Source organism: Leeia speluncae (genome assembly GCF_020564625.1).
Classification (GTDB): domain Bacteria; phylum Pseudomonadota; class Gammaproteobacteria; order Burkholderiales; family Leeiaceae; genus Leeia; species Leeia speluncae.
Genome location: NZ_JAJBZT010000004.1, coordinates 1 through 57,671, shown reverse-complemented (window position 1 = coordinate 57,671; position 57,671 = coordinate 1). Strand labels below are relative to the sequence as shown.

Sequence of the window (57,671 nt, the reverse complement as noted above, 5' to 3'; positions counted from 1 at the left end):
TTGCTGGAACAGCCAACGCCCAAGCCCACAACCAATTAGAACCTTTAGCGGTCACTTGAACTGGCGCAGAAGCAAACGCTACTTTGTCTGCCACTTTACTTTGCTTAGGATCGGTAATGAATGATGCAGCAATCGTTGCATCTACCCACATACCACATTTACCTTCGTTATAAAGTGCCAAGATTTCGTTAAAGCTGTTTGCTGAAGATCCTGGAGGACCGTATTTTTTCAGTAGATCAACATAGAAAGTAATCGCATCTTTCCATGGTTTGGTAGTCAACTGAGGCTTCCACTTCATATCGAACCACTGACCACCGTAAGAGTTTACTAGGGTAGTCAAGAAGGCCATGTTATCGCCCCAACCTGGCTTACCGCGTAAACAAATACCGTAAACGCCTTTTGCTGGGTCGTTAATTTTTGCTGCGATATCACGAATTTGTGTCCATGTTGGATGTGCTGGCATTTGCATACCTGCCTTTTGCACCAAATCAGAGCGGTACATCAACATAGAGCTTTCGCCGTAGAATGGTGCGGCATACAGTTTGCCATCTACAGACAAACCTTGGCGCATTGCTGGCAACATGTCATCGATATCGTACTTAGCGTCTGGTTTGATTTCTGCTAACCAGCCTTTTTTACCCCAGATTGGGGTTTCGTACATACCAATTGTCATCACGTCAAACTGGCCGCCTTTGGTTGCGATATCAGTAGTTACACGTTGACGTAAAGTACCTTCTTCCAAGGTAACCCATTTTAGTTTTACACCTGGGTTATCTTTTTCAAAGAATTTGCCTAGCTTTTGCATAGTAATCATGTGACCGTTGTTCACGGTCGCAACAACTAACTCTGTATCAGCGTGAGCGATACCAGCACATGCAGCAAGGCAAAAAAGGGCGGTGAGTTTCATTTTCACGGTACATCTCCTCTTATTGGACAGTATCGTCGACTTCGAATTGGTTTTATCGACAGGTGTAACTTTAGTCGTATTAAACTGATACTTTCGGTACTGTAAAAAACAAAATCAGTACTTTTTTGCGTATAAAAAACCACTTTTACGTGAAAGTATAACTTTAATGACAAAAAATATTGATTTGTATCGATACGTATATTATTGACAAACCGAAAAAACCAGTATTGCACCGCAACATAGTATCAACTCAGAAACGCCCTCCTTGGAACTATAGACAAGAAGTCTTATCATAGCGATATGAAAAAACTACTTATTTCTGCCCTCCTCATTCAGTCTGTTTTTCCAGCTAGTTATCTCACTAGCTATGCAGATAATTTGCCGGATTTGGGTGACTCGGCGCAGACGGTTCTCTCTAGACAGCAAGAGCAAGCCCTAGGGGACCAGATCATGAGCCAAATCCGAATGGCGAGTGATGTGATTGATGATGTAGAAGTAAGAGACTATCTAAACAGGCTGGGCAACCGCTTGGTCGCGGCGAGTCATGATCCGAGGCAGCGATTTGAGTTTTTCGTTGTCGATGATCCTACGCTTAACGCCTTCGCCATGCCTGGTGGTTATATTGGCGTGCATACAGGGCTTATCTTAACTGCGCAAAGCGAATCTGAACTCGCGGCCGTGTTAAGCCACGAAATTGCCCACGTCACACAAAGGCATCTGTCTCGGTCCCTCGAGAAAAATAAAAGCGTAATGCTGGCAGGTTTAGCTGTACTTGCAGCAGGCTTACTCGCCTCTCGTAGTAGCAGCGGTCAGGCAACAGAAGCTGCCATCGTAGGTTCTCAAGCCTTAGTCGCCCAAGGCCAACTAAACTTCACCAGAGAGCACGAATACGAAGCAGACCGCATTGGTATTCAAACACTTGCGGCCGCCGGTTTTGATCCGCATGCAATGACCACTTTCTTTGGCCGAATGGAAAAAGGAAGCCGCTTATATAACAGTAATGCCCCAGAATATCTTCGCACCCACCCACTAGATAGCGCCCGTATCGCAGAATCGCAAAACCGAACGAACAACGCGCCTTACAAGCAAGTGGTGGATAGTGCGGAATATAATATTGTGCGAGAGAAACTACGTGCAATGGATGGTTCTGCGGCTGAAAAAATTCGCTTCTTTGAAAGCGCAATCAGAGAAAAACGGGTGAATTTAGAAGCAGCCAGCTACTATGGCCTTGCCTTCGCTTACCTCCGAGACAACCAATTCGACAAAGCGCATCAAGCAGTTGACTCGGCTAGAAAGACGCTAAAGTCGCCTCTCTTAGAGTCTTTAGATGCAAAAATACTCTTAGCAGCAAACAAGCCCGCAGAAGCCGTAAAAGTATACAAAGCCGCTTTAGCGCAAACACCGAATCATTACGGCTTGTCTTACGGTTATATTCAACTGCTACTCGCCCAGCATCAAACACAGGATGCCATCAAGCAAATTCAGCAACAGATTAAACAACGCGAAGATAATGCCGCTTTCTATGCCTTATTAGCGGAAGCGTATTCGCAGCAAGGAAAAACCACTGAGCAACAACAAGCACAGGCCGAGTTTTATTACCGCCAAGGACAAGTTGAAGAGGCCATCGTGCAATTACAGATGGCAGTAAGAAACAAACAAAATGATTTTTATCTTCAGTCAACACTTGAAGCTAGACTTAAATCACTACAAGCAGAACGTGATTTAGTGGATAAAAAAGGCAATCAATAAGCTAGCGACGTCAAGCATTTACAGGTTGGCATACAGGGCATTGTGGGTCTACCCCATAAGCCAATGTCTGCCATTTTCCCGATAGTACATCGACCATTTGCAACCGCCCAACCAACGGGTCACCAAATTCACCAATCAGTTTCAAAGCTTCCAGCGCCTGCATGGCCCCAACCACCCCAACCAAAGGTGATAACACGCCAAATGTAGCGCAATTTTGCCCTCCGGCATTCCCTTCCGCCGGAAATAAGCAATGATAGCAAGGTGTTTTGGCTTGCCTGAAATCAAATACCGTTATCTGACCAGAAAAAGAAATGGCCGCGCCAGAAACCAGTGGTTTTTTATGACGGAAACAAACCCGATTTAATGCATGACGCGTGACAAAGTTATCCGAACAATCTAGCACGACATCTGCCGCCGCAACCAAATCCTGCATTTGCGCTTCATCAAGACGATGCGGGTAAATATCAACCCGTGAGATCGCATTAAAATAGGCTAGCGTATCACGTGCAGATTCGGCCTTGTTCTGGCCAATTGCCGTTTGCGTGTGTATGACTTGGCGCTGCAAATTGGTCATATCCACATCATCACCATCGGCTAAGGATAATTTACCAACCCCGGCAGCAGCCAAATACAAAGCGGCAGGAGAGCCAAGCCCGCCCATACCAACAATTAAAACATGACTATCAAGGATTTTTTGCTGACCTTCAATGCCAATTTCATCTAGCAAAATATGGCGGGAAAATCGCAATAATGCATCATCATCCAAAACCAGAAACCCCAAACCTAAAGTGAAATACTAATTGTTTTCAGGCTCATTTAGCCCAAGACGTTCCATTCGGTAGCGCATTGCCCGGAAGGTGATGCCTAATAACTTTGCTGCAGCGGTGCGATTAAAACGTGTTTTTTGCAACGCTTCTAAAATTGCCTCTTTCTCAACACGATCTAAATAATCTTGTAGCGGCCATTTATCACCAAAGAAAGAACTATTATCTTCTCCGATACTTTCCTGACTTGGCGTCAACTGCAAGTCTTCTGCTTCTATCTGTTTACCATCGCATAGTGCTAGCGCACGCTCAAGCACATTTTCTAGCTCCCGAACATTGCCTGGAAAATCATACTTTAATAAGGCCGTTTTAGCAGAAGCACTAAGCAGAGGAACACCAGAAGGATAACCATCAGCTAGACGATGAAGAATGGTCTCTGTGATTGAGAACACATCATCACGCATTTCTCGAAGTGATGGCATCCGAATAGAAATCACGTTTAGACGATAGAATAAATCTTGCCGAAATCGACCTTCTTCGACACAGTTCGCTAAATTTTGGTGCGTTGCAGAGATCACACGGACATCAACAGGTAATTCTTGCGTCATCCCTAACGGCCGTACTTTTTTCTCTTGAATAACGCGCAATAACTTCACCTGCATGGCTAATGGCAAATCTGCCACTTCATCCAAGAAAATGGTACCGCCATTGGCGGCCTGAAAAAAACCCTCACGATCCTCTGTCGCACCGGTAAACGCCCCTTTTTTATAACCAAAAAACTCACTTTCCATTAAGTTTTCTGGAATCGCGCCACAGTTAACCGCCACAAAGGGTTGGTTACTTCTTGCAGACAAACAATGAATCATGCGGGCCGCACGCTCTTTGCCGCTACCGGATTCTCCTGTGATATAAACCGGCGCAAGGCTTTTTGATACGCGTTCAATTAATTGCTTTGCTTGCGCAATGGCTGGCGAGTTACCCAACAGGGTCGTAGAAACGGGGTTGCTCGAACAAGTTTTAGACGTAGAGACCGTTTTCACCGCATCTACATTGAGCGCAGACTTAATTAACGTTCGCAAATGCTCTAATGAAACCGGCTTAGACAAATAATCAAACGCGCCCGCTTTTAATGCAGCTACCGCATTGTCTGCACTGCCAAAAGCGGTAATGACGGCAATGGGCACATCTAAGCCTTTTTTTTGGATATGTTCAACCACCTGCAAACCTTCACCATCAGGCAATCGCATATCGGTTAAACACAAATGAAACTGTTTTGTCGCCAAGGCAGATAAAGCCTCCGCTACAGTAGATGCTTTCGTTACCTCGACCCCCATTCGTAATAAGGTTAAGTCGAGTAACTCCAGCAAATCTGGTTCATCATCAATAATTAGCGCTTGATACGTCGTTTTATTCTTAGTCATTTCTATATGATCAATTCAATTTACCGGAGATCTGGAAAATTGCTCCCGCCAAATCATCGATGTAATGAAGTGTTGCACCATTTGCACTAGATAATTCTCTAGCGATATATAAGCCAAGCCCAGTCCCTGTCGACTGAGTCGTAAAAAATGGCTCAAATAATTGTACTTGCAGCTCAGCAGGAATCGGTGGCCCGTCATTAAACACGCGAACCTGCCATTCGTCATCTTGCGCAGACAATGAAATAGCGATGCTGCCAGGCATTTGCGCACAATAGCGCACCGCATTTCTACACAAATTCCATAAAATCTGATTTAAATGCGCGCGATCAAACGGTACTTCAAGGCTGTCCGACTGTAAATCTAATTTCAGCCACTCGCTAGGTAATCGCTCAACCGAAATGAAATCATTAACAAATTCTTGCAAAAACAAGGGTAAATCTAACTTTTCCGAATTCAGCCGATCGCGTTTATTTAGCTGCAGCACGTCTTGTACAATTCGGTCTAAGCGGTTTGCATTATCGCGGATAATCTTTAATAAACGACGTTGAATTTGATCTTCCGCATCTTCATCCATCAAATCTGCGGCATGCGTAATTGCTGATAAAGGGTTTCGAATTTCGTGGGCAATGTTCGCCGTAAGCCTACCTAAAGACGCCAACTTAAGTTGTTGGGCAAGATGCTGTTCTGCGCGAGAGTCTTGCACATAAATAACTGCCCCTGCTTGCCTCGCCTGCTCGATTGGTTTGATATGCAATGTTACGGCATGTTCAGTGCCTGGCACCTGAATTGTCACATCAGCAGGCCCATACTCAACCCACCGAACCATTGCCTGATAGACAAAAGGCCATTCACTTAATGGTCTATTCTCTAACTCGCCATCCATATTCAGCAGTGATTGAGCCTGCTGGTTATAATGCCGAATTCGGGCATGCTGATCGATCACGAGTACGCCATCTTGCATATCACGTATCACCAGCCGATTCACCTCTTCTTGCTTCGCTAAATCGACACCTCTGGCCTCCGCTAGCAATTCATTTTCTTTTGCGTAACCTGCTAGGCGATGGGCTAACCACGCAATCGCAAAATACGCTAAAGCGATAAAGCCAGCCAATGGTAAGTTGGCATGCATCATCGAGCGAGAGGTCACTCCTACCGCCAACTCTGCGATCAATAACAGCACAGCGGCCACTGCCGAATGAAACATGGTCATCCGGCCGCGACTTAGCAGGCCAGCGGCAGCCAAGTAAGGCAGCAATAAAAGAGGGAGGCCTGCTTTCGCTCCACCACTAAAAAACCCAAGCAATACAATAAAGAAGATATCGCCCACAATCTGTATAGTCATCAGCGATTCGAAATGGAATCGTCGATGTCTTGCGCTAATACCCGCCAATAAGGCAAAAACAGCATAGCCAAGTAAAGTTCGAGTAATCGCAGGAGATAGAACGAAAAGACTTTGCGTTGCAGGCATCAGCCATTTCAGCACCAAAGGCAAAAAGGCTAAAGCCACAATCACTAACAGGCGGTAAACAGAAAAGTACTGAAGGGATCGCCAACGATCTTGGTTAGGAGAAGAAAGAGAACCGAAAAGCATTATGAATGTCGGTCAGGACGATGGCTTTCACAATAAAAAGCCCCTTTAGACATTAATGCCTCTTCCCTTGGCATATAAACACCGCATACGGAACAACGTACAGTATCTGCAGCATCATTGACCGAGGTATAGTGCTTTTCAGGCGGTGCCTTTTTTGACATCGCTACGCGACGCAGTATCCAATAGGCTAATAAGGCTATAATCGCAAAAAATATTAAACGCCCCATCTATTCATCCTTTTATCTCGACAAGCAAACATCAGGTTTGCAGTTAGCCAATAGAGGCTATTTTCATTTTTGCAGCAGCCGGATTTTTCGCAATATAGCGCTTAATACCCGTTAGAATTGCTTTTGCCATTTTATCTTGATAGGCATCATCTAACAGTTTTGATTCCTCTTCCGGGTTAGAGATAAAAGCGGTTTCGACTAAAATCGATGGGATATCAGGTGCTTTTAGCACTGCAAAACTCGCCTGCTCGACATCCCCTTTGTGCAAGCGATTAATGCCACCAATCTCGGATAATACTGTCTTCCCTAGTTTTAGAGAGTCACTAATGGTTGCCGTTTGGGTTAAATCAAACAAGGTGCGCTTCAGGTATGGGTCACCACCACCAACACTCACCCCACCAACCTTATCCGCATCGTTTTCTTTCTTTGCCAACCATTTAGCGGCGGTAGAAGATGCGCCGCCTTCAGATAAGGCAAACACTGACGAGCCTCTAGCAGACGGGGTAAGGAAAGCATCTGCATGAATGGAAATAAACAAGTCCGCGTTAATCTTACGCGCTTTTTTGACACGATCAGCGAGCGGAACAAAGAAATCCGCATCCCTAGTCATCGAGGCGCGCATATTTGGCTGCTCATTAATTAACTGCCGTAAACGCTTACCAATCGCCAAGGTAATTGCTTTTTCATGTGTCCCTTTACTGCCAATCGCACCCGGATCTTCGCCACCATGTCCTGGATCGATCATCACAGTAAAGACAGCACCCTTAGGTAAATTCACATCCGAGGAGTCAGGTTGACGAGCAGTATCTTTTTGTTTTGAGATCGACTTATCTTCGACCACTGTTTCAGCTGCCGCCTCGTCCTTTTGCTTGTCTTTTAACAGCGCCAATAATGGATCAGCAGGATTTTCTGGATATAAGTCGACAACCAAGCGGTTTGCATATTCACCAATTGGCTTTAAGCGGAACACTTGGGGTTTTATTGCAACTTTCAGCTCAAACACAAGCCGAACGGTCCCGGGTTTATTTTTACCGGCTCTTAACAGTTTAATATAAGGGTCACCATCACTGACTTTGCCAGCTAGCTGGGACAATGGACCCGCCAAATCCACGCCATCAATATCTAACACCAAGCGCTCAGGATCTTTTACGGTAAACGAACGATACTCAAGCTGGGCACTAGACTCTAAGGTAACACGAGTATAGTCACCAGCAGGCCACACACGAACAGAAAGCACAACTGGCAAATCGTTATCTGCATTAGCCGGGCGTAGCGAAATCAACATCGCTGCACCGGCAATTTGCAAAAAGCGACGACGATTCGCTACTTGTGAAAGCGTATCGGTCAGATTGGAGTTTCTAAAGCGTTTAAACATGCTAGACCTGCCTTGCTAAACGAGCGAACGGAACAACGTCGCCCTTCAGCTTCCCAAGAAAGAGAAATTGCCAAATCTGGTGGAGGCAATGAGCCCTGCGCCTTTTCTGGCCATTCGATGAGACAGATGCTGTTGGAATGGAAGCATTCTCTAAAGCCGCTTGCCTCCCATTCATCAGGATCTTCAAATCTATAAAAATCAAAGTGATACAAGTATAAGTTAGAAATAACATAAGGTTCAACCAATGTGTAGGTTGGACTCTTAATTCTGCCTAAAACACCCATTGATCGTAGCAAAGCACGTGTTAGTGTTGTTTTTCCCGCACCTAAATCTCCAGATAAGGTAACCACCGTCCCCGGCTTGATCAACTCAGCCAGCTTTGCGCCCAAATGAATCGTCGAATCTTCATTGGGCAAAAAAACATCCTTCACGGTATGATATGCGTCATGAGTCATTCCGCTTCACAATCCTCTCTATCAACTGAATTACTATCTGATCTTGTCAGACAGTTAAAGACAACCGCCAATACACTTGGTTTCAGCGAAGTGGGTATTACTGATACCGACTTATCGGCAGAAGAACCCCGCTTCTTGAATTGGCTTGCTCAGGGCTATCATGGTGAAATGGCCTATATGGAAAGGCATGGCCTATTACGTGCAAGACCACATGAACTTCACGCCGGCACGGTTAGAGTCATCAGCGTCAAATTACCCTATTTACAAGAAACACCAAGTGAGAGCATCCCTCTATTAAATACACCTAACAAAGCTTACATCTCTCGCTACGCGCTAGGTCGAGACTACCACAAAGTGGTTAAGCAAAAATTAGAGCAACTGGCAAAATCGCTCAATCACGCTTTACAAGAAAATGGGTTTCCCCATCAATATCGAGTCTTCACCGATAGCGCCCCACTGATGGAAGTAGCGCTGGCATCTAAGGCTGGCATTGGGTGGAAAGGCAAGCACACACTATTAATTCATCGGCAAGAAGGGTCCTATTTCTTTCTTGGAGAAATCCTCACCAATTTACCCCTGCCGGTGGATGCCCCCATTCAAAATCATTGTGGCAAATGCACACAATGTATTTCAATTTGCCCAACACAAGCGATTGTCGCACCGTATGAGGTCGATGCAAGAAGATGCATCTCCTATTTAACCATTGAGTATAGTGGCAGCATCCCCGCTGAACTCAGGCCGCTAATGGGAAATCGGATTTACGGATGCGATGATTGCCAACTTTTTTGCCCATGGAATCGTTTTGCAAAACTCAGTGATGTGAAGGACTTTGCTATTCGGCATCAACTGGAAAATCAGACATTACTCCAACTGTTTAGTTGGACTGAAGACGCATTCCTAAACAAAATGGCTGGTAGTGCCATTTATCGGATTGGTTACCATCAATGGCTAAGGAACATTGCGATTGCGATTGGCAATGCGCCTTTTCATCCAGACAATCTGGCCGCACTATCAAGTCGATTGGATATTGAAAACGAAATCGTTCGAGAGCACATTGAATGGGCCATCAGCGAGCAGCAGAAAAATAGCGCCGGGCAAACCTCGTCACCCACTGTAAAAGTCCACCCCAAATGAACGGGGCGAACTTTGATGCGCAAGAAACTCAGTTACTGTTGCTGCTTCAGAAAATCATTCATCGCTTTGCGAGCCGCATCCACTTCCGCATCCTGCGTTCCCGCTTTATTTGCTGTTTTCGATTTATCTGATTTTGCATCGGAAGTAGCAACATCACTGCCAGCCGAATGAGTAGCATTGGCGTTTGCGTCTTGCGCTGTGTTGGTTTCTGGAGATGCCGCCGCATCGCCACCATCGGCAGAAGCAGGCTCCTCGGTTTTCGCTGCAGGAATATTACCAAGCTGATAAATAATTTTGCGATTTCCGATACTTGGCATTTGATCTGCTCCAGGCGCTAATGCCCCCGCCTGTACCACCGCACCATTTGCAACAGAAAGATCAACACTAGCAGCTACTTCAGCAGCAGAAGCAGGTTTTTCCCCTCCGCTAATCTGAACAATCAAGAAGACACCAACGATCCCAACAACAGCGGCGACTCCAGTGATTTTTAGCCATTTCCTTAGGTCTCGCTCCGACCAACGACCAAATACCAACCGCTCATGTTCATCTTCAGCTGTCTTCACCTTGGAAAAGAGCTCATCTTTAGCATCCGCATATATAGCCGGAGACGGCTCACCTCGTAGATTGATGCTTGGCTCAATCCGGTCATCCTCCAATGGAACAAAAGAGGGAGACATATGTGGGGTTTGAAATGCTGCGCCACATTTTGTACAGAACTTTGCTTTATTTGCACATGATGTGCCACAACCATCACAAACTAACACTGCACTATCCGCGCTCTTCCCGCATTGATCACAAAATTTCTGCCCAATTGAAATGGACGAATGACACTCAGAACAATGCAACATAACTAATCGCTCCAACCACTAACTACAATAACTAGTTGATTTCATCTTATGAAAAAACCTCGCAGGCATTACCAGCGAGGTTTTTTCACTACGTATCAGGATTGGTTAGCTTAACTTACCGTGACACTGTTTATACTTTTTACCAGATCCGCAAGGGCATGGATCATTACGGCCAATACGTTCACCTGCGTTTGCCAATGCCTGAGCAGTTTCTGCATTATCTTCGGCTAATGCCTCATCGTAATCCGCATGATGATAATGCACATTATCCACATCATCAGACTCAAGCATATGTTCAGCAGCAGATTCTACCTCTTCTGCGCTGCTTACTTGAACCGTTACCAACACACGAGTCACTTCTTCTTTAATGCCGTCTAGCATCATAGAGAACAACTCAAATGCTTCACGCTTGTATTCCTGTTTCGGGTTCTTTTGCGCATAACCACGTAGGTGAATACCTTGGCGCAAATGATCCAACGCAGCCAAATGTTCGCGCCAGCGCTGATCAATCACTTGCAACATCACGCTACGCTCAAACTGTTGCATAGATTCAAGACCTACCAAGTCAATTTTTGCGCCGTACTGGGCATTTGCAATTTCAACAATCTTATTTGCAATGCTTTCTGGATCAATCGACTCATCCGCCTTAATCCATTCACGTACAGGTGCTTGAATCAGGTATTCACTAGCTAATACGCGCTCTAACTCTTCAACTTCCCATAGTTCTTCTAAAGACTCTGCAGGAATATAGCGATATGAAATTTGCGAAATCACATCTTCGCGCATCGCGGTGATCGTTTCCGAAATATTCGCTGCTTCAAGTAATTCGTTACGCTGAGAGTAGATAACCTTACGCTGATCATTGGAAACATCATCATATTCCAACAACTGTTTACGCATGTCGAAGTTACGTGCCTCTACCTTACGCTGAGCGCCTTCCAATGCACGGGTAACCATTTTCTCTTCAATTGGTTCACCCTCTGGCATTTTTAAGAATTGCATAATTTTTGCAATGCGATCACCTGCAAAAATTCGCATCAACGGATCTTCTAAGCTTAGATAGAAACGTGACGAGCCTGGGTCACCTTGACGACCTGCACGACCACGTAGCTGATTATCAACACGGCGAGACTCATGACGCTCCGTACCAATAATATGCAAACCACCGGCTGCTAATACCTGATCATGCAACTCTTTCCAAGCGGCTTTCATTTGCGCCAGTTTGGTCTCTTTTTCAGCATCAGATAAAGACTCATCAGCACGTACAGCTTCTAGCTCTTTCTCAATATTACCACCGAGTACAATATCCGTACCACGACCAGCCATGTTCGTCGCGATCGTTACCGCAGCAGGCATACCTGCTTGCGCAATAATATCGGCTTCTCTTGCATGCTGTTTTGCGTTCAATACATTATGCGGAACGCCTGCTTTTTCTAGGAACGCAGATAGCAACTCAGAGCTTTCAATCGAAGTCGTTCCAACAAGCACAGGTTGTTTGCGTTCAATACAACCCTGAATGTCTTTAATAATTGCTTGCTGTTTTTCCGCTTCTGTACGAAATACCTGATCAAGGTAATCTTTACGCTGAATCGCATTATTTGTTGGGATAACGACGGTCTCAAGACCATAAATTTGCTGGAACTCAAACGCTTCCGTATCCGCAGTACCTGTCATGCCAGACAGTTTATTGTAAAGGCGGAAATAGTTCTGGAAAGTAATGGATGCCAAGGTTTGGCTTTCGCGCTGGATAGGCACCCCTTCTTTTGCCTCAACCGATTGGTGAATACCATCAGACCAACGGCGTCCAGACATAAGACGTCCGGTAAACTCATCCACAATCACAATCTCGCCATTCTGAACCACATAGTGCTGATCTTTGTGATAGAGGTGATGTGCTTTTAACCCTGCATTGACAAGATGCATTAAGGTAATGTTGCTCGCCTCGTAAAGGCTTCTACCTGCTGCAAGTAGTCCGCGCTCGACCAACAATGTCTCAACATGCTCATGACCTTGTTCAGACATCAAGATGGAATGGGCTTTTTCATCCACCCAGAAATCACCTTCGCCTTCTTCTGTTTCTTGGCGAATCAGGTGCGGAATCAACTCATTGATTCGGTGATACATTTCAGTATTGTCGTCTGCTTGACCTGAAATGATGAGAGGGGTACGCGCCTCATCGATAAGAATGGAATCCACCTCATCGACAATCGCAAAATTGAGTACACGCTGCACTCGCTCATCTGGCGAATGCTTCATGTTGTCACGAAGATAATCAAAACCGTACTCGTTATTCGTACCGTATGTAATATCTGCAGCATATGCTTGCTGCTTTTCCTCGTGGCCCATATAGCTTAAGTTAACGCCAACAGACAATCCAAGGAAATTATATAGCTTGCCCATCCATGCAGCATCACGGCTTGCCAAGTAGTCGTTTACCGTAACGACATGCACGCCCTTACCAGACAGTGCATTTAGGTAAGCGGCCGATGTTGCAACCAGTGTTTTACCTTCACCAGTACGCATCTCAGGGATATTGCCGAAGTGAAGTACCATGCCACCAATTAACTGTACATCGAAGTGGCGCATGCCCAATGCACGCTTTGCCCCTTCTCGGCAAACAGCAAACGCTTCAGGCAAAATGGAATCTAATGAAGCACCATTTGCTACTTGCTGCTTAAATGCAGCGGTCTTCCCTCTTAACTCATCATCCGACAAAGAGGAGATAGATGGCTCTAATGCATTTATCTGCCTAACAATTTGCGAATATTGTTTGATTAAACGGTCGTTACGACTACCAAAAACTTTTTTAAGAAGGGAAGAAATCATGGGTATCAGTTACTCTGAGGCGCTTGTTGGTATTAGTTATAATGCAAATATGCACTGTATATATATTCAGTGACTGATGAAGTTACTATTCGTTAAAATAAAATGGCGTCTCACTTTAACTGCTTGCGTTCATCACTGCAATGCTGTTAGCGTGTTTCTCCATTTTTTTGGTACAAACGCCAATCGTTAGTCATCATTTACGTTGTGCATTGTATAAGATATGGGCATGAAAAAAAATTACAAGTTCCATAAAGATTTTGTTATCTCTTGTACTTTTGATAACTCTTCACCTAGATGATGCAATCAATTATATAAAATGAAGTCACCACTCTCTTATTCTAAAGGTCAACTAGAGCTGTCTAGGTTAATGACCGCAAGCCAATATCTACTGGCATGGCAAAAGCTACTGAATCAATTTTTACCCTCAGTTCTACAAGGGCATGCATTTGTAATGAAAATTGAAAATGGCGTGATGCACATTGCGGTTCCAAATGGCGCATTTGCCACACGGTTAAGACAATACAGTCCGACTTTATTAAAACTATTGAATCAACCGAGAAACGACTTCCAACTAGGAGACGGTCGGTTAGTAGATTTATCTGTTAGCGTACGACAGATCGAACCACACCAACGTAGAAAAGAAGAGAAAAAAGGGATCTCACGTAAAGCACTTACTGCTTTTACGAATACTGCAGCCGAACTACCCAATGGCAGCCCGCTACAAACTGCTTTACTAAGGTTAATTAAGCATCACAAATCTTAATAAGTAGTCCTTAAAGGTACGTTCCCAACACCGATTAGGGTGTAGGTTTTGTTGTATTCACACGGTGAAAAGAGTTAGGCGCATCTTCAGGCTTAGAAAAACTCACTACTTCATAGTTAGCAGGGTCTTCTAACATTTTCCGTAGTAACTGATTGTTTAACGCATGCCCTGACTTATATCCACGAAATTCACCAATTAACTGATGGCCAAGTAGATATAAATCACCGATTGCATCTAAGACTTTATGACGAACAAACTCGTCATCAAATCTTAGTCCCTCACTATTTAGCACTCGCTGCTCATCTAACACAACAGCATTATCCAAGTTCCCACCTAGGGCAAGTCCTTGGCTTCGCATCCACTCTACTTCATGCATAAAGCCAAACGTTCGGGCGCGGCTGACTTCATCAATGAAAGAAGTGTTAGCAAAATCGATGACTACGGTTTGATCTGACTTTGAGATTGCGGGGTGGGTAAACTCAATGGTCAGAGAGACTTTATAGCCATCATGCGGAAGCAGCTCAACCCATTTATCACCAACTTCAAAGCGAACGGGTTTCAATACTCGAACAAACTGCTTCTCTGTAGGCTGTTCAACAATACCAGCCTGTTGCATTAAATAGATAAATGGGGCTGCAGAGCCATCCATTAGCGGCACCTCTTGGGCGGAGAGTGTCACCAATAAATTGTCGATCCCAAAGCCGGCAAGGGCAGACATTAAATGCTCTACCGTACCAACACGTACATCGCCATCCACCAGCGTCGAAGATAACCTTGTATCGTTCACGAACTCGGGCTTCGCTGCAATACAAGGCATACCGGGCATATCGATACGCTGGAAAACAATCCCGTGATTCACAGGCGCTGGGAGCAGTTGCAAATCGACTTTACAGCCGGAATGCAAACCGACGCCGGTTGCTTTCACTGGTTTTTTTAATGTACGTTGTTTAATCATCTTTGTTTTACCTACTTAGTAACCCATATTGTATCAACCAGCCGGGGGACTAGTGATGGGTTATTTCTATGAAGGTGATCAACATTGCCTAAACAACCCCTACTTATCTATTCAAATACGAACTACTTTTAGTCTGCTTGACGACGCAAGAACGCAGGAATATCTAGTGTATCTAGCGTACTTGCACTAGCAGACTCAGCGGTATTGCGGCTTGAGAAACGATTGCCACGCATGACCGCAGGTTTGTCTAACGCATCATAATCAACTTCCATACCGTAGTTATCGGTACCGGTTTTGATTAATTTCATTGGTTGTTGCTCTTTGCGAGCACTTGCCATGCCTAGACCTGTTGCAACTAATGTCACACGCAGTTCATCTGCCATGTTTTCATCAATTACATTACCGTAAATGATTTCTGCTTCTTCAGAAGCGTAGCTTCTGATGACTTCCATCACTTCATTCATTTCTCTCATCTTAAATGAGCTAGAAGCAGTAATGTTAACGACGATACCACGTGCGCCATGTAGATCTACATTGTCTAGCAATGGGCTAGCAACCGCTTGTTCAGCCGCTAGACGAGCACGATCCACGCCAGAAGCAACGGCAGAACCCATCATTGCCATACCCATTTCAGACATAATGGTTGTCACGTCAGCAAAGTCAACGTTCACTAGACCAGGGCAGTTAATGATTTCGGCGATACCAGCAACAGCGCCGTGCAAGACATCATTTGCTGCACTGTATGCATCTTGCACAGAAACATCATCACCCATCACTTGCATTAGCTTGTCGTTAGGGATCACGATTAATGAGTCTACGTGCTTCTGCAGTTCTTCAATACCAGCAGAAGCGGCACGTTGACGCTTTCCTTCATAGCTGAAAGGACGGGTAACGACAGCAACCGTTAAAATACCCATTTCTTTTGCTACTTCAGCAACCACTGGTGCTGCACCAGTTCCGGTTCCACCGCCCATACCAGCGGTGATAAATAGCATGTTGGCACCACGGATTGACTCAGCGATACGCTCACGGTCTTCTTCTGCAGCTGCACGGCCGATTTCAGGCTTTGCACCAGCACCTAGACCTTTAGTCAGGGTCACCCCTAGCTGTAATTGTTCGTGCGCTGAACTGCGTTTTAGCGCTTGAACGTCTGTATTCGCACAAATGAAATCAACGCCTTGCACACCTGCGCCGATCATATGTTCGATGGCATTGCCCCCGCAACCGCCAACGCCGATCACCTTAATGACGGCGGCCGGTTTTGCTTCTTCCATCAACTCAAACATGAGTCAGTCTCCTTGTTGCCCGAGTAAAACAAACATTTTATCCCAACTGCATCATACAGAGGGAGCCCAATTTGCTTCTAAACCGCTAAAAACCTAGCATTTCGATAAATATTTATCATCAAAATGCTACTTTCAAATGGTTTAGAAACGAAAACCTTAAAAATTGCCCTGAAACCAGCTTTTCATACGATCAAACAATTGACCGAAAGAAGCACCTTGCATCCGTTGAATTTGGTGTCTTTGGCTTTGTTGCTTACCAAACATCAGCAATCCCACGCCTGTTGAGTAGCGTGGATTTCTCACTACCTCAGCAAAACCAAGTACGTTATGCGGAACCCCCAATCGCACAGGCATATGGAACACTTCTTCACCAAGCTCAACCATGCCAGGCATCAAACTAGATCCACCAGTAATCACGATGCCTGATGATAGTAAGTCTTCAAATCCACTGCGGCGAAGCTCTGCTTGAACTAAGGTATATAGTTCTTCTACGCGAGGCTCAATCACTTCTGCTAGGGTCGCACGAGACAGCTGTCTAGAGCCTCTCTCGCCAACACCAGGCACTTCTACCATTTGGTTCGCATCTGCCAACGTTCTCAATGCACAGCCATGTGCAATTTTGATATCTTCGGCTTCTTTGGTTGGTGTTCTTAATGCCATTGCGATGTCACTAGTGATCTGATCGCCCGCAATCGGAATCACTGCTGTATGACGAATAGCACCTTCAGTAAACACTGCAATATCAGTGGTTCCACCACCGATATCTACTAAACAAACACCAAGGTCTTTTTCATCTTCTGACAAAACAGCATGTGCAGAAGCCAGCGGCTGCAAAATCAAGTCGGCAACTTCTAGCCCGCATCTGCGCACGCATTTCATAATGTTTTGTGCAGCACTAACCGCACCAGTCACAATATGAACTTTGACTTCCAGACGCACCCCACTCATACCGAGCGGCTCTTTCACATCTTCTTGTCCATCAATGATGAACTCCTGCTCTAGGATATGAAGAATTTGCTGATCGGTTGGGATGCTAACAGCGCGAGCGGTTTCAATCACTCGATCCATATCACGCTGACTCACTTCTTTATCTTGAATCGCAACCATGCCATGAGAGTTAAAACTCTTAATATGGCTACCTGCAATACCGGTATAAACCTCACGGATTTTGCAGTCTGCCATCAACTCAGCCTCTTCAAGCGCGCGTTGAATAGCAGTAACAGTTGACTCAATATTCACCACCACCCCTTTTTTCAAACCTCTTGAAGGGTGTGTGCCCATGCCAATAATTTCTAATTGGCCATCAACTTTTAACTCCGCCACGATAGCCACAATTTTACTTGTGCCAATATCGAGACCCACGATTAGGTTTTTGCTATCCTTGCTCACCCTGAATTACTCCTGCATTAAGCTTTTTTGCTAACAGCAACTTGCCCTTGCTGCTTACCTGTCTTTGTTGGTTTAGCAGAGGCGCCACCTTCCCTTTTGGGGGCTTCAGGTTGGTTTTGCTTTTGCTGACCGTTTAAATTCTTTTGTTTTTGTTTCTCATTACCTGCCGGCACCACTGGAACACCGGCTTTTGTTTGGCCCGGTTTTGCAGGCGCAATCGCAGCTGCTAATGCTGCTGTTGGTAACTTAATCGCTAGTCCATTTGCGTAACGCAAATCTACGTACTGAATGCCTGCTCGTCCCGCTAAAGATTTATCATAAACACTGACAAAGCGATGCAAACGTTCATCGACATCATCTCGCCCTAGCACTAGCAACATGCCATTTGATAAAGTCACACGCCAAGCCCGGCGTGCCGACATTTCTAATTTAACTGGCACTAATTTTTTGACTTTTAATAACGAGCTAAACTTTTGAAATGCTTGTGCAATTTCATGGCTTGTACCTTCTGGCCCGACAAAAATAGGTAGTTCTTCATCTGTCGTTGCATCAAATACTTCACCTGACGTATTTACTAATGCGGTATCGCCCCATCTAGCAATCGCTTTGTGCTCTTCAATTTGTACTTGCAACATTCCTGGCCAACGACGGCGAACATTGACTTGTCTAACCCAAGGCAACTTTTCAAATGATTGACGGGTAGAATCAATCCCTAAAGTAAAAAAGCTGCCACTGATCGAATGTTTAGCAATGTATTGAACCTGCTCACGGCTGATATGGGCCAACTTTCCTTCCACGCGAATTTCTTTTAGTGGGAACATACCTGAGTTCACCACTAAAAAAATTCCGGTGTAGAGAATGGCTAATGTCACTAAACCATAGAGCAAATTTGATAAGGCATTTAACGCCTGTGGTTTATCCCACATATGCGATATCTCCAGCCCAATCAAGCAATACGTCAAACATTAACCATTACCTTCTAAGGTGGTTTCTAAGATACGAACAACCACATCCTCATAGGCAATTCCAAGTTGCTTTGCTGCCATTGGGAACAAACTATGCGATGTCATGCCTGGCGCGGTATTGGCCTCTAATAAATAGGCTTTACCCGCTTCATCCATTAAAAAGTCAACACGTCCCCAGCTTTTTCCACCAATCGCCCAGAATGCTTTCTTCACTAGTGCAGCAATTTCTGCCTCTTGGCTTTCAGACAATCCGCATGGGCAACGATAAACCGTGTCATCACGAAAGTACTTTGCTTCGTAGTCGTAAAACTCTGTTGCTGGCTCAATTTTCACAAATGGCAGCACGGTATCGCCAAGCACACTTGCTGTATATTCCCCGCCGCCAATAAATTGCTCAGCAATCACCACTCGGTCATATTTTTTGGCTGCTAGGTATGCAGCTTTTAATTCACCGCTATTTTTTACCTTGGTCACACCAATGCTTGACCCTTCCGTTGCGGGTTTGACGAACAACGGCAATCCAAGTGATGTCTCAATCGCATCAAAGTCGCTATCGTCATCCAATAAAGCAAACTCTGGAATTGGCAGAGACAATGCTCTCCAAAGCAACTTGGTTCTTAACTTATCCATCCCCACCGCAGAAGCAAGCACGCCACAACCGGTATAAGGTATCCCCATGACTTCTAATGCACCTTGAACAGTGCCATCTTCGCCAAACGGGCCATGAAGAATTAGAAATGCCCGTGTAAACCCTTCTGCTTGCAATGCGGTCAGCGGTTTTTCTGCAGGATCAAAATGATGTGCATCCACGCCCTTCGAAAGCAATGCATTGAGCACGCCTTCGCCACTCATCAGTGATACTTCACGCTCTGCAGAATTACCACCGCAGACTACGGCAACTTTGCCAAATTTTGTTTTTTGATCGGTCATTTTGTTGACACCAATTTTGCTGGGACCCCACCGATTGTGCCGGCGCCCATAGTAATGACTACATCACCAGATTGAACAACTCTTAAGATGGCATCTGGCATTTCTGAAATTTCTGGAACGAACACCGGTTCAATTTTTCCTTGAACACGAATAGCTCGCGATAAAGCACGTCCATCTGCGGCCACAATGGGAGCCTCACCAGCTGCATATACTTCGGCAAGCACAAGTGCATCTGCTTTATTTAGGATCTGTACAAAATCTTCAAATAAATCACGCGTACGAGTAAAGCGATGCGGTTGGAACGCAAGTACTAAACGACGACCCGGGAATGCGCCTCTTGCTGCCGCGAGGGTCGCTTCCATTTCTACAGGGTGGTGTCCATAGTCATCTACTAGGGTAAAAGATCCATCTTCAGGCAGAGCCACTTCACCATAGCGTTGGAAACGTCGACCAACGCCACCAAACTCTTGAAGCGCGTGTTGAATAGCGGACTCATCCGCATCAACCTCTAGCGCGACAGCAATAGCCGCTAGCGCATTTAATACGTTGTGATGTCCCGGAATATTCAGCGTAATGGGTAAGCGATGTGTTGTGCCGTTTTCCCACACTGCATCAAATTGCATTTTGCCATTTGCTGCGACGATATTTTCTGCACGGATATGGGCATCCGCTGACACACCATAAGTGGTTACTGGCTTGCTGACTCTTGGCAGAATACTTCTTACGTTCTCATCATCAATACACAAAACAGCACGCCCATAAAAAGGCAAATGCTGTAGAAAATCTACAAACGCTGACTTCAGTTTTTCGAAATCATGATCATAGGTATCCATATGATCAGCATCGATATTCGTTACAATCGAGATAACAGGAGAGAGTAGCAAAAACGAGGCGTCTGACTCATCTGCTTCTGCTACTAAAAAGTCCCCTTGGCCGAGCTTGGCATTACTGCCCGCCGCATTTAAACGACCACCAATCACGAAGGTTGGGTCTAAGCCTGCCCCCGCCAAAATAGAGGCGACCAAGCTGGTGGTGGTGGTTTTTCCATGTGTTCCGGCTACGGCAATCCCTTGCCGTAAGCGCATTAGTTCGCCAAGCATCATGGCGCGTGGCACCACGGGAATACCCGCTGCACGCGCATCTTTCACTTCTGGGTTTTCTTCGTTAACCGCACTGGAGACAACCACTACATCTGCAGTACTTAATTGCCCATGTGCATGACCTTGAAACACCTTTGCACCAGCCTCTTGCAGGCGCAATGTCGTTGCATTAGAGGCTAAGTCGGAACCTGAGACCTCAAAGCCAAGGTTAAGCAAAACCTCAGCAATACCAGACATCCCAACGCCACCAATGCCTACGAAATGTATATGTTTTACTTTATGTCTCATTTAGCAACCTCTTCACATGCCACGACTACCATATCAGTCGCATGCGGCAACCCTAATTGACGAGCATTCATCGCTCGACGTTTTAATTCTTCTCTTGTTAAACCTTGCAGTAGCGCAGCCAATGAGTTGGCATTTAATGATGATTGTGGCAATAACCAGCCTGCATCATTCTCTGTAAGCGATTTTGCATTGGCTGTCTGATGATCATCCACCGCGTGTGGCAACGGCACATAAATACCAGGAACGCCTGCAACGGCTAATTCACTGACGGTTAATGCACCTGCTCGACAGATCACTACATCAGCCGCAGCTAAAGCAGAAGCCATATCCTCAATAAAGGGAACCGCCTCAGCACCTACCCCTGCAGCCTCATAATTTGCGCGTAACTCCGCAATCTGTTTTTCACCAGATTGGTGAGTGATCCTTGGTCGCATTTCTGTTGGAAGCAAAGCGATGGCGGCTGGTACAACTTCATTCAGGGCTTTTGCTCCTAAACTGCCACCTACGACCAATAGATTTAAAGCGCCTTGCCGATTTTCATATCGCAACGCGGGCGATTGAATCTGGCAAATCGCATCGCGAACAGGATTTCCAACCGTACGAACATTGCTAGCAGCTTCAAATGCTTTCGGGAAAGCTTGCAAAATCAGCTTAGCCATTTTGGCAGCAAGACGGTTTGTCATTCCGGCAATCGCATTTTGCTCATGGATGACCAATGGAATGCCAGACAACTTTGCAGCAACGGCACCTGGGCCGCATACATAACCACCAAAACCAACCACCAAAGACGGGCGATGTACTTGGATTGCCTTTCTAGCTTGCAAGACAGATTTTGCTAACATAGCAGGCGCCATCAGCTTACGAACGATGCCATTCCCTCTGACACCCTTCATTTCTAACTGAACGATAGGGTAGCCTTTATTTGCTACTAGGCGATTTTCCATTCCCCCAATCGTGCCAAGCCAGACAATCTTCCACCCTTTGCTACTAAGCGCATCTGCAACAGCCAAAGCAGGGAAGATATGACCACCAGTACCTGCAGCCATAATGAGAGCGGTTTTATTACTCATACCTGATACCCCCTCATCATTTGCCTCGATTCCCAATCAATTCGTAGCACCAGCGCCAACGCAATTAAGTTTGCGACAATCCCAGAACCACCAAAGCTCATCAATGGGAGCGTCAGGCCTTTTGTTGGTAGCAAGCCCATGTTTACCCCCATATTGATAATGGATTGAACACCGAGCCAAATGGCAACACCGTACGCCGCCAATGCCGACCAATAACGCTCTAGTTTCATCGATTGTTTACCAATCGCAAAAATTCGCCAGATCATTACCACAAACAACCCAATAACAACCGCCACACCAACAAAGCCTAGTTCTTCTGCAACAATTGCCATCAAGAAGTCTGTATGCGCTTCAGGAAGGTAATATAACTTTTCAACCGACCCGCCTAATCCAACCCCTAGCCATTCACCACGGCCAAATGCAATCAGAGAGTGCGATAACTGATACCCCTTACCTAATGGATCTGCCCACGGATCTAGAAACCCTGTCAATCGAGCATAGCGATAAGGTGAGAACACCACCAAACCGACAAAGCCAATGGCCAAAAACACCACCAAGCCAATAAACAGCATGCCGTTTAACCCACCAAGGAACAAACAGCCCATGGCAATGGCTGTAATTACTGCAAACGCACCAAAGTCAGGCTCAGACAGTAGCAAACCACCAGTGATCAGCATCACCATGAACATTGGGACAAAGCCCTTGATTAAGCTGTGCATGTAAGCAGCTTTACGGACGGTGTAATCCGCAGCATAAAGAACAGCAAACAATTTCATTAGTTCGGATGGTTGAAGGTTGATGACCACCAAACCCAACCAACGTCGACTACCATTAATTTCACGGCCTACATGAGGAACTAACACCAGCACTAACAACGCCAAACCAAACAAGAACGCATAAGGGGCGTATTGCTGCCATATCCGTGTAGGAAATTGGTATGCAGCAAAACCTGCTAGAAAGCCTACTCCAAGGAAAATTGCTTGGCGCAAAAGGTAATACGTCATCTTATAGCCGGTATCTTTGTCAGTTGCCGCATAGGCAATTGACGCGGAATAAACCATTACCAATCCAATTGCCAACAAAATCAATACCGACCAGATCAGCAACTGATCTGAGCCTGCTGGCTGCGGACGGTTACGTAGTTGGCGAAATGAAAATCCCATAACAATGCTTATCCTTGCTGTCTAGCCGCAATTTGCTTGGCTGCGGAAATAAATACTTCAGCACGGTGTGCATAGTTTTTAAACATATCGAGGCTTGCGCATGCCGGACTTAACAAAATCACGTCCCCTGCCGCCGCTGCTTGCCATGCAGCTTCCACTGCATCTTCTAAAGATGAATGCATAGAAACAGGCAAAGCAGTCCCGATCACATCAGCAATTGCTTGCGCATCTTTGCCGATTAAAAACACGGCCTTTCCTGATTGCAGAATTGCGGCTTTTAATGGCGAAAAATCTTGCCCCTTGCCATCACCACCCGCAATCAACAACACGGGTCTTGTCATCCCCTTTAATGCAGCTTCCGTAGCCCCGACATTGGTACCTTTTGAGTCATCAATAAAAGTCACATTATTGACGGTAACAACGGGCTCGACCCGATGCGCTAGACCTTTAAAGCTGCCAACGTGTGGTATGGCTGCCTTTGCATCCAAACCAGCACCTTCTAGTAGCGCAAACGCAGCTAGGGTGTTCGCTGCATTGTGGAGCCCGGCAAGTGGGATATCACTAACAGCCATTAGTGCGTCCCCCCCTTTCACCAACCATGGTCCGGATGGCGTTTCAACCATACCAAAATCGGTCACTTTTTCAGGCAAACCTAACCCAAAATGAAAGCATGCTTTTGTTTGCTTTTGCATTGCCAAACAGCGCCAATCTTCTTTGTTCAGCACTTGACTATCACATTGCTGAAAAATACGAGACTTCGCTGTTGCATAACCATCCATTCCGTTATAACGGTCTAGATGGTCTTCTGAAATATTCAACACTGCCGCACTATGGCAATGAAGTGAGAACGTCGTTTCTAGTTGAAAGCTAGATAGTTCAAGAACAAAGACATCAGGATGACCTTCACCATCGGCAATATCTTCCTCAGCCATTGTTAGTGCATCCAGAACCGGCAGGCCAATGTTGCCTGCCACTACGGTTTTCAGTCCTTGAGATTCGCACAAATGACCAACCAAACTAGTCACCGTGCTTTTGCCGTTTGAGCCGGTAATGGCGATTACCTTACTTGGCCAGTGTTTGACACTGCGAGCAAATAACTCCACATCACCAATTACTTCAATCCCTTTTGCAATGGCCCTTGCAATACATGGCTCTGCAATCGCAATACCAGGGCTGACCACAACGTAGTCAACGCCACCAAAGATCATGTCGTCAAATGGGCCTAAATGAATAGAAACAGAAGGGAATGCTTCACGAAACTTAGCCAGTTGCGGAGGATTTTCACGACTATCCGCGACAGTTACTTCCGCACCATGAGAGATGAGCCAGCGGCTAGCAGAAAAACCGCTATCCCCTAAGCCAAGCACTAGAACCCGTTTGTTTCCGTACATTTGCGCTACCTCAATTTAAGCGTGGCAAGTCCCGCCAACACTAACATCATGGTAATAATCCAGAAGCGAACAACGACTTGTGTTTCCTTCCAGCCTTTTTTCTCATAGTGATGGTGCAGAGGTGCCATGAGGAAAATGCGCTTACCGCCACTGTATTTGAAGTAGGCAACTTGCAACATGACGGACACCGCCTCCATCACAAACACCCCCCCCATAATCGCCAATACAATTTCTTGCCTAACAATAACGGCTACCGTACCCAAAGCAGAGCCAATAGCTAACGCGCCAACATCCCCCATAAACACCTCAGCAGGATAGGCGTTAAACCATAAGAACCCTAGGCCAGCACCGACCAATGCGGCACAAAACACAACGACTTCAGCTGCACCAGGAATATGAGGCAACCCCAAATACTTGGAGAAAATTACGTTACCAGCAACATAAGCAAAAATGGCCAATGCACCTGAAACCATCACAGATGGCATGATGGCCAACCCATCCAATCCATCTGTTAAGTTAACGGCATTACTACTGCCAACAATCACCAAATAAGTCAGCACCATAAAACCAGCTACGCCAAACGGGAAAGCAATTGTTTTGAAGAACGGAACAATCAGCGTGGTTTGAGCACTTGCCTCTTTAAATGCATCCAACGTAAAAGAACCATGGGTAGCTAACCAATAGCCAGCAATGATCGCAATAATGCTTTGCCAGAACATTTTTGCTTTGCCTGACAAACCTGCCGGATTTTTGTAAACCACTTTTTTATAGTCATCGACAAACCCGATAACACCTGTCCCCAGAGTGACAAATAGCAATAACCATACATAATGGTTTCGTAAATCCGCCCAGAGTAATGTGGTGATCGCAATGGAGAGTAAAATTAGCGTCCCACCCATTGTTGGGGTACCAATTTTTGCAACATGCGTGGTTAGCTTTTCTTCTCTTAATGGCTGACCGACCTTTAACTCGGTTAACTTTCGAATAACAGACGGCCCAAGTACGAGTGAAAAGGCCAATGCAGTTAGCATGGCAAGTACACCACGCAGGGTGATGTAATTAATAACGTTAAACGCTCGGACTTCCGAACCAAGCCATTGTGCCAATAGTAATAACACTCAGGCCTCCCCCATCAAAAACTCAACCACTCTTTCCATTTTCATGGAACGAGACCCTTTCACCAAAACGGTAACGTCTTTGTCTACCAAGGTAGCTACTTTATTGAGTAGCGCTTGGAAATCTTCAAAGAAATATCCATTTTCCCCAAATTGTTTTGCTGCAGCAAAACTATCACCACCCCATGCCAATAGGTAATTCACTTTACCCACCGCATATTGGCCAACTTCGGCATGTAGCGACTGACTATCAACACCTAATTCACCCATGCCACCCATTACATAAATTCGGGTGCCATCCAGCCTTGCCAAGACATCTAAAGCCGCTTTCATACTGGCAGGGTTGGCATTATAGCTATCGTCAATTAAACGTCCACCAAACTTTGCTGGTTTTTGTTGCAGACGGCCTTTGCTACCTTGATAAGACGCTAACCCAGCCTTGATCGACTCATTCGACAATCCAAGTGATTGCGCCACTGCGGTGACGGCAGCGGCGTTTAAGACATTATGTTCGCCTGGTTGTTTCAGCGTTGCTTCAATCTTGCCGAGGTTTGAACGAATCTCCACATGGCTTTCTAAAGGCAAACACTTGCCACTTACAGATACGTCGGCGTTAGCAAACCCAAAAGTTTTAATGTGGCGCTTCGCATTAAGAGACTTCCAGTAGTCGCAGTATTTATCTTCCGCATTAATGATGGCGACACCATTCGCTTGAAGACCGTCGTAAATTTCGCCTTTTGCTTTTGCCACGCCATCTAACGAACCAACACCTTCTAGGTGGACTGGTTGTGCATTATTAACCAAAGCAACGGTTGGGCGCGTAATCTGGGTCAGATAGGAAAGCTCACCAAGATGGTTCATTCCCATCTCGATCACTGCATATTGATGGTGATTTCTCAGACGAAGGAGCGTTAGCGGCAAGCCTGTATGATTGTTTAGACTACCCTCTGTGGCAACAACGTTTTCAGCACCGACACTGGCTGCACAAACAGCGGCAAGCATATCTTTAACAGTTGTCTTTCCACATGAACCGGTAATCGCCGCAACAGGAATTCTAAAGCGAGAACGCCACCAAGCAGCTAGCTTGCCCAACGCTTCGTCTGCGTTTTCCACTAATACGACTGGACACCCATACGTTTGCGATGCCTTTTCGACGAGCGCCGCGGTAGCCCCTTTTGCAATCGCATCAGGAATTAAGGTATGGCCATCTAAAGTTGCGCCCTGCCTTGCGATATACAATGTGCCGGACTTAACCAACCGTGTGTCGTGAGTGACAGAATTGAACGCGACATCTTGACCAATCAAGGCACCACCGACAACTTTGGCGACATACGACAAAGCAGTCATGCTATCTTGCGGAGCATTAAGTAGTGCTAAAGTTGCTTCCTCTACGTCATCAAAGTGATACTTGGTTTTACCAATAATTTGATAATCCTCATGCCCTTTTCCAGCCACAAGGATAATGTCACCCGCTTTAGCTGTAGCAATCGCTCGTCGAATCGCGTTCTTGCGATCCGCAATGACTTCATATTTGCCTTGCTCTGCGCCGGATTGTACCTCTGCCAAAATGGCATCAACGGCTTCCGTTCTAGGATTATCACTAGTAATAATCGTAAAATCAGCCAAACGGGTAGAAATACCCCCCATGACCGCACGCTTACCTGCGTCACGATCTCCACCGCAGCCAAAAACTGAAATTAATTTCCCGCTTTCAGGCAGAACCACTTTTAATGTGCCCAATGCCTTTTCAAGTGCATCTGGCGTATGCGCATAATCAACCACTACCAATGGCTGATCTCCACCGCCGACGCGTTGCATTCGGCCGGCAACGCTTTCAATGCCTTCAAGCGCCTTTTTAGCTTCTGGCAGAGAGAAACCTTCTGCGAGTAAAACACCGAGCACACCAAGCAAATTGGATATATTAAACTCACCAATTAAACGACTATTTACTTCAAGGCCCCCTTGCGGGGTAGCAACCGCTAGGTTCAAACCTTGAATAGACATGTCGATAGAAGTGCAATGAATATCCCCTACAGATAATCCGTAGGTAATAACCTTTGATCCGTTCTTTTCTGCGATGTTTGACAATTCACCAGAAAACGGATCATCCGCATTTAAGACTGCGGTCTCTAAACCTTGCCAGGCAAACAATTTTGACTTTGCCGCCGCATATGCTTGCATATCACCATGATAATCAAGGTGATCTCTCGTCAAGTTAGTGAACAATGCCGTCTTAAATGGAACAGCATTGGCACGCCCTTGCTCTAAGGCATGAGATGAAACTTCCATCGCAACAATATCCGCTTCTGCATCTGCAAATCGCGAAAATAATTGCTGAAGAGCAATTGGCATCGGGGTTGTATGCGTCGCTTCAGTTAAGTTTCCTGCAAAACCATTGCCTACCGTACCAACGACAGCAGTTCTTTTACCCACCAAATCAAACGCTTGCATTAGCCAATGAGTGCAGGAGGTCTTTCCATTTGTGCCAGTCACACCAATACAGCGCATTTTTTCGGCCGGCTTACCATAAAAACTTGCCGCTAACGCACCAATTTGTTGGCGTAAATCTTTAACAGGTAGATTCTTTACAGACCAAGCTGGATTCCAAGTAAACCCATCGCATTCCCAGACAATCAGAGTTGCCCCAGCATCAATTGCTGCAGCAATATAATCCCGTCCATCTCCATGCTCACCCGGCAACGCAAAGAATGCTGAACCATCAATCACTTCACGACTATCTATCGTCAACGAGGTGACATCTGATACAAGCTTCCTAAATTGTTCAATTAAATCGGGACTCATAGTCCAGTCTCCGCTTCTGGCTCATCAAAGCCAGGAATAATCACTGTTTGTGCGGGCGCATCTGGCTGCACACCTAGCTTACGCATGATGCCAGCGGTAATCTTGCTGAAGATTGGCGCTGAAACCTGGCCACCATAGTGTTTACTAGGATCGGGCTCATCAATCATGACAGCAACAATCACCCTAGGTGCTGAAATAGGCGCAACACCAACAAAAGACGCTACATATTTATTTTTCGAGTAACCACCCGCTGCGTGCTTATATGCGGTCCCTGTTTTACCGCCAACCCGATAGCCCACTACTTGAGCCAACTGAGCCGTACCACCAGGCAACGTCACTTTCTCGAGCATCTTCAGCATTTCAGCAGCAGTTTCAGGCTTAATTACCTGAGTTGCTGGGCCTGGTGCCGATTGCTTTAGAATGCTGACAGGTCGAATGGCACCTTGGTTAGCAAAAATCATATAAGAACGAGCAACTTGCATCAGGCTCACAGAAATACCGTAGCCATAAGACATGGTTGCCTGCTCAACCGGCTTCCAAGTTTTGAAAGGACGCAAACGCCCCTTGGCCTCACCAGGAAATCCAGTTGCAGGAATCTTGCCGAACCCCACTTTGTCATACATGGTCCACAACATTTCCGGAGGCATCTTTAAAGCAATCGTAGCGGTACCAATGTTGCTCGATTTCTGGATCACGCCACCCGTTGTCAACATCCCATAATTATGGGTATCCGTGATGGTACGGTTAGCGATCTGCATACTGCCGGTGGTAACAAATGTGCTGTTTGGTGTAATCACACCATTATCTAATGCGGCAGAAATTGAGATTGGCTTCATCATAGAGCCAGGCTCAAATTGATCCGTTAATACGCGGTTACGCATATTTTCCTGGATAATCGTTGAGCGATTATTTGGGTTATAGGTTGGAATATTAGCCAACGCTAGCACTTCACCCGTATGTGCATCCAATACAACCACACCACCCGCCTTAGCCTTTGCCTCTGCCACACCGGCGGCTAACTCTCTATACGCCAAGTACTGGATGTCACTATCAATAGACAACGCAACGGTTTCGCCATCTTTTGGTGGTACTTTATTGCCCAGATCCTCTACCACATAACCACGACGATCTTTAATTACACCCCAGCTACCAGCCTTACCTGCCAAAAGACTATCTTTTGAGCGCTCAATACCTTCCTGACCATGCTCATCAGGATCGGTAAACCCAACAATATGCGCCATGACTTCATGGGCAGGATAGATGCGTTTATATTCTGGTTGCTGGTAAATTCCGGGGATTTTTTGCTGCAACAATGCGGTTGCAATATCAGGGTTGATTCTTCTTTTTAGATAGACAAAGCCACGCTCTTTACCCGCAAACTTTGCCTTGATATCTTTTTCATTCATGCCTAGCGTTTTTGCTAGTACTGCGTATTGTACGGCTGTGATTTCATCTGTTTCAGAAGGGTTCGCCCAGATACTTGCGGCTTGTGCACTTCTCGCTAGTGTCAAGCCATTACGATCGGTAATCACACCACGTTTTGCAACCAACGCAATAACACGACTGTAACGAGCCTCTCCCTCTTTCTGGAGAAACTCTTCTTGACGCACTTGCAAATACAACGAGCGTCCTACCAAGGCCAAAAAGCCAAGTCCCAATAAGCCAAAGACCAGCGCAGATCTCCACGCTGGTAACTTTAATGCTAAGTCAGGATTTGCATATCTCGTGCGAGCCATTCTTACTCTTCCTTCGGTGGAATGACTAACACAGCATCACCACCAGAAGTGACGACTCGCGTTCTTTCCGGTGTTGGCGCATTCATCTTCAAAGCCCCTTGGGCTTCTTTTTCAATTCTGGAATGCATCCCTTGTGTACTTTGTTCTAGCAATAACTTATCGTAATCTTCACCATATTGACGGCGCATCTTTTCTTCTTGCTCATAAGCAGCGTATAAACGGCGCGCTTTATGTTGGGAAGTGACCACCGATAAGGCAGATACAATTGCAACAACCAATAAAAGTAAATTGAGCTTAAACATGCGCATCACCAAGCTTTTCCAGCACTCGTAACGTTGCGCTACGAGAACGAGGATTTACCGCCACTTCCTCTCTAGATGGCTTTGCTGCTTTACCTATTAACTGTGCTTCAGCGGGCTTCATCTGATCAGCACGAATAGGCAATCGGCTAGGTAGCGTATCTACCGTCACCGCATCGCGAAATGCGTGTTTTACTATTCGGTCTTCCAAAGAATGGAAGCTAATCACAGACAATCGTCCCTGATGATTGAGACGACCAATGATTTGCGGAAGAACTAGCGATAGTTCCTCAAGTTCGCGATTGATGTAAATCCGTATAGCTTGAAAGGTACGCGTCGCGGGGTCCTGGCCCTGCTCGCGTGAACGGACGGCCGTCGCCACGACCTTGGCAAGTTGCCTGGTTGTGCCAATGCGCTCTTGGCTGCGCGCATTAACAATCGCGCTTGCAACCTGTTTAGCATACCGCTCTTCACCATATTCCTTTATCACCTTTGTGAGATCTGCCTCTGAGGCAGTATTAACCCAATCCGCAGCCGTTTGACCACGTGAATTGTCCATCCGCATATCTAGAGGCGCGTCGAATCTAAAGCTAAACCCCCGTTCAGCCTCGTCCAACTGAGGAGATGACACTCCTAAATCCATCAGCACACCATCCACGCCACCAATCCCGAGATTGTCCAACTCTTTCGAGAAGTCCAAAAATGGGGCGTGAACGATGTGAAAACGGCTATCCTCTATTGAGGTTGCCTCTCGAATCGCGGCCGGATCTTTATCAAACCCAATCAGACGCCCCCCGGCGCCCAACTGAGAAAGAATCAGACGGCTATGACCACCTCGCCCAAAGGTGCAATCAACATAAATGCCATCCGGCTTTACAGAGAGGCCCGCCACCGCTTCGTCCAGCATGACGGTGACGTGTTTATTTTGTGCGGACATTATAGAGAGAACCCTTCTAGCTCAGCAGGTAGACCGTTTGCGCTATACTCCAGCGCCACATCACACTGCCGCTGCCAACCGAGTTCATCCCACAATTCAAATTTTTTGCCTTGACCAATTAAGACAACCCGTTTGTCCAAACCAGCAAAAGCACGTAACTCCGGCGATACCAGAATACGACCGGCGGAATCCATTTCTACATCTTCGGCATAACCCACTACCACGCGCTGATAAGCACGCAACTGAGGATTGAAACTTGACACCTGATTTAGGCGCTCCTCAATTGGACCCCACTCTGGCTCTGGATATAACAAAAGACATTTACTTGGATCAGCAGTTAAGACAAGTTTTCCTTGTGAAACTTCCGCAAGCGAATCACGATAGCGTGCGGGGATCGCCAAGCGTCCCTTGCTATCTAGATTTAGCGTTGCGCTGCCCCGAAATTTCACAGAATCCTCTCTTATCTGCACGGGGAAATGGCACCACAAATACCCACTTTCCCCCACCTTTTACCACTATAGAGAAAAAAAAACCCTTGGTCAAGGCGGATAATCAGGTTTTTCCCTTATACAACAATGACTTAGCGCGTTAATTATTTTTAAGAAATATCCTTTAAAATGAAGCACATAGCGCACAATTAGAAGGTATTACCTAAACTCGCATGTCATGAAACTTTTACAATTCAACTGGTGGGGAAATTGCCCAAAATCAATAGAATCTGATCAAAATAGCGATTCAGGGTGGAGTTAAATTGATTTAACGATTGTTAATGCACAGAGGAGACTAATGACATGAAAGGCTACAAAACATAAAATGATATGTATCCATGATAAGTGAACGGTTTCAGAAATGAATTTTGCAAAAATGGCTTGTCTTGCGACCACAAGCTTTGCCCTTCTTTCCGCTTGCACATTACAGAAAGCTACCGATACCGGTCGCTGGTTTTCGCAACAAAATGGATTGTCGCTAGACAGGAATGTAGAAGCCCTGTCCCCCAACCACTGGCGCTTCACCGTATTTACCAGCACACTTGGACTCACCAGCAATTTGAAATTTGCCGTCGAAGAAGTTACCCAGCCTTATTGCAGTGGGAAAACGCCGAAAGTGGTTTTTGATGAATTGAGCGAAGGCATTCACAACGCAGTGACGGGCGGTCAGCGCTATGCAAAAGGGAAGTTTCACTGCGAGTAATCCCCTATGCTGAAAAAACAAAAAAGAGAGGAACGCCTCTCTTTTTTGTTTTCAAACACAGTCAATACAATGACTTATTGGCGACGCCAAGTTGTGCCTTGCGGACCATCTTCTAGCACAACCCCTTGTGAGCTCAACAAATCGCGAATGCGATCAGACTCCGCGAAGTTCTTGGCCTTTCTTGCCGCCAATCGTTCTTGAATCAACCCTTCAATCGCTTCGGCAGATAGTCCGTCTTGCGCCTTTGCCCCACCCTGCAAAAATTCATCAGGGTTTCGCTCTAACAAACCAAGCAAACCAGCCAACGTTTTTAATAGCCTTGCTGCGCCCGCATCTTTCGTTCGATTAACCTCGCCGGCCAAATCAAACAACACAGCAACAGCTTCTGGCGTATTGAAATCATCGTTCATTGCTGACTGGAAACGCGCAGCATAGGCGTTTGACCAGTCAACCGCAGATTCCTGTGCCAGCGACACCCCACGAAGCGCGGTGTAAAGCCTAGTCAGCGCTTGCTGCGCATCTTCTAGCACCTTGTCCGAATAGTTAACTGGGCTACGATAATGACTGCGTACAATAAAGAATCGCACCACTTCACCATCAAAATGTTCGAGCACATCACGAATAGTGAAGAAATTGCCCAATGATTTGGACATTTTTTCACCATCCACCTGAATAAACCCGTTATGAAGCCAGTAATTTACGTAGGCGTGGTTATGCGCACCTTCACTTTGTGCAATTTCATTTTCATGGTGAGGGAATTGCAAATCTTCACCGCCGCCATGAATATCAAAATGCTCACCTAAGTGATGGCAACTCATTACCGAACACTCGATATGCCATCCTGGGCGACCCTCTCCCCAAGGAGACGGCCAACTAGGCTCTCCTGGCTTTGCTGACTTCCATAAAACGAAATCGAGAGGATCTCGCTTAAATGGATCCACACCAACACGCTCTCCAGCACGCAAATCATCTAACGATTTGCCAGACAACTTGCCGTAATCAGCAAACTCACGCACAGCGTAATACACATCCCCATTATCTGCGGGATAAGCACGACCATTGGCAATCAGTTTGTTAATTAACTCGATCATACCCGGTACATGCTCGGTGGCACGTGGCTCGAACGATGGGGGCTGCAAACGCAAAGCGGCCGTATCTTCATGCATGGCAACAACAAAACGATCGACCAATTGACCAATCGTTTCGCCATTCTCCGCCGCCCGCTTGATGATTTTATCGTCAATATCAGTGATATTGCGCACGTAAGTCACATCAAGACCAGACGCTTTTAGCCAGCGATAAATCACATCAAACGCAGCCAACATACGCGCATGGCCAATGTGGCAATAGTCATACACCGTCATTCCACAGACGTACATACGCACTTTGCCTGCCTCGATTGGAATAAAGGTTTCTTTCTGACGAGAAAGACTATTATAAACAGTCAGCATGATTCTTCACTTTATCTACAACCCTGAAAGCAACCGCTTTCAAGAAACAATTCAATACTTAATTACGTGGAAAACACAAAGCTTTAGTTAGGCTTGTTCTTTTGCCCACGAATCTTTTAAGGTCACGGTACGATTGAAAATCGGTTTCTTATCGGCCACATGCTCATAGCGATCTGTGCAGAAGTAGCCCAACCGCTCAAATTGATAGCGCATCTCTGGCTCAGCCGCTAAAACACACGATTCTACATAGGCCGTCACAGTCGTTAGCGAGTTAGGATTAATAAACTGTTTAAAGTCTACATATTCGCCATCTTCACCACGTACAGCATCAGGACGAGGAACGGAGAACAGTCGGTCGTACAATCTCACATCCGCTTCAATCGCATGCTCGGCAGACACCCAATGAATCACCCCTTTAACCTTCCGACCAACCGGGTTCTGGCCTAAAGTGTCATGATCAATTGAGCATTTCAACTCAATTACTTTCCCACTTGCATCTTTAATTACTTCTTCACACTTAATAACATAACTGTATCGCAAGCGAACCTCGCCACCGGCGGTTAGACGCTGCCATTTTGGTGGCGGCACTTCTGCAAAGTCATCTTGCTCAATCCAGATTTGGCGAGAAATCGGCACCTCTCGTTCGCCAAACTCAGGATGATGAGGATGGAATGGTGCACTACGGCTTGCAGTGACCGCCTCATCATAGTTAGTCAATGTCACTTTAATTGGGTCTAGTACTGCCATGACACGAGGTGCCTCTGCTTCTAGCTTCTCTCGAACCGCACCTTCTAGCACCGAGTAATCAATCACATTTTCGCTTTTTGAGATACCACAACGCTGTGCAAACAGGCGAATACCCTCTGGCGAGTAACCACGGCGACGCATGCCAGAAATTGTCGGCATACGCGGATCATCCCACCCTGAAACAATTCCCTCTGTCACGAGTTGATTTAGCTTTCGCTTAGACGTCAGTGCGTACAACAATTCAAGACGTGAAAACTCGTACTGTCGCGGGTGACAATCGATACTAATGTTATCTAGCACCCAGTCATACAATGGGCGATGATCTTCAAACTCTAAAGTACATAGAGAATGCGTAATCCCTTCTAATGCATCTGAAATACAATGTGTATAGTCATACATTGGGTAGATGCACCAATCATCACCTGTGCGAATATGATGCGCGCGACGAATACGGTAAATCACAGGATCGCGCAGGTTTACGTTTCCTGAAGACATATCGATTTTTAATCGTAATGTCTTGCTTCCATCTGGAAACTCTCCATTTTTCATCCGTGTGAATAAATCTAAGTTTTCTTCCACGCTACGATCACGATATGGGCTGTTTTTACCTGGCTCAGTTAAAGAACCACGATAAGCGCGCATTTCTTCAGCATTTAACTCACAAACGTATGCCAAACCTTTTTGAATCAATTCAACTGCAAATTGAAACAACTGAGGAAAATAGTCAGAGGCATGGCGAATATCACCATTCCACTCAAATCCCATCCACTTCACATCTTCTGCGATCGAACGAGCATACTCATCTGACTCTTTCTCTGGATTGGTATCATCGAATCGAAGATTACAAACGCCAGGGTATGGGTTCTCAGCTTGAACCAATCCAAAGTTTAAACAGATCGACTTAGCATGGCCTACATGCAAGTATCCATTTGGCTCTGGAGGAAAACGAGTAACAATAGATTGATGTTTCCCAGCAGATAAATCGGCATCAATAATGTTACGGATGAAGTTAGAAATGACTGGCGTATCACTCATAATCTAGAAAAATCGCTTATATAAAATCAATCTACCCAACCAGCAATTGCCAGTGGCAGATCTAATAAATAGAAATATTGCGCCTGATTCTACCTGAAAGCAGCAAACAGGGGAAAACTTGGCTTAATTCCGAAACATAAAATAGACCGCCCCAACCATGCACACGGCGGCCCAGACATAATCCCACTTAAAAGGCTGGTTCATGTAAAAGACAGCAAATGGCACAAACACAGACAAGCTAATCACTTCTTGTAAAATCTTTAACTGTGACAAGTTAAGCACGGTAAAGCCAACTCGATTTGCAGGTACCTGTAGCAAATATTCAAATAACGCAATCCCCCAACTAATCAAGGCGGCGATATACCAGGGGGACTGCCCTAAGGTCTTCAAATGACCGTACCACGCAAAACTCATGAAGACGTTTGAACAGATAAGAAGAAGGACCGTTGTCCAAATTGGTGAAAAGTTGAAGTACATTTGAACTCTTAGATATCCGATCTGTCTCTTGCTTTACGCATTCACTACGGATGCAAAAACTGATCTCAAAATAACGATCTGATTATGTAATCGCAAAATTATAGCATTTGCCCTAACAATCACTGCATCAAATAATTGTGGGGAATGCTTTTATGTTGGTAGAATCAGTCAGTTATAACAGGACAAGAATATTCTTCTAACATGAAAAAGAGTTCGCTACTGGCACTTCCATTGCTAATTGCCCTTGCAGGAAATGTATTTGCAGACGAAGCACAAGAAATTTCCAAACTGATTAAGCAAGGACAAACTAGCCAAGCCCTTGATCGTGCGAATCAATTCTTGACTAAATCCCCTCGTGACGCTCAAGTCCGATTTGCCAAAGGCCTCGCCTTGGCAGAGTTAGGACGTGCACCTGAAGCGATCAAAGTATTTCAAGGACTCACTCAGGACTTCCCTGAGCTGCCTGAACCATACAATAACCTAGCTGTGTTATATGCACAGCAAAAGCAATACGACAAAGCGCGCCAAGCGCTTCAGATGGCCATTCAAACACACCCAAGCTATGCTACTGCGCATGAAAACTTAGGTGATATTTATGCAGAAATGGCCAGCCAAGCTTACAGCAAAGCCTTACAAATCGACAAAACCAATGCAAATGCACAAACTAAGCTAACGTTGGTTAGAGAGTTATTCTCTAGAAAAGTGGGTGGTGGAAAAACAGCACCATCAGCCGATCCTGTCAAAGTTAATACCATTGCAGCAGTCGATATCAAACCCAAAGCACCAGAGACAAAACCTGCCGAGCCAAAGACAACAGAGCCTACCGCCGTTGCCTCTAATAAGCCAGCAGAGAATAAATCGGTTGAAAACAAGCTACCAACTGCGAAGCCAGTTGAGCCTACCAAGGTCGCTGCCGCAAAACCAATCGAGACCAAGCCTACTTCGGCCGCAGATACAAAGGCAACAACTGCAAAGACAGCAGAAAAATCTCCTGATGACAGCAAACAAGTACTTCGCAGTGTAGATGCATGGGCGCAAGCGTGGTCAGGTCAAAAGGTATCTTCTTACCTAGGCGCATACGGCAAAGACTTCCGACCACCTAAAGGTCAAAATAGAAAAGCTTGGGAAGAGGAACGTAGAGACCGCTTGTCTGCACCAAAATCGATTGCGGTTGACGTTAGTGATGCAAATGTGACTTTTGTCGACGGCAATACCGCCAAAGTGACATTTAAACAGTCCTACAAATCTGACAGTTTAAGTAGCACAACAGGTAAAACACTCATGATGACCAAATCGGGCGACCGCTGGGTAATTACAGAAGAACGAGTTGGGCGCTAAGCGGTTAGATGAAGTCTAAGAAACCCAAACAATTATTGCCAAAACGCTTAATCGCCTTTCTACTCGCAATCTTGCCAGCAGCATCAATCAGCTCGTTCAATGTGATCGAAAATACTTCCTCCGTTAACGAGCCCATTGGTGGCACAGACACCCCGAGTCAAACGACTCACATGACCTCTTTGGTTTTACCCACATTCGAAGGGGCGATCGCGCATAAAAAGCCTGAGGCACTGTTAGTCAGGGCCATTGAGCTCATTAGATCAGGTAAATTAGAAGATGCCCAACTTGCCTTAAACCAACTCATTACGGCCTATCCAAACTATAAATTAGCTTATTTAATTCAGGGCGATTTACTGCTAGCAAGGCAACATGCGATTAGCACCTTAGGGAATCTTGCGAGCGCACAACCAAATGACTTATCTGACTTACGACACGAAGCCAAAGTACGCGTAGATCATTACGTGAGTGATATTCCGACAGAAGAAGTACCATCGAATGCAGTCAAGTTGGCAGACTCACAAAAATACATACTAGCCGTAGACGTTGTAAAGTCACGCATGTTTGTCTATCAAAACGTGAATGGACTGCCTAAGCGCATCGATGACTTTTACATTACGATTGGGAAAAATGGTTTCGACAAATATGTTGAAGGCGACCAAAGAACACCGCTAGGTGTTTATTTTGTTACTTCAGAACTGGCCAAATCAACTTTGCCAGACATGTATGGTGATGCTGCGTTTCCACTTAATTATCCAAATGAATGGGATAAAAGAGAAAATCGTACAGGTCATGGCATCTGGATTCATGGCAGCCCATCCGGAACCTATAGTCGCCCACCATTATCGTCGAATGGTTGCGTTGCATTAACCAACCCTGACTTAGGTGCACTTCGAAAGTATCTTCAGGTTGGGATTACGCCAGTTATCATCAGTAAGAACTTTCAATGGGTAAAAGCAGGAGATCAGGCCCAGCTAAAGTCCTCATTAGAAAGCAATATTGAGTCTTGGCGTAAAGACTGGGAAAGTTTAAATACGCAACGATACCTTTCTCACTATGCTGATTCATTTAAAAACTCAACGGCTGACTTAAGTACTTGGAAAGCGCAGAAATCAGCCGTTAATGCGACTCGCAAATGGTTAAAAGTGGGCGTAAAGAATCTGAGTTTATTTGCTTACCCAGGCAAGAGTGACTTAGTAGTCGCTACTTTTGAACAGAATTATGAAAGCGATGTCGTTAGCGGCACAAGTATCAAACGCCAATATTGGCAGCGGTTTGGTAATGATTGGAAAATCGTTTTTGAGGATGCAGCTTAATTTTAAGCGTGCGAATAAGGAATAGATCGATGAAGTTATTCAAGCATTCAATGGCACTACTGCTCGCTGTCGCTAGTAGTTATGCATTCGCGAGTAACCCTGTAGTGGAAATCAAAACCAACCAAGGGACCATCGTTGCGGAGTTATTTGAAGATAAAGCGCCTGTGACAGTGAAAAACTTTCTCACCTACGTCGACTCTGGTTTTTATAACGGGACATTATTTCACCGTTCCATCCCTCACTTTATGGTTCAAGGTGGTGGTTTTGCCCCGGGTTTAAAGCAAAAACCAACGCAAGCGCCAATTAAAAACGAAGCAAGCCCATCTTTGCCAAACAAAGAAGGCACGCTAGCGATGGCCAGAACAAATGATCCTGACTCTGCAACAAGTCAATTTTTCATTAACCTAAACGATAATAAACACCTAAACTACTATAAGCCTGAACCGGGTTATATTGGCTATGCAGTGTTTGGAAAAGTCCTTAAGGGTTATGAAGTTGCAGAAAAAATGGGCAGTGTTGCAACCCACTCTGCTGGCGCATTTGAAGATGTACCGGATAGAGATATTGTAATTGAATCGATTAGTCGTGTTGCTCAGGCAGCACCTCCTGCTGCTGCACCAGCTAAAAAGCCGGTAAAGAAAAAAAGTAGCAAAAAGAAAGCCTCTAAAGCATAAAGCTCGTACCTCTGAATTGAAATAAAGGATTTAAAAATGGCAACTAACGTCAAACTAACAACCAATTTTGGTGCAATTACTCTAGAGCTAGATGAAGTAAAAGCCCCAAAAACAGTTGCTAACTTTGTTGAGTATGTAACATCTGGCTTCTACAACGGTACGATCTTCCACCGTGTAATCGATGGTTTCATGATCCAAGGCGGCGGCTTTGAAGCAGGCATGAAACAAAAAGACACTCGCGATCAAATTGAAAATGAAGCTGCTAACGGCCTGAAAAACGACAGTTACACAGTTGCGATGGCTCGTACGCCAGATCCGCACTCTGCTACCGCACAATTCTTTATCAACGTTGCAGATAACGATTTCCTAAACTTCCGCGCGGCAAACGCGCAAGGCTTCGGCTACGCGGTATTTGGTAAAGTGACCGAAGGTCAAGACGTTGTGGATCAAATCCGCAAAGTAGCAACCGGCAGCAAAGGTTTCCATCAAGACGTGCCTAAAGAAGATGTTGTTATTGAGTCTGCTGAATTAATCTAATGATTGATTAATGAACAGTATATGAGTGCGGCCGAATAGGCCGTACTCAATATCACCTCTCAAATGTCCTTCACAAGTATCTACCTCATTTCAGACCTTCACCTAGCCACGGTGAAGAGCCCTGAGTTTAAGCATTTCCAGCAATTTCTCAATCGCCTTCAATCAAATGATCAGCTCTATATTTTGGGTGATTTTTTTGATGCATGGGTGGGCGATGATGCAGTTCATTTACCCGATTTAGCAACGATCGCAGATGCGTTAAAAACTACATCCCAAAAGGGTTGTGCGCTTTATTTCATGCACGGTAATCGAGACTTTTTGGTCGGAAAGGCATTTTGTGATGCAGTTGGTGCTCACCTATTGATGGCGCCACATCGAATCTCAGTCGGCAGCAAAGAATATCTGCTACTTCATGGTGATGAGTTATGTACTGATGACGTTGCCTATCAACAGTTCCGTCAAGAAGTACGAGGTGAAGAGTGGCAATTGGCTTTCTTAAACAAACCATTAGAAGAACGGTTAGCCATTGCAACGCATCTTAGAGCGGAAAGCTTGCGGTCAAAATCATCCAAAGAAATGTCGATCATGGATGTGAATGAAGTAGCGGTGAAATCAATCCTTGCGACTTCCCCAGGCGCAAACCTTATCCATGGGCATACCCATCGACCTGCGATTCATCGATACGAAAATCAGGCTAGAATGGTGATTCCTGATTGGCATGAAGAGGACTGGGGATACATTCACTTAACAGATAGTGGAGCATCCCTTTATCAATACCAAGATCAAGTCGCTAAGGTGTTGGCCCTGTAGCAACAGGGCGGGAAGCATCTGCACACCACTCGCTCCATGAGCCTGGGTACAATCCTGCACCAGCAATGCCGGCAATTCGCTGCGCCAATAAGTTGTGACATGCCGTCACCCCTGAGCCACATTGATTCACCACGGCGTCTAAAGCCTGATTTTCAATGGTTGCCATCCATTGTTGCTTTAACACCTCAGCGCTTAGAAAACAACCATTTGCATCTAAATTTCGTTGAAAGAAGTAATTCTTAGCACCAGGGATATGGCCACCAACCGGGTCTAAGGTCTCCCCTTCCCCGGCATAACGACCGGCCGCCCGAGCATCGACAACTAAAAGTTGATTACTTCCTAGCGCAGACAATACATCGTCTGCGGAATAGGTTTTCTCTAACGTTGGCTTGATCACAAACTCGGCAGCAGGCAAAGCCACTAACTCAGCATCTAATAACCCACCGGCTGCTAAATAGGCTTGGATACCGCCATCTAATACAGCCACTTTGTCATGACCCAACCAACGAAGCATCCACCACAGTCTGGCCGCATACATCCCGCCGGCATCATCATAAGCGATCACTTGAGAAGCATTAGAAATACCAATTTTTGCTAGCTTGCTTGCAAATGCCTCTCTGTTTGGCAGTGGATGTCGACCATTGTTGCCTGTTTTCTCGCCAGACAAATCCACATCGAGATGCAACCTTACTGCACTAGGGATATGCCCTTCGGCATACACTTTTTGACCATATTCCCCATCGGTTAGCTGATGCCGGCAGTCAACAATGACCACATTGTCTTTTGACAAGGCGAGTAATTGAGATGGGGAAATTAATAGGTCAAACATGCTCATTCCTTATGCACTTTCCGTTGGAGAATCAGATTCTGGCTTACGATTAGAACCTGCAATCACTTTATATTCAAATAGGCGACATTCTAATGCACCATTAAATAGCACAGTACGTTTGCTAGCAGACAAACGAACCCCTTTAGCCAGAGCCAAGTCAGCCGTAAAATAGTAACAGCGCCATCCCGCAAAACGCTGCTTCATCACATCACCCAATTTTGGATACATTGCCTGCAGCGCGGTTTGCTCTCCTAATCGAACACCATAAGGTGGGTTCGTTACCCACACCCCATTCTCCGCAGGGGGGCTAACTTCCAACACATCACACTGTTTCAACGCAACCACACCGGCAAGACCAGCACTATCTAGGTTGTGTTTTGATAGGCGGAGAGAATCACCAAACTTATCACTTCCAAAAATAGGCAATGCTTTCGTCTCAATCTTGATCGCATCACGTTCATTTCGCCAAGCCAACCATTCTTCCATAGGGAAAGAACGAATTTTCTCAAAGGAGAATGGTCGACCTCTACCTGCATCAATGCCTAACGCCATTTGAGCAGCTTCCATCAAGAAAGTACCACTACCACACATAGGATCTAACAAGGGCTGGCAGCTACCATTGCCATCATCTGCTTGCCAGCCGGAGAGCACCAGAATACCTGCCGCTAGGTTTTCGCGCAGTGGCGCATCCCCTTGCACCTGCCTTAAGCCTCGTTTAAACAGTGGCTCACCGGAAGTATCTAGGTACAGGGTAACTGTTTTTGGATCTAAATAGGCGTAAACACGATGATCTGGATTGACGGTATCTACACTAGGTCTTGCGCCGGTTCGTTCTCTAAAATGATCACACACGGCATCTTTAATTTTTAAGGTCACAAAATCTAAGCTGCGTAATGGGCACTTGGTTGCCGATACGCTAACCTTGATTGTGTTGTCATTGTTAAACCACTGCCCCCATGGCAAGGCAACCGCCGCACGGTAAATATCATTCTCAGTCCGATACGGTGCTTGTCTTAACTTCCATAGCACGCGACTAGCAATGCGGCTTTGACGGTTTACCTTGGCACACAATAACCAATTCCCAGAAAAACTAACGCCTCCGGGCACTTCTTGTACATTTTCCGCACCAATTGACTTTAGCTCGTTTGCTAAGACAGTTTCTAACCCTCGCGGTGAGGTCGCAAAAAAGTCATGTACCCGTTCATTACTCATTAACATCTACTCCAGTTGCATCACCCAACCTGCGGGAAATGCCTCAATTCGTTTACAATAGCGTGATTATAGCCTTTATCTGGCTTCTGCACCGCTTATAGGACATTACCATGAATTTACCTCGTCAATTTCCATCAAGCCGCATGCGTCGGCTACGTAGACATGCGTTTTCACGTAATCTAGTAAGAGAACATGCACTGACCGTAAATGACCTGATTTATCCAGTTTTTGTCTTAGAAGATAGCGGCAGAGAAGAAGCCGTTGCCTCTATGCCTGGCGTCATTCGCAAAAGTATCGATTTACTGCTGAAAGAAGCAGAAGAATGTGTGAAGCTGGGCATCCCTATGCTTGCCTTATTTCCTGTCGTGCATAGCGATAAAAAATCATTGCTAGCAGAAGAGGCATACAACCCTGAAGGGCTTGTTCCGCAAATCATCAAAGCACTCAAAGCCAACTTTCCTGAATTGGGCGTGATGACAGATGTCGCGTTAGACCCTTATACCATCCACGGCCAAGATGGCATTATTGATGAGGATGGCTATGTCCTGAATGAAATCACGGTGGATATTTTATGTAAACAAGCCGTTTGTCATGCCAATGCTGGCGCTGATGTAGTTGCCCCATCAGATATGATGGATGGCCGCATTGGGCGTATTCGTCAATCACTCGATGAAGCGGGCCATGAACTCACTCAAATCATGGCTTACTCGGCCAAATATGCGTCTAGCTTCTATGGCCCATTCAGAGACGCCGTTGGATCAGCGGGTAATTTGGGCAAAGGCAATAAATACACGTACCAAATGGACCCCGCCAATACGAATGAAGCCCTGCATGAAGTCGCACTAGATATTCAAGAAGGTGCAGATATGGTCATGGTGAAGCCTGGTATGCCATACTTAGATATTATTCGCCGTGTCAAAGATGAATTTGGTGTACCTACTTTTGCCTACCAAGTGAGCGGCGAATATGCAATGCTAAAAGCTGCTGCGCAAAATGGCTGGCTAGATGAGAAAGCTTGCGTGTTAGAAAGCCTGATGGCATTTAAGCGAGCTGGCGCAGATGGCATCCTCACTTACTTTGCACCAAGCGTCGCGCGTTGGTTGCAGGAAAAATAATCCTACTTTCGTTTAATTTAACCAGAAAGAGATAACCAATGGCAGGAAGTAGCCTTTTCGCTCTCATTGATGATATTGCCACCCTGTTAGATGATATTGCGGCAATGAGCAAAACAGCGGCGCAAAAAACAGCAGGTGTTCTTGGTGACGATCTTGCATTAAATGCGCAACAAGTGTCTGGCATAAGAGCGGAAAGAGAACTTCCTGTTGTTTGGGCGGTGGCCAAAGGCAGCTTAAGAAACAAAGCGATTCTAGTGCCCGCAGCGCTTTTAATTAGCTCGTTGATACCATGGGCAATTACTCCACTGCTCATGATTGGTGGTGCCTACCTGTGTTTTGAGGGGGTTGAAAAGCTTGTTCATCCTTTACTGCATGCAAAAGAAGAGTCCGAGGAGCATGCGGCACATCTCAATGCCATTCAGTCCCCCGAAACGGATATGGTGGCATTTGAAAAAGACAAAGTAAGTGGCGCAATCCGGACCGACTTTATTTTATCTGCCGAAATTATTGTGATTGCCCTAGGCTCTTTGCCGACCGGCACATCCTTACTGCAAACCTCGCTGGTCCTAATTGCAGTAGCGATTGCAATGACAATTGGCGTTTATGGCTTTGTAGCTGGCATTGTGAAGTTAGATGATGCGGGTCTCTATTTACGAAGAAGCTCAACATCAAGCAGCCCACTTTACTGGATTGGTGGCCTACTGCTAAGTACGGCTCCAGTACTAATGAAAGTACTCTCTGTTGGTGGGACCATTGCGATGTTTTTAGTGGGCGGCGGAATTTTAGGCCACGGCATTCCCGTTTTTCACCATGCGGTAGAAGCACTAACGATCAACAAGCCTGCTTTGATCCAGATGCTACTCCCCTCGATTGCAAATATCCTGCTTGGGATTGTTTCTGGCGCAGCAGTGCTAGGGATCACCACCTTAGCAAGTAAATTATTCAAGCGAAGCTAAACGCGATATCGGCCGGTTGAGAGGAATCTTAGTCGGCCGGAGTAATTTGGAAAGCATCAAAATTAAAGCCTCTAATTTCTAAATGCTCCAATTTCACTTGCCTTATTCCTTCATCAAAATACAACTTAACATTCCTACCTTCGAGCAAACAGCCTGAAGGTACTAACAGCATTTCTAACTGTAATGCCTCCGTAACTGCTGGAATATAAATACCAGGTTGTCCGTGCGTCGTTAATGTCATCACGCCCATCGGTTCCACGCCAACGCCTTGTGGTTGACCTTGAAATAAAGACACGCCAAGTTCGATCAGTCCGTCATCATCAAACAACAAGCGGCGCACAACCCCAAGAGAAGGCTGCTCTGACCTTACCTTATTTACCAGTACAAGTTGTAACTGCTGCCAATGCTGAGCCGTTTCTTGCCCTAGAACGCCTATTCCACCTTCGTTTTCATCTTTTAATTGCCACACTTCTAAAGAGGGACGCTCTGGCGCAAGTTGTTCTTTAAAGTGATAGGTCTGTGTCTCACGCTTGCCAAAGAGTTGATAGTCAGATTCTTGGCTAGCCCGAATTTGCATACTGGACCAATATTTCTCAAATGAGATGCCTGTCAAATAGGTAAAACAAACCGGCCAGTCGCCAGAAACACCAATCTCTTGAGAGGTACCATGCCTTGGAAGCCCTCTATCACGCCGCTCTGACCAATGACGATATAGCGTCGTTAATAGGTTCACCCCACCAGCAGAAATTAAACGGTCACTTAATTCAGGGATATCCCAAGCCTCACCACTCCTTAACGCTTTCACACGCCTAGCCAACGACGCCATGATAGGGTCTCGCTCTATATACAACAAAGAGGAATGGGCATCAGAGACAAGATGAGGCGAACTCATTAAGTGTGGTTTCTCCCCATCCACAATAATCGGGGGATATTTGCTTTCAAGAGGGGCTTCGTTAACACAGCGCAACTTGTCTCTTAAGATAAATAATAACTCATCGACAAAAGCCAATTGTTTAGCTGAAAGCTTGTGTGGGGAACATTGAGTAAGCAGAATTAAATGTGCGAACATTTGCCTTAAAGAAATCGAACCGCCACCGGGCAACTCATTATCTTTCACTTTTCTATCTACCCAATCTAATGCCAGCATGGGGAAGAAAATATCTTTTAATGCTTGCCAGCCAATTAACGGCACTTTTCTATACGCATAAAAAAAACAAATAAACCAGCGACTTAAACCATACATCGCCCGTTGCGCAGCAAAAACGGCAAATTCTTTCGCGCCCTCATCGCCTTTTAAAGCAGCATCAACAACAATTAAATAACCTTGAACAAAGGATTGCCATGTTTCACAGACTAATTCGAATTGCTGCTGTAATTCACGCGAAAATGGTAAGGGACGAAACTTGAGTTTTGCGGTTTCTACCGCTTGCACGGCAATGAGATGCTCACGAATCACTTCTAGAATTTTTAGGCGTTCACGATGATCCACCCTCGCATCGTTTACCATCCGAAGATAAGCCATTAGCTCTACTTGCATGACCTGCGTGTTACTAACAGGCAGGCTATCGATCCAATGTTTGGTCACACGGGCATCTAATGTACCCGCATCATGGGTTGGGACTGGAATGGCAAACGGGGGGCGGCTCATACTAATTCACCTCATTCATACTTCATTCAAAGCCGCCAACGCTTGTTTTAGTTGATCCACTAATGTGGATAATTGCGCCGAAGTAATTTGTTTAGGTTCTCTTTGCTGAGTCGCCCAAACCGGCGCAGGAAAATGGGCATCCCCTTCCCATCGCGGGATAACATGCCAATGCAGATGGGGCGTCATATTTCCTAAACTAGCCAAATTGATTTTCGTTGGCTGCAATACATCGCGAATAACTGACTCAACAGTCCATACAACGTTCATCAACATATTACGCTCAGAAAGGGGTAGGTCTGTCATTTCTTTCACATGATCAGCCCAAATGACCCGACAAAACCCAGCATACAATGGATCATCCACCAATACCACTCGCCAAAGCGGATGCTTAAATACTATCTGACCACCAGATTCTGAGCAGAGTTCGCACGCATTCATACTATTTTCTTAAACCCAATCAATGACATGTCAATTAATTATGCGCTACCTAATCCATTTACTCAAATAGAATCCTGTCGGATGAAAATCCGTTTCCATCGTCATATCCATTGCATCGTTGAAAACAAAAAAGCCCTACCAAAATTTGATAGGGCTTTTCGACTAACCGTGCACACGTTCAGAGAAAATTAGAGCAGCACACGTTCCACCCCACCACTACGGGCACGACGAACATACTCAGCCATCCAATCTTCACCTAACAGATGCTTTGCCATTTCCACGACGATATAATCTGCCGAAGTATTTGCATCACCAGAGTAACGAGATAACCCTTGCAAACAAGATGGGCAAGAGGTAAGGATTTTCACCTCTGTCTCAGCACTGGCTTCTGCGCGAAGTTTCTCCGCCCCGTTACGCATTTCTTGCTCTTTACGGAATCGTACTTGAGTAGAGATATCTGGACGGCTTGCTGCAAACGTACCAGATTCGCCACAGCATCTTGCATTCAAATCAACCGTTGTACCCATTAATTCGTTGGCGACTTTTAGCGGGTTATGAATTTTCATCGGTGTGTGACAAGGATCGTGGTACATGTATTTGGTGCCACTCACCCCTTCTAGCTTCACCCCTTTTTCTAGCAGATACTCGTGGATATCCATTAAGCGACAACCAGGGAAGATCTGTTCGAACTGATACTTCATCAATTGGTCCATGCACGTTCCGCACGAAACAATCACGGTTTTAATATCTAGGTAGTTCAACGTGTTTGCCACACGATGGAACAAGACGCGGTTCTCCGTAGTAATCGCATCACCTTTGTCTTTAAAGCCAGCAGAGGTCTGCGGATAACCACAACACAAGTATCCAGGCGGTAATACGGTTTGAACGCCAATATGGTAAAGCATTGCTTGCGTTGCTAAGCCCACTTGAGAGAACAAGCGCTCTGAACCACAACCAGGGAAATAGAATACTGCTTCACTTTCCTCAGCAGAGGTCGCTGGGTTACGAATCACCGGCACAATGGCAGGATCTTCGATATCCAACAGTGCGCGAGACGTCTTCTTCGGCAAGCCACCAGGCATTGGCTTATTAATAAAGTGAATCACCTGCGACTTGATCGATGGTTTACCCACAGAAGATGGCGGTGCTTCCGTCTGCGTTTGCACCACACCAATCTTCTTACCCACTTTATGCGCTAGACGTTGAACCTTGTACGCGGTACCGACTAACCCACCACGCAACATCTTGATGGTCGCGGGATCTTTTGCCGTCAAGAACGCCATGCCTAATGCAGTACCCGGGTTAAATTTTTTCTTCCCTTCGGCTCGTAAGAAGTTGCGCATCGCGACGGTCACATCGCCAAAGTCAATTTTCACCGGACATGGATTCACACACTTGTGACAAACCGTACAGTGGTCCGCAACATCGCTCAACTCATCAAAGTGTCGGAATGAAATACCACGGCGTGTTTGCTCTTCATACAAGAAGGCTTCGGTTAACAAACCAACGCCAAGGATTTTATTGCGTGGAGAATAAAGTAAGTTAGCTCTCGGTACATGTGTCGCACAAACAGGCTTACATTTACCACAACGCAAACACTCTTTCACCATATCAGAGATATTGCCAATCTCTGAGGCTTCAAGAATCAGCGATTCTGCCCCTAACAGGTTGAAAGATGGTGTATACGCGTTACGCAGATCTGAACCTGGAAGCAACTTTCCTTTATTGAAGTGGCCATTCGGGTCGATACGCTGCTTATAGTCGATGAATGGCTTGATTTCCTCTTCATGCAAGAATTCGTATTTGGTAATCCCAATACCATGCTCGCCAGAAATTACACCATTTAAGCCTCGCGCCAACTCCATAATACGAGCAACTGCTTTATGCGCACGCTGTAGCATCGCATAGTTATCCGAGTTTACCGGAAGGTTGGTATGTACATTACCATCGCCAGCATGCATATGTAGCGCAACGAATACGCGACCACGTAACACCTGCTGATGCAGTTTGGCGACACCATCTGCAATCGGTTTATCTGTTCGGCCATCAAACATGGCGTGCAGATCCGTCTGCAGCTCTTTCTTCCAGCTGACACGCAGGATAAAGTCACGCAATGCATGGAATAAGCTTTGCGGCGTAGACTCATCGTTTAATAAGGCACGCTCTAATGTGAAACCTTCAAACTTAGCGGTGAATGCTTCAAATGGAGAATCGAGATGGTCCAGAATCCATTGCCAGCGGCTTTCCACGTTGGAAATCAATGACAATGCCTCTTCTCTGCGCTCACCAATCAACTCTTCGTGGCTAACTTGTGAATCGCCTTCGTCTAGCGGTAAATTGCCGCTGAGGAAAAAGTCTTTTAACTTGCCAATAAACTCGAGTTTATTTTCAATCGACAGTTCAATATTGATCCGCTCGATACCATCCGAATAATCGCCCAAACGATCAAGTGGAATCACTACATCTTCGTTAATCTTAAACGCGTTGGTATGTTTTGCAATCGCCGCTGTTCTCGCCCGGTCTAGCCAGAACTTCTTACGCGTTTCAGCAGAAACGGCAATAAAACCTTCACCACCACGTGCATTGGCAAACCGCACCACTTGCGAGCTAGCCTCACCGACCGCATTTTCGTTATCGGAAACAATATCGGCGATCAACACCATTTTCGGGCGACCACGACTTTTCGCTTTCGTCGCGTAACCCACCGCACGCACATAGCGCCAGTCCAAGTGCTCTAAACCTGCTAACTGGACGTCAGGGTGCTGATCTAAATAGTTTTTAATTTCAACAATTGCGGGCGTTGCACGGCTGACTTCACCAAAGAACTCTAAACACACGGTTCGAATATAGCTAGGCATACGGTGTAAGACAAATCGAGCGGCGGTAATTAAGCCGTCACAGCCTTCTTTTTGAATGCCCGGTAGACCCGCTAAGAACTTATCGGTTACATCTTTACCCAAGCCAACTTTTCGGAATGTACGACCAGGAATTGTCAGCACTTCTTCGCTGACGATCGACTTATCGTCATCACCAAAGCGGGTAACTTTAAAGCTAGCAGATTCAGCATCGTGAATTTTGCTTAGGTTATGGTCTAAGCGAGTAATCTCCATCCAACGGCCATTCACATCGACCATGCGCCACCAAGCTAAGTTATCAAGAGCTGTCCCCCAGATAACCGCTTTTTTGCCACCCGCATTCATCGCAACATTGCCACCAATACAGGATGCATCAATTGAAGTTGGGTCAACAGCAAAAACCAGCCCTGCGCCATCTGCCGCATCGGCGACTCGACGAGTCACAACGCCCGCGCCCGCACGAATTGTCGCCGTTTCGATTTGGTGACTCGGCAGAACGATGCGCTCAATTTCACCTAGCGTATCTAATTTCTCGGTGTTAATAACGGCACTCATTCTGGTCAAAGGCACCGCACCACCGGTGTACCCAGTACCACCGCCACGAGGAATCAGCGTCAAACCTAATTCAATACAGGCTCTGACCAGAGGCGCAACTTCGGCTTCCGAATCAGGAGAGATCACAACAAACGGATACTCCACACGCCAGTCAGTCGCATCGGTAACATGGCTGACTCTAGCCAAGCCATCAAAACAAATACTGTCTTTACGAGTAATGCCTGATAAGCGGCGAAGAATCTGTTTTCTAAGTTCACGAGTTTCTTCAAAGTTGCTAGCAAAACGTTTAACAGCGTCACGACCAGCGACGACTAACTGCGAGACCTTTTCCACTTGATCCAGCGGTGCACCATCTGTATTACGCTTATCAATCTCATTGAGTCGATGGTACATCGCATCAATCAATGCTTGCAGTCGCTTGCTGTTATCTAGCAAATCGTCTTGAAGGTATGGGTTACGATCCACAACCCAAATATCACCCAGCACTTCGAAAAGCATCCGGGCAGAGCGTCCTGTTTTACGTTCAGAACGGAGTGAATTGAGCATATCCCACATGGGTTCGCCAAGTAGGCGGATCACAATTTCACGGTCAGAAAAAGAAGTATAGTTGTAGGGGATTTCGCGCAAACGAGCGGTCATGATAAAGCCAAGGCGGATTTAGAAAATTTATAGTCGTATTTTGCTATGTTATGGATGTTTTGCCTAGGCTTGACAAGCACTTTTTTGGCAAATTAACCATAGAAATACCCTAGTTTTCATAGGGTTATCTGCTAATAATGATGATGAATTTCACTCATAAATAGATAGAGTGGACAGCATAAATGACAAGCAAATATCGAATTGCTTTGCCAACTAACAAAAATATGATCGTTGGAAGAATCGCTGTTCTCATCCAGCCGGCAGCCACACACAACGCATCGCCAATAATGGGCACCCAAGAGAACAATAGCAGCCAGATGCCAAAGCGTTGAAATTGGATAATTAGTTTTGGTTTTACTTTTGACGAATCGATGAATCGTCCCAACCACCAAGACGTCATCCCTCCCATTGTGTTACCTACACTAGCAACAATAAACGCAACCACCCATGCCGTTGGCCATTTAGCAATAAATACCCCTAAGGCAATTTCAGAATTACCAGGCAATACAGTTGCAGACAAAAAACTACTTAGAAACAGCAACAAGATAGCAACAAACATTTGGTTTAATTCTTTTTACGAACATCAGTAGGGAGGAGAGCAAGCACGCAGTATTTTTATCGTCCTGATTTTCCAAAATAAGCCGGTTTAAGTAGACAAATCAATATTTTGGATCAAGAATGAGAGTAGGCTTAACATTTTAAGATTGTTTTAGTTCACTTTGGACCTACTTAAACACATGCCATGCCGACAATAAGCGCTAATCCACTTTTACGCAGCTTAAAACATCCTGCCCTTTGGGTTGCAGTAAGCGCCTCTATTGCTTGCTTTCTGTTTTCCCCAATCCTTGGATTAGTCATCTCAATAGCATGCCTGTTCATTCTCGTATTCAGACAGCAGTCTAATATTAGCACTAGTTCACCTCAAAACTTGTCCGAGAGTCTAGACCTGTGGGAAGTAGATTTATCGCCCAGCCCAACAGAAACAATTGAGCCCTCATCTACCGTGGCGAATTCCACACCTGAATTAGACGGCGTAGAGAATACGGCCTTAATGAGTCGCATACAACGATCTATCATAGAAACCACGACCGACTTTATTGCCACCTTTTCTTTAGATGGCACCATCACGTATATCAACCCTGCAGGTCGAACAATGCTGGGCTATTTACCAAGCGATGATCTATCTGATTTAACGCTTTCGACACTCATTCCAGCTAGCGTTGTCGATAAGGTAATGAATGAAGCCATCCCTCAGGCTTTTATGTCTAAAGCGTGGTCTGGAGAAACGGCGATCATGAATCGAACGGGGGATGTTATTAGCGTCTCTCAAGTAGTCATTGCTCATCTCGGAGAAAACGGATTTCCTGAGTATTACTCAACGACCATGCGAGATATCAGCGAACGTCTCGCGGCAGAACAAGCGTTAATTCAAGCGAAAAATGATGCAGAGGCTGCGGCAAAAGCCAAAAGCGACTTTCTTGCGACAATGAGCCATGAAATTCGTACTCCGATGAATGGTATTCTCGGTATGGCACAGTTAATGCAACACACCGAACAAGAACCAGAACAGATTGAATACACACAAACCATCCTGAATTCAGGGAAAGCACTACTAGTTATCATTAATGATATTTTAGACTTCTCAAAAATTGAAGCCGGTAAATTAGCGCTTGAAAATATCCCATTCAATCTCAAGCAGTCCATACATGAGTGTATTGAACTCTTAGTCCCTCAAGCAAAAGAGAAACAGCTCCGCCTTGAATTTGCATACCCACATGAATTAGCAACGAGTTTCGTGGGTGATATGTCTAGAATTCGCCAAGTCATCCTCAACCTACTGAGTAACGCGCTCAAGTTCACAGAGCAAGGGGGTGTATTGGTTCGTGCATCAGGGCATCCTAGTGATCAAGAGGGAATGTATAAGCTGAAAATCGAAATTCAAGATTCGGGTATCGGTATTGCAGCAGATATGGTTCCCACTCTATTTGACAAATTCACTCAAGCAGACAGCTCCATGAGTAGACGGTTTGGGGGGACCGGGCTTGGTCTAGCCATCAGCCGTCGATTAGCAAGGCTCATGCAGGGAGATGTTAACTGTGTGAGTGAAATAGGCGTGGGCTCAACGTTTATCTTTGAACTGCATCTCCCCATCATGGTAATGGAAGATATCGCCACTCAGCAAAACTTGAACGTTGAAGCCGCTTCTACAGACATTAGGATACTGGTCGTTGAAGATAACTTAGTCAATCAGCTAGTCATCAAAAAGATGCTGCAAAAGATGGGCGTTACTCCAGAAATTGCGTCAAATGGAAAAGAAGCTATTTCGGTCGCAACCGCTACTCCATTTGATTTAATTTTTATGGATTGCCAAATGCCAGAGATGGATGGCTTTGAAGCAACCCAACACTTAAGAGAGTTGAAGCTAAAAACACCAGTGATCGCACTAACAGCAAATAGTATGGAAGGTGACCGTGAACGATGCCTAAATGCCGGAATGGATGACTTCTTAAGCAAACCTATTACATTTGAACATCTTAAAAGTACCATCGTTAACTGGCAGCACAAAGAAAGCCCTTTTGTTCCCAATTAGACTGACGCTTGATCTACGAATAAAAAAAACCGCTCCAAAATTAGAGCGGTTTTTTATTGCCACCTATCTCAGCGAACGTGTTAGATAACACCTTTTTTGAAGATAAAATTAGCATATGTGCGGCGTTCACCTGTCTGAACAATTGCGCAGACTTGGCTATCCGCAACCCGATCATAGAATGCAAATCGCTCCAAAGCTTCGCATTGTTCAGCTGTTGCATAGCCCTCTGCAACCACCATATTGATCACTTCCTCTTGTACAGAAGACACATAACCGTCCGGTGTATTACAAACCTTCATATAGGAAATTGGACACTCAACTGCGGCGTCTAGCGCAAGTACAGACAAGATTGCTTCGCAAGCTCGACCCAAATCAATGCCATCTAAACGGATAACAGGGCGACCATTTGCCAATCTAGCGGCTGTAAAGTTTGCGTCAACGACGACAACTTCATCCCCATGCCCCATTGCTCGTAACACAGAAAGCAACTCTGGTGAAAGTAAAGGATCGATTCCCTTAAGCATGCGCTTCGCTCCCCAAATCTTCCGCTTTCATCGCGCCAGTCATCACAGCAACGGCATCAGACATGGAAATATGTTTAGGGTTAACCACCGCAGCACGACGTCCTAAACGCTGAATGTGAATACGATCTGCAATTTCAAACACATGCGGCATATTATGGCTAATCAAGATAACCGGCAAACCTTTGTCACGCACACGACGAATCAACTCAAGCACCATGTTGCCCTCTTTTACTCCAAGGGCTGCCGTTGGCTCGTCCATAATCACCACATGACGTGCAAACGCAGCACTACGAGCAACCGCAACGCCTTGGCGTTGGCCACCAGAGAGTGTTTCCACTGCTTGCTTCATCGAACGAATACCTATTTTCAGGTCCTGCATGTGAGAAATGGCATCTTCAAGCATGCGCTTTTTATCTAGCACATTAAATAACTTACCAAATACGCCTGGCTTGATAATTTCACGGCCCAAGAACAAGTTTTCAGCAATCGTCATCGATGGTGCAACCGCAAGATCCTGATACACCGTTTCAATACCTTGTTGGCGCGCATCAATCGGACTTCTAAAGTTTACAGGCTTACCATCTAACAAAATCTCACCCTCATCAGGCACAATCGCACCTGATAAAGCTTTAATTAAGGATGATTTACCCGCGCCATTATCACCAATTACCGCTAGAATTTCTCCTTGGCGCAGCTCTAGATCCACTCCATCTAAAGCCGTAACATGGCCATAACGCTTTACCAACCCTTTAGCTTGTAGAACAAGCGGTGTAGAAGAATTCAATTCAATGTGACTCATGATTAACCCCGCTTGCGTGACATTTGGTCAGTCGCTACTGCCAAAATGACCAAAATACCAGTAACTAGAATTTGGAATACTGATGCGACCCCCATTAGCGTCAGACCGTTTCGGAAGACACCGACAATCACAGCGCCAATCAAAGTACCCAGAACGACACCACGGCCACCGAACAAGCTCGTACCACCAAGCACTACAGCGGTAATACTATCTAAATTATCTGTTTGACCAGCTTGAGGATCACCCACCCCTGTACGTGCAACAGATAAGATCGCAGCAATGCCATAGAAAAGACCCGCAATCACATACACCCACACCAATACGCGATCAGTGCGAATACCGGTTAAACGAGCAGCCTCTGGGCTATTACCTACCGCGTATACATGGCGACCTTTCGCAGTATCACGCAAGAACCACCAAGTAAATGCATACAGTCCCAATAACAAGATCGTGCCATACGCCAAGGTGGTAGAACCCAAATGAAACGTATTCCCAAAGTAAGTCATCTGTTCTGGAACATTCGTCACCGTCTGTGCGCCGGAATAAATTTGTGTAATCGCAAACGCAATATTCATCGTGCCCAATGTCACAATAAAAGGAGGCAACTTAATGCGGGTGACCAGCATGCCATTTAACCAGCCAAACGCCATTGAAACCGCTAAACCACATAAAATAGAAACATATGGATTCAAGCCGTAACTATCAAAGAATTTGGTCATGATGATCGAACTTAGCGCCATCACCATGCCGCAAGACAAATCAATACCAGCCGTCAGAATGATCAGTGTTTGGCCAATTGCCATCACACCAACCACCATGACTTGCTGCAATATTAAAGAAAAATTCTGACCGGATAGGAATCGGTCACTTTGAAAAGAGAAGAAAGTACAAGCCAAGACAAGGGCCAAAAATGCACCAGCCCCCGGAATTGTGGCTATTTGGTGGAATGTTTTTTTCATTTTTACCTACCTCTGCAGACAGTACACATAACACCGTCTCATTAATAAGAAGAAGGGAACATCAGCCCCCTTCCTCATTGCTACAAGAACAAATTATTTATTGCCCCAGCATGCGCCAAGACCAAATGCAGCATCTTTAGAATCCACTCCAGCTAGTTTTTTACCGGCAATCAAAGTCACGCCAGTATCGACATAACCAGAAACTTTTTTGCCTGTCTTAGCGTAATTAACACCAGCCTTCACGCCATATGCAGCCATTTTTAAAGGGTATTGTTGTGAAGTTGCGGCAATCACACCGTCTTTCAGGTTTTTCACACCATCACAACCACCATCAACAGAAACAATTAACACTTCTTTTTCTCTGCCAACTGCTTTTAGCGCTTTGTAAGCACCCGCTGCAGCTGGTTCATTGATGGTATAAACCACATTGATGTCAGGATTTTTCTGTAGGCAGTTTTCCATTACAGTCTGACCTTTTGCTTGATCACCGTAACTATCACCCATACACACAACTTGCGCAGGTTTTGCCAAATCTGTTGTTTTTGCGGTAACACCAGGAACGCCAAGACCAGCTAAGAAACCATTGTGTCGAGCAATACCAACAGGGTGGCCTGGGAACAAGTCTAGTGTTGCAATTTTAAGACCTTGCGTACCTTTAGCCGCCTTTGTGTATTTACCGATTAATACGCCAGCTGCAAAGTTATCCGTCGCAAATAGCGCATCAGCAGCATCAACAGGATCAGTTGGGCTATCTAGTGCGATCACCATTACGCCCTGCTCACGGGCTTTCTTAATTGCAGGAACAATTGCTTTAGAATCACTTGGGGTAATCAAGATAGTTTTTGCACCGGCGGCAATCATATTCTCAATTGCAGTTACCTGCCCTGCATTATCACCATCAGCTTTACCTGCTGCAGTTAATAGTTTTGCACCTAATTGTTTAGCCTGTTGCTCTGCACCCTCTTTCATTTTCACGAAGAATGGGTTGGTTTCTGTTTTGGTAATCAGGCCAATGATTGGCTGTGCAGCAAAAGCAGAAGCAGCAACACTAGATAAAGCTACAGCAAGGATGGTTTTTTGCAATTTCATGAGAGTCTCCTAAAGATTTTTGTTCTTGCTTACCGCAGAAAACATAACTCGGTACACCAAGTTTTAACTTTTCGTTATCACCGAAAGTGTGTACATGAAACCGCATTACTGTTAATGGCAAATTTCTAAACAAATAAAAATGCATTAACAATTGAAACAATTATAAAAAGAGGAGGTTTTGATAGAAAAAAGAGGTCGTGAAGAAGCGTAAAGAATATCTAGAACCGCTACGTACCTCAACAATAGGTCAGTAAACTATGTAATCAAAGAGAGATGTAACGTACGTAGAAGAGAATATTGAGGAGTGTAGAAGTACATCAGGCCAGAATTTGGCGAAGAAATCGCCATTTAGGGCAAATATCAAGCATGGGAAGCTAACAAATGACTAGGCCAGAGGGCCTGAG

The 57,671-nt window shown here is 45.5% G+C and carries 49 protein-coding genes (1 of these 49 running past the window's edge); 12 read left to right on the top strand and 37 right to left on the bottom strand.

What is annotated here, in order from left to right:
* Positions 1 to 907, bottom strand: partial view of an ABC transporter substrate-binding protein gene (locus tag LIN78_RS08125; protein WP_227180593.1) — the 5' portion only. Its footprint begins 392 nt before the window's first position; the window shows 907 of its 1,299 coding nt (coding positions 1-907); its start codon is at positions 905 to 907; the stop codon falls past the left edge of the window.
* A 300-nt stretch (positions 908 to 1,207) separates the two neighbouring features.
* On the opposite strand from LIN78_RS08125, the gene LIN78_RS08120 reads away from it, so the two are divergent.
* Entirely contained in the window at positions 1,208 to 2,656 is a 1,449-nt protein-coding gene (locus tag LIN78_RS08120; RefSeq protein WP_227180296.1) for a M48 family metalloprotease, read from the top strand.
* Between the two features lie 10 nt (positions 2,657 to 2,666).
* Here LIN78_RS08120 and LIN78_RS08115 read toward each other — a convergent pair whose 3' ends face one another.
* Genes LIN78_RS08115 through tsaE form a run of 6 tightly spaced genes read right to left on the bottom strand, consistent with a single transcriptional unit; the run spans position 2,667 to position 8,489 of the window.
* The gene (locus tag LIN78_RS08115; protein WP_227180295.1) at positions 2,667 to 3,422 is read right to left on the bottom strand and encodes a HesA/MoeB/ThiF family protein; all 756 of its coding nucleotides are present in this window, start codon (positions 3,420 to 3,422) and stop codon (positions 2,667 to 2,669) included.
* A 30-nt stretch (positions 3,423 to 3,452) separates the two neighbouring features.
* Positions 3,453 to 4,841 carry a sigma-54-dependent transcriptional regulator gene (locus tag LIN78_RS08110; RefSeq protein ID WP_227180294.1) on the bottom strand — a complete coding sequence of 463 codons (1,389 nt, stop codon included), beginning with the start codon at positions 4,839 to 4,841 and terminating at the stop codon, positions 3,453 to 3,455.
* 10 nt (positions 4,842 to 4,851) lie between these two features.
* A complete protein-coding gene (locus LIN78_RS08105; protein WP_227180293.1) occupies positions 4,852 to 6,432 on the bottom strand; it encodes a two-component system sensor histidine kinase NtrB in 1,581 nt (526 codons plus the stop codon).
* A complete protein-coding gene (locus LIN78_RS18390; protein WP_373307746.1) occupies positions 6,432 to 6,659 on the bottom strand; it encodes a PP0621 family protein in 228 nt (75 codons plus the stop codon). The genes LIN78_RS08105 and LIN78_RS18390 overlap by 1 nt, the downstream gene beginning before the upstream one ends.
* Before the next feature lie 43 nt (positions 6,660 to 6,702).
* Positions 6,703 to 8,034, bottom strand: coding sequence for an N-acetylmuramoyl-L-alanine amidase (locus LIN78_RS08100; RefSeq protein ID WP_227180292.1), 1,332 nt, complete (start codon positions 8,032 to 8,034; stop codon positions 6,703 to 6,705).
* Positions 8,004 to 8,489 (bottom strand): tRNA (adenosine(37)-N6)-threonylcarbamoyltransferase complex ATPase subunit type 1 TsaE, encoded by a 486-nt coding sequence (tsaE, locus tag LIN78_RS08095; protein ID WP_227180291.1) that lies wholly within the window; start codon positions 8,487 to 8,489, stop codon positions 8,004 to 8,006. The genes LIN78_RS08100 and tsaE overlap by 31 nt, the downstream gene beginning before the upstream one ends.
* On the opposite strand from tsaE, the gene queG reads away from it, so the two are divergent.
* Positions 8,481 to 9,623, top strand: a complete 1,143-nt coding sequence (queG, locus tag LIN78_RS08090) for a tRNA epoxyqueuosine(34) reductase QueG (protein ID WP_227180290.1) — start codon at positions 8,481 to 8,483, stop codon at positions 9,621 to 9,623. The two genes, tsaE and queG, sit on opposite strands and share 9 nt — an antisense overlap.
* Positions 9,624 to 9,655: 32 nt before the next feature.
* Here queG and LIN78_RS08085 read toward each other — a convergent pair whose 3' ends face one another.
* Both LIN78_RS08085 and secA read right to left on the bottom strand, forming a co-directional pair.
* A complete protein-coding gene (locus LIN78_RS08085; RefSeq protein ID WP_227180289.1) occupies positions 9,656 to 10,471 on the bottom strand; it encodes a zinc ribbon domain-containing protein in 816 nt (271 codons plus the stop codon).
* A gap of 105 nt (positions 10,472 to 10,576) precedes the next feature.
* Positions 10,577 to 13,297 (bottom strand): preprotein translocase subunit SecA, encoded by a 2,721-nt coding sequence (gene secA, locus LIN78_RS08080; RefSeq protein ID WP_227180288.1) that lies wholly within the window; start codon positions 13,295 to 13,297, stop codon positions 10,577 to 10,579.
* Between the two features lie 316 nt (positions 13,298 to 13,613).
* On the opposite strand from secA, the gene LIN78_RS08075 reads away from it, so the two are divergent.
* Positions 13,614 to 14,060, top strand: a complete 447-nt coding sequence (locus LIN78_RS08075) for a DciA family protein (protein ID WP_227180287.1) — start codon at positions 13,614 to 13,616, stop codon at positions 14,058 to 14,060.
* Positions 14,061 to 14,094: 34 nt separating this feature from the next.
* On the opposite strand, the gene lpxC is transcribed toward LIN78_RS08075, so the two are convergent.
* The 15 genes from lpxC to mraZ form a co-directional block, all read right to left on the bottom strand.
* The gene (gene lpxC / locus LIN78_RS08070; protein ID WP_227180592.1) at positions 14,095 to 15,012 is read right to left on the bottom strand and encodes a UDP-3-O-acyl-N-acetylglucosamine deacetylase; all 918 of its coding nucleotides are present in this window, start codon (positions 15,010 to 15,012) and stop codon (positions 14,095 to 14,097) included.
* A gap of 131 nt (positions 15,013 to 15,143) precedes the next feature.
* A complete protein-coding gene (ftsZ, locus tag LIN78_RS08065) occupies positions 15,144 to 16,301 on the bottom strand; it encodes a cell division protein FtsZ (RefSeq protein WP_227180286.1) in 1,158 nt (385 codons plus the stop codon).
* A 156-nt stretch (positions 16,302 to 16,457) separates the two neighbouring features.
* Positions 16,458 to 17,690 (bottom strand): cell division protein FtsA, encoded by a 1,233-nt coding sequence (gene ftsA, locus LIN78_RS08060; protein WP_227180285.1) that lies wholly within the window; start codon positions 17,688 to 17,690, stop codon positions 16,458 to 16,460.
* A gap of 17 nt (positions 17,691 to 17,707) precedes the next feature.
* Positions 17,708 to 18,616, bottom strand: a complete 909-nt coding sequence (locus LIN78_RS08055) for a cell division protein FtsQ/DivIB (protein ID WP_227180284.1) — start codon at positions 18,614 to 18,616, stop codon at positions 17,708 to 17,710.
* 39 nt (positions 18,617 to 18,655) lie between these two features.
* Positions 18,656 to 19,585: a D-alanine--D-alanine ligase gene (locus LIN78_RS08050; protein WP_227180283.1), complete on the bottom strand. Its 930-nt coding sequence runs from the start codon at positions 19,583 to 19,585 to the stop codon at positions 18,656 to 18,658.
* On the bottom strand, positions 19,582 to 20,973 hold the full coding sequence (murC, locus tag LIN78_RS08045; RefSeq protein ID WP_227180282.1) for a UDP-N-acetylmuramate--L-alanine ligase: 1,392 nt from the start codon (positions 20,971 to 20,973) through the stop codon (positions 19,582 to 19,584). The genes LIN78_RS08050 and murC overlap by 4 nt, the downstream gene beginning before the upstream one ends.
* Positions 20,970 to 22,043, bottom strand: coding sequence for an undecaprenyldiphospho-muramoylpentapeptide beta-N-acetylglucosaminyltransferase (gene murG, locus LIN78_RS08040; RefSeq protein WP_227180281.1), 1,074 nt, complete (start codon positions 22,041 to 22,043; stop codon positions 20,970 to 20,972). The genes murC and murG overlap by 4 nt, the downstream gene beginning before the upstream one ends.
* Positions 22,040 to 23,206 carry a putative lipid II flippase FtsW gene (gene ftsW, locus LIN78_RS08035; protein ID WP_227180280.1) on the bottom strand — a complete coding sequence of 389 codons (1,167 nt, stop codon included), beginning with the start codon at positions 23,204 to 23,206 and terminating at the stop codon, positions 22,040 to 22,042. Before ftsW ends, murG begins: the two co-directional genes overlap by 4 nt.
* 8 nt (positions 23,207 to 23,214) lie before the next feature.
* On the bottom strand, positions 23,215 to 24,597 hold the full coding sequence (murD, locus tag LIN78_RS08030; protein WP_227180279.1) for a UDP-N-acetylmuramoyl-L-alanine--D-glutamate ligase: 1,383 nt from the start codon (positions 24,595 to 24,597) through the stop codon (positions 23,215 to 23,217).
* Between the two features lie 5 nt (positions 24,598 to 24,602).
* Positions 24,603 to 25,715, bottom strand: coding sequence for a phospho-N-acetylmuramoyl-pentapeptide-transferase (gene mraY, locus LIN78_RS08025; protein ID WP_227180278.1), 1,113 nt, complete (start codon positions 25,713 to 25,715; stop codon positions 24,603 to 24,605).
* A complete protein-coding gene (locus LIN78_RS08020) occupies positions 25,716 to 28,514 on the bottom strand; it encodes a UDP-N-acetylmuramoyl-L-alanyl-D-glutamate--2,6-diaminopimelate ligase (protein ID WP_227180277.1) in 2,799 nt (932 codons plus the stop codon). It lies immediately after the preceding gene.
* Positions 28,511 to 30,250 carry a peptidoglycan D,D-transpeptidase FtsI family protein gene (locus LIN78_RS08015; protein ID WP_227180276.1) on the bottom strand — a complete coding sequence of 580 codons (1,740 nt, stop codon included), beginning with the start codon at positions 30,248 to 30,250 and terminating at the stop codon, positions 28,511 to 28,513. The genes LIN78_RS08020 and LIN78_RS08015 overlap by 4 nt, the downstream gene beginning before the upstream one ends.
* 2 nt (positions 30,251 to 30,252) lie before the next feature.
* Positions 30,253 to 30,552: a cell division protein FtsL gene (gene ftsL, locus LIN78_RS08010; RefSeq protein ID WP_227180275.1), complete on the bottom strand. Its 300-nt coding sequence runs from the start codon at positions 30,550 to 30,552 to the stop codon at positions 30,253 to 30,255.
* A complete protein-coding gene (gene rsmH, locus LIN78_RS08005) occupies positions 30,545 to 31,486 on the bottom strand; it encodes a 16S rRNA (cytosine(1402)-N(4))-methyltransferase RsmH (RefSeq protein WP_227180274.1) in 942 nt (313 codons plus the stop codon). Before rsmH ends, ftsL begins: the two co-directional genes overlap by 8 nt.
* Complete coding sequence (mraZ, locus tag LIN78_RS08000; RefSeq protein WP_227180273.1) at positions 31,486 to 31,935, bottom strand: division/cell wall cluster transcriptional repressor MraZ; 450 nt, start codon at positions 31,933 to 31,935, stop codon at positions 31,486 to 31,488. Before mraZ ends, rsmH begins: the two co-directional genes overlap by 1 nt.
* A 400-nt stretch (positions 31,936 to 32,335) precedes the next feature.
* Between mraZ and LIN78_RS07995 the strand changes: the two genes are divergently transcribed.
* Entirely contained in the window at positions 32,336 to 32,677 is a 342-nt protein-coding gene (locus tag LIN78_RS07995; protein ID WP_227180272.1) for a hypothetical protein, read from the top strand.
* 74 nt (positions 32,678 to 32,751) lie between these two features.
* Here the strand turns inward: LIN78_RS07995 and cysS are convergent, their stop codons facing one another.
* The 3 genes from cysS to LIN78_RS07980 all read right to left on the bottom strand — a co-directional run bounded on the left by cysS (position 32,752) and on the right by LIN78_RS07980 (position 36,387).
* Complete coding sequence (cysS, locus tag LIN78_RS07990) at positions 32,752 to 34,128, bottom strand: cysteine--tRNA ligase (RefSeq protein WP_227180271.1); 1,377 nt, start codon at positions 34,126 to 34,128, stop codon at positions 32,752 to 32,754.
* A gap of 87 nt (positions 34,129 to 34,215) precedes the next feature.
* Positions 34,216 to 35,910 (bottom strand): glutamine--tRNA ligase/YqeY domain fusion protein, encoded by a 1,695-nt coding sequence (locus LIN78_RS07985; RefSeq protein WP_227180270.1) that lies wholly within the window; start codon positions 35,908 to 35,910, stop codon positions 34,216 to 34,218.
* Positions 35,911 to 36,033: 123 nt separating this feature from the next.
* Positions 36,034 to 36,387, bottom strand: a complete 354-nt coding sequence (locus LIN78_RS07980; protein ID WP_227180269.1) for a DMT family protein — start codon at positions 36,385 to 36,387, stop codon at positions 36,034 to 36,036.
* A gap of 201 nt (positions 36,388 to 36,588) precedes the next feature.
* Here LIN78_RS07980 and LIN78_RS07975 point away from each other — a divergent pair, with 201 nt between their 5' ends.
* The 5 genes from LIN78_RS07975 to LIN78_RS07955 all read left to right on the top strand — a co-directional run bounded on the left by LIN78_RS07975 (position 36,589) and on the right by LIN78_RS07955 (position 41,059).
* Entirely contained in the window at positions 36,589 to 37,725 is a 1,137-nt protein-coding gene (locus LIN78_RS07975; protein WP_227180268.1) for a tetratricopeptide repeat protein, read from the top strand.
* Positions 37,726 to 37,733: 8 nt separating this feature from the next.
* Positions 37,734 to 39,038, top strand: a complete 1,305-nt coding sequence (locus LIN78_RS07970) for a L,D-transpeptidase Cds6 family protein (protein ID WP_227180267.1) — start codon at positions 37,734 to 37,736, stop codon at positions 39,036 to 39,038.
* A 29-nt stretch (positions 39,039 to 39,067) separates the two neighbouring features.
* Positions 39,068 to 39,712 (top strand): peptidylprolyl isomerase, encoded by a 645-nt coding sequence (locus tag LIN78_RS07965; protein WP_284700248.1) that lies wholly within the window; start codon positions 39,068 to 39,070, stop codon positions 39,710 to 39,712.
* Positions 39,713 to 39,748: 36 nt separating this feature from the next.
* A complete protein-coding gene (locus tag LIN78_RS07960) occupies positions 39,749 to 40,249 on the top strand; it encodes a peptidylprolyl isomerase (protein ID WP_227180266.1) in 501 nt (166 codons plus the stop codon).
* A gap of 63 nt (positions 40,250 to 40,312) precedes the next feature.
* Positions 40,313 to 41,059: a UDP-2,3-diacylglucosamine diphosphatase gene (locus LIN78_RS07955; RefSeq protein ID WP_227180265.1), complete on the top strand. Its 747-nt coding sequence runs from the start codon at positions 40,313 to 40,315 to the stop codon at positions 41,057 to 41,059.
* On the opposite strand, the gene LIN78_RS07950 is transcribed toward LIN78_RS07955, so the two are convergent.
* Positions 41,040 to 41,888, bottom strand: coding sequence for a sulfurtransferase (locus LIN78_RS07950; protein ID WP_227180264.1), 849 nt, complete (start codon positions 41,886 to 41,888; stop codon positions 41,040 to 41,042). The two genes, LIN78_RS07955 and LIN78_RS07950, sit on opposite strands and share 20 nt — an antisense overlap.
* A gap of 9 nt (positions 41,889 to 41,897) precedes the next feature.
* On the bottom strand, positions 41,898 to 43,100 hold the full coding sequence (locus tag LIN78_RS07945) for a THUMP domain-containing class I SAM-dependent RNA methyltransferase (protein WP_227180263.1): 1,203 nt from the start codon (positions 43,098 to 43,100) through the stop codon (positions 41,898 to 41,900).
* Between the two features lie 110 nt (positions 43,101 to 43,210).
* On the opposite strand from LIN78_RS07945, the gene hemB reads away from it, so the two are divergent.
* Positions 43,211 to 44,215 carry a porphobilinogen synthase gene (gene hemB / locus LIN78_RS07940; RefSeq protein WP_227180262.1) on the top strand — a complete coding sequence of 335 codons (1,005 nt, stop codon included), beginning with the start codon at positions 43,211 to 43,213 and terminating at the stop codon, positions 44,213 to 44,215.
* Positions 44,216 to 44,253: 38 nt separating this feature from the next.
* Positions 44,254 to 45,171: a DUF808 domain-containing protein gene (locus tag LIN78_RS07935; protein ID WP_227180261.1), complete on the top strand. Its 918-nt coding sequence runs from the start codon at positions 44,254 to 44,256 to the stop codon at positions 45,169 to 45,171.
* Positions 45,172 to 45,199: 28 nt separating this feature from the next.
* On the opposite strand, the gene LIN78_RS07930 is transcribed toward LIN78_RS07935, so the two are convergent.
* From LIN78_RS07930 to LIN78_RS07915, 4 genes are all read right to left on the bottom strand, one after another.
* The gene (locus LIN78_RS07930) at positions 45,200 to 46,819 is read right to left on the bottom strand and encodes a cyclic-di-GMP receptor FimW-related protein (RefSeq protein WP_227180260.1); all 1,620 of its coding nucleotides are present in this window, start codon (positions 46,817 to 46,819) and stop codon (positions 45,200 to 45,202) included.
* A 15-nt stretch (positions 46,820 to 46,834) separates the two neighbouring features.
* Positions 46,835 to 47,257, bottom strand: a complete 423-nt coding sequence (locus LIN78_RS07925) for an HIT family protein (protein ID WP_227180259.1) — start codon at positions 47,255 to 47,257, stop codon at positions 46,835 to 46,837.
* Between the two features lie 188 nt (positions 47,258 to 47,445).
* Positions 47,446 to 51,306: a DUF3683 domain-containing protein gene (locus tag LIN78_RS07920; RefSeq protein WP_227180258.1), complete on the bottom strand. Its 3,861-nt coding sequence runs from the start codon at positions 51,304 to 51,306 to the stop codon at positions 47,446 to 47,448.
* Positions 51,307 to 51,460: 154 nt separating this feature from the next.
* On the bottom strand, positions 51,461 to 51,865 hold the full coding sequence (locus LIN78_RS07915) for a YqaA family protein (protein ID WP_227180257.1): 405 nt from the start codon (positions 51,863 to 51,865) through the stop codon (positions 51,461 to 51,463).
* Positions 51,866 to 52,309: 444 nt separating this feature from the next.
* On the opposite strand from LIN78_RS07915, the gene LIN78_RS07910 reads away from it, so the two are divergent.
* Complete coding sequence (locus LIN78_RS07910; protein WP_227180256.1) at positions 52,310 to 53,896, top strand: PAS domain-containing hybrid sensor histidine kinase/response regulator; 1,587 nt, start codon at positions 52,310 to 52,312, stop codon at positions 53,894 to 53,896.
* An 80-nt stretch (positions 53,897 to 53,976) separates the two neighbouring features.
* On the opposite strand, the gene LIN78_RS07905 is transcribed toward LIN78_RS07910, so the two are convergent.
* The 4 genes from LIN78_RS07905 to LIN78_RS07890 all read right to left on the bottom strand — a co-directional run bounded on the left by LIN78_RS07905 (position 53,977) and on the right by LIN78_RS07890 (position 57,267).
* On the bottom strand, positions 53,977 to 54,420 hold the full coding sequence (locus LIN78_RS07905) for an RbsD/FucU family protein (protein WP_227180255.1): 444 nt from the start codon (positions 54,418 to 54,420) through the stop codon (positions 53,977 to 53,979).
* Positions 54,413 to 55,219 (bottom strand): ATP-binding cassette domain-containing protein, encoded by an 807-nt coding sequence (locus LIN78_RS07900; RefSeq protein WP_227180254.1) that lies wholly within the window; start codon positions 55,217 to 55,219, stop codon positions 54,413 to 54,415. The genes LIN78_RS07905 and LIN78_RS07900 overlap by 8 nt, the downstream gene beginning before the upstream one ends.
* Before the next feature lie 2 nt (positions 55,220 to 55,221).
* Entirely contained in the window at positions 55,222 to 56,178 is a 957-nt protein-coding gene (locus LIN78_RS07895) for an ABC transporter permease (RefSeq protein ID WP_227180253.1), read from the bottom strand.
* A gap of 93 nt (positions 56,179 to 56,271) precedes the next feature.
* Positions 56,272 to 57,267, bottom strand: coding sequence for a sugar ABC transporter substrate-binding protein (locus tag LIN78_RS07890; RefSeq protein ID WP_227180252.1), 996 nt, complete (start codon positions 57,265 to 57,267; stop codon positions 56,272 to 56,274).
* Between the last annotated feature and the right edge of the window lie 404 nt (positions 57,268 to 57,671).

Bases quoted from the DNA above. Each gene is read 5' to 3' on its own strand.
- LIN78_RS07925 (WP_227180259.1), bottom strand. From the start codon at position 47,257: ATGAATGCGTGCGAACTCTGCTCAGAATCTGGTGGTCAGATAGTATTT.
- rsmH (WP_227180274.1), bottom strand. From the start codon at position 31,486: ATGTCCGCACAAAATAAACACGTCACCGTCATGCTGGACGAAGCGGTG.
- LIN78_RS07945 (WP_227180263.1), bottom strand. From the start codon at position 43,100: ATGAGTAATGAACGGGTACATGACTTTTTTGCGACCTCACCGCGAGGG.
- LIN78_RS07935 (WP_227180261.1), top strand. From the start codon at position 44,254: ATGGCAGGAAGTAGCCTTTTCGCTCTCATTGATGATATTGCCACCCTG.
- tsaE (WP_227180291.1), bottom strand. From the start codon at position 8,489: ATGACTCATGACGCATATCATACCGTGAAGGATGTTTTTTTGCCCAAT.
- LIN78_RS07950 (WP_227180264.1), bottom strand. From the start codon at position 41,888: ATGTTTGACCTATTAATTTCCCCATCTCAATTACTCGCCTTGTCAAAA.
- LIN78_RS08075 (WP_227180287.1), top strand. From the start codon at position 13,614: ATGAAGTCACCACTCTCTTATTCTAAAGGTCAACTAGAGCTGTCTAGG.
- LIN78_RS08120 (WP_227180296.1), top strand. From the start codon at position 1,208: ATGAAAAAACTACTTATTTCTGCCCTCCTCATTCAGTCTGTTTTTCCA.
- LIN78_RS07905 (WP_227180255.1), bottom strand. From the start codon at position 54,420: ATGCTTAAGGGAATCGATCCTTTACTTTCACCAGAGTTGCTTTCTGTG.
- LIN78_RS08085 (WP_227180289.1), bottom strand. From the start codon at position 10,471: ATGTTGCATTGTTCTGAGTGTCATTCGTCCATTTCAATTGGGCAGAAA.
- LIN78_RS07895 (WP_227180253.1), bottom strand. From the start codon at position 56,178: ATGAAAAAAACATTCCACCAAATAGCCACAATTCCGGGGGCTGGTGCA.
- LIN78_RS07970 (WP_227180267.1), top strand. From the start codon at position 37,734: ATGAAGTCTAAGAAACCCAAACAATTATTGCCAAAACGCTTAATCGCC.
- LIN78_RS08100 (WP_227180292.1), bottom strand. From the start codon at position 8,034: ATGTTTAAACGCTTTAGAAACTCCAATCTGACCGATACGCTTTCACAA.
- LIN78_RS07985 (WP_227180270.1), bottom strand. From the start codon at position 35,910: ATGAGTGATACGCCAGTCATTTCTAACTTCATCCGTAACATTATTGAT.
- ftsL (WP_227180275.1), bottom strand. From the start codon at position 30,552: ATGTTTAAGCTCAATTTACTTTTATTGGTTGTTGCAATTGTATCTGCC.
- murC (WP_227180282.1), bottom strand. From the start codon at position 20,973: ATGAGACATAAAGTAAAACATATACATTTCGTAGGCATTGGTGGCGTT.
- LIN78_RS08110 (WP_227180294.1), bottom strand. From the start codon at position 4,841: ATGACTAAGAATAAAACGACGTATCAAGCGCTAATTATTGATGATGAA.
- LIN78_RS07965 (WP_284700248.1), top strand. From the start codon at position 39,068: ATGAAGTTATTCAAGCATTCAATGGCACTACTGCTCGCTGTCGCTAGT.
- LIN78_RS08055 (WP_227180284.1), bottom strand. From the start codon at position 18,616: ATGTGGGATAAACCACAGGCGTTAAATGCCTTATCAAATTTGCTCTAT.
- LIN78_RS07930 (WP_227180260.1), bottom strand. From the start codon at position 46,819: ATGAGCCGCCCCCCGTTTGCCATTCCAGTCCCAACCCATGATGCGGGT.
- LIN78_RS07960 (WP_227180266.1), top strand. From the start codon at position 39,749: ATGGCAACTAACGTCAAACTAACAACCAATTTTGGTGCAATTACTCTA.
- LIN78_RS08105 (WP_227180293.1), bottom strand. From the start codon at position 6,432: ATGCTTTTCGGTTCTCTTTCTTCTCCTAACCAAGATCGTTGGCGATCC.
- LIN78_RS08015 (WP_227180276.1), bottom strand. From the start codon at position 30,250: ATGGCTCGCACGAGATATGCAAATCCTGACTTAGCATTAAAGTTACCA.
- secA (WP_227180288.1), bottom strand. From the start codon at position 13,297: ATGATTTCTTCCCTTCTTAAAAAAGTTTTTGGTAGTCGTAACGACCGT.
- murG (WP_227180281.1), bottom strand. From the start codon at position 22,043: ATGAGTAATAAAACCGCTCTCATTATGGCTGCAGGTACTGGTGGTCAT.
- ftsW (WP_227180280.1), bottom strand. From the start codon at position 23,206: ATGGGATTTTCATTTCGCCAACTACGTAACCGTCCGCAGCCAGCAGGC.
- LIN78_RS07920 (WP_227180258.1), bottom strand. From the start codon at position 51,306: ATGACCGCTCGTTTGCGCGAAATCCCCTACAACTATACTTCTTTTTCT.
- LIN78_RS07915 (WP_227180257.1), bottom strand. From the start codon at position 51,865: ATGTTTGTTGCTATCTTGTTGCTGTTTCTAAGTAGTTTTTTGTCTGCA.
- LIN78_RS08050 (WP_227180283.1), bottom strand. From the start codon at position 19,585: ATGACCGATCAAAAAACAAAATTTGGCAAAGTTGCCGTAGTCTGCGGT.
- LIN78_RS07890 (WP_227180252.1), bottom strand. From the start codon at position 57,267: ATGAAATTGCAAAAAACCATCCTTGCTGTAGCTTTATCTAGTGTTGCT.
- LIN78_RS07995 (WP_227180272.1), top strand. From the start codon at position 32,336: ATGAATTTTGCAAAAATGGCTTGTCTTGCGACCACAAGCTTTGCCCTT.
- ftsZ (WP_227180286.1), bottom strand. From the start codon at position 16,301: ATGTTTGAGTTGATGGAAGAAGCAAAACCGGCCGCCGTCATTAAGGTG.
- hemB (WP_227180262.1), top strand. From the start codon at position 43,211: ATGAATTTACCTCGTCAATTTCCATCAAGCCGCATGCGTCGGCTACGT.
- cysS (WP_227180271.1), bottom strand. From the start codon at position 34,128: ATGCTGACTGTTTATAATAGTCTTTCTCGTCAGAAAGAAACCTTTATT.
- LIN78_RS07955 (WP_227180265.1), top strand. From the start codon at position 40,313: ATGTCCTTCACAAGTATCTACCTCATTTCAGACCTTCACCTAGCCACG.
- LIN78_RS07900 (WP_227180254.1), bottom strand. From the start codon at position 55,219: ATGAGTCACATTGAATTGAATTCTTCTACACCGCTTGTTCTACAAGCT.
- LIN78_RS07980 (WP_227180269.1), bottom strand. From the start codon at position 36,387: ATGTACTTCAACTTTTCACCAATTTGGACAACGGTCCTTCTTCTTATC.
- queG (WP_227180290.1), top strand. From the start codon at position 8,481: ATGAGTCATTCCGCTTCACAATCCTCTCTATCAACTGAATTACTATCT.
- LIN78_RS08020 (WP_227180277.1), bottom strand. From the start codon at position 28,514: ATGAGTCCCGATTTAATTGAACAATTTAGGAAGCTTGTATCAGATGTC.
- LIN78_RS18390 (WP_373307746.1), bottom strand. From the start codon at position 6,659: ATGGGGCGTTTAATATTTTTTGCGATTATAGCCTTATTAGCCTATTGG.
- LIN78_RS07975 (WP_227180268.1), top strand. From the start codon at position 36,589: ATGAAAAAGAGTTCGCTACTGGCACTTCCATTGCTAATTGCCCTTGCA.
- murD (WP_227180279.1), bottom strand. From the start codon at position 24,597: ATGTACGGAAACAAACGGGTTCTAGTGCTTGGCTTAGGGGATAGCGGT.